Annotated in this window: 73 protein-coding genes and 1 riboswitch (1 of these 74 only partly in view); of the genes, 12 read left to right on the top strand and 61 right to left on the bottom strand. The window is 35.6% G+C overall.

The window, feature by feature from the left end:
* The 25 genes from JUJ52_RS02655 to JUJ52_RS02535 form a co-directional block, all read right to left on the bottom strand.
* Positions 1-692 carry the 5' portion of a glycerophosphodiester phosphodiesterase gene (locus tag JUJ52_RS02655; protein ID WP_228088636.1) on the bottom strand. It extends 994 nt beyond the left edge of the window, so 692 of the gene's 1686 nt are visible here — the first part of the coding sequence; its start codon is at positions 690-692; its stop codon lies off the left edge, out of view.
* 11 nt (positions 693-703) lie between these two features.
* Positions 704-1540 (bottom strand): phage tail domain-containing protein, encoded by an 837-nt coding sequence (locus JUJ52_RS02650; RefSeq protein ID WP_228088635.1) that lies wholly within the window; start codon positions 1538-1540, stop codon positions 704-706.
* Positions 1541-1554: 14 nt separating this feature from the next.
* Positions 1555-5475 carry a phage tail tape measure protein gene (locus tag JUJ52_RS02645; RefSeq protein ID WP_228088634.1) on the bottom strand — a complete coding sequence of 1307 codons (3921 nt, stop codon included), beginning with the start codon at positions 5473-5475 and terminating at the stop codon, positions 1555-1557.
* A gap of 21 nt (positions 5476-5496) precedes the next feature.
* A complete protein-coding gene (locus JUJ52_RS02640) occupies positions 5497-5694 on the bottom strand; it encodes a hypothetical protein (protein WP_228088633.1) in 198 nt (65 codons plus the stop codon).
* 14 nt (positions 5695-5708) lie between these two features.
* Positions 5709-6041, bottom strand: coding sequence for a phage tail assembly chaperone G (gene gpG / locus JUJ52_RS02635; protein WP_228088632.1), 333 nt, complete (start codon positions 6039-6041; stop codon positions 5709-5711).
* A gap of 40 nt (positions 6042-6081) precedes the next feature.
* On the bottom strand, positions 6082-7089 hold the full coding sequence (locus tag JUJ52_RS02630; protein WP_228088631.1) for a hypothetical protein: 1008 nt from the start codon (positions 7087-7089) through the stop codon (positions 6082-6084).
* A gap of 3 nt (positions 7090-7092) precedes the next feature.
* Positions 7093-7707 (bottom strand): major tail protein, encoded by a 615-nt coding sequence (locus JUJ52_RS02625; RefSeq protein ID WP_228088630.1) that lies wholly within the window; start codon positions 7705-7707, stop codon positions 7093-7095.
* Positions 7707-8108, bottom strand: coding sequence for a hypothetical protein (locus JUJ52_RS02620; protein WP_228088629.1), 402 nt, complete (start codon positions 8106-8108; stop codon positions 7707-7709). The genes JUJ52_RS02625 and JUJ52_RS02620 overlap by 1 nt, the downstream gene beginning before the upstream one ends.
* Complete coding sequence (locus JUJ52_RS02615) at positions 8105-8500, bottom strand: HK97-gp10 family putative phage morphogenesis protein (protein ID WP_228088628.1); 396 nt, start codon at positions 8498-8500, stop codon at positions 8105-8107. Before JUJ52_RS02615 ends, JUJ52_RS02620 begins: the two co-directional genes overlap by 4 nt.
* Entirely contained in the window at positions 8497-8835 is a 339-nt protein-coding gene (locus JUJ52_RS02610) for a phage head closure protein (protein ID WP_228088627.1), read from the bottom strand. Before JUJ52_RS02610 ends, JUJ52_RS02615 begins: the two co-directional genes overlap by 4 nt.
* Positions 8828-9145, bottom strand: a complete 318-nt coding sequence (locus tag JUJ52_RS02605; RefSeq protein WP_228088626.1) for a head-tail connector protein — start codon at positions 9143-9145, stop codon at positions 8828-8830. Before JUJ52_RS02605 ends, JUJ52_RS02610 begins: the two co-directional genes overlap by 8 nt.
* A 20-nt stretch (positions 9146-9165) precedes the next feature.
* Positions 9166-10461, bottom strand: a complete 1296-nt coding sequence (locus JUJ52_RS02600) for a phage major capsid protein (RefSeq protein WP_228088625.1) — start codon at positions 10459-10461, stop codon at positions 9166-9168.
* 11 nt (positions 10462-10472) lie between these two features.
* Positions 10473-11060, bottom strand: a complete 588-nt coding sequence (locus tag JUJ52_RS02595) for an HK97 family phage prohead protease (RefSeq protein ID WP_228088624.1) — start codon at positions 11058-11060, stop codon at positions 10473-10475.
* A complete protein-coding gene (locus JUJ52_RS02590) occupies positions 11038-12273 on the bottom strand; it encodes a phage portal protein (protein WP_228088623.1) in 1236 nt (411 codons plus the stop codon). The genes JUJ52_RS02595 and JUJ52_RS02590 overlap by 23 nt, the downstream gene beginning before the upstream one ends.
* Positions 12274-12277: 4 nt before the next feature.
* Positions 12278-12475, bottom strand: coding sequence for a hypothetical protein (locus JUJ52_RS02585; protein WP_228088622.1), 198 nt, complete (start codon positions 12473-12475; stop codon positions 12278-12280).
* Between the two features lie 4 nt (positions 12476-12479).
* Positions 12480-12680, bottom strand: coding sequence for a hypothetical protein (locus tag JUJ52_RS02580; RefSeq protein ID WP_228088621.1), 201 nt, complete (start codon positions 12678-12680; stop codon positions 12480-12482).
* A 13-nt stretch (positions 12681-12693) separates the two neighbouring features.
* Positions 12694-14430 (bottom strand): terminase large subunit, encoded by a 1737-nt coding sequence (locus tag JUJ52_RS02575; RefSeq protein ID WP_228088620.1) that lies wholly within the window; start codon positions 14428-14430, stop codon positions 12694-12696.
* A gap of 51 nt (positions 14431-14481) precedes the next feature.
* Positions 14482-14991, bottom strand: coding sequence for a BA5345 family protein (locus tag JUJ52_RS02570; RefSeq protein ID WP_228088619.1), 510 nt, complete (start codon positions 14989-14991; stop codon positions 14482-14484).
* 26 nt (positions 14992-15017) lie between these two features.
* Positions 15018-15515: a phage terminase small subunit P27 family gene (locus tag JUJ52_RS02565; RefSeq protein ID WP_228088618.1), complete on the bottom strand. Its 498-nt coding sequence runs from the start codon at positions 15513-15515 to the stop codon at positions 15018-15020.
* A 135-nt stretch (positions 15516-15650) separates the two neighbouring features.
* Complete coding sequence (locus JUJ52_RS02560) at positions 15651-16016, bottom strand: HNH endonuclease (protein WP_228088617.1); 366 nt, start codon at positions 16014-16016, stop codon at positions 15651-15653.
* Between the two features lie 54 nt (positions 16017-16070).
* Positions 16071-16457: a hypothetical protein gene (locus JUJ52_RS02555; RefSeq protein ID WP_228088616.1), complete on the bottom strand. Its 387-nt coding sequence runs from the start codon at positions 16455-16457 to the stop codon at positions 16071-16073.
* A gap of 179 nt (positions 16458-16636) precedes the next feature.
* Positions 16637-17071 carry a hypothetical protein gene (locus JUJ52_RS02550; protein WP_228088615.1) on the bottom strand — a complete coding sequence of 145 codons (435 nt, stop codon included), beginning with the start codon at positions 17069-17071 and terminating at the stop codon, positions 16637-16639.
* 320 nt (positions 17072-17391) lie between these two features.
* A complete protein-coding gene (locus tag JUJ52_RS02545) occupies positions 17392-17787 on the bottom strand; it encodes a hypothetical protein (RefSeq protein ID WP_228088614.1) in 396 nt (131 codons plus the stop codon).
* A 475-nt stretch (positions 17788-18262) separates the two neighbouring features.
* Positions 18263-18430 (bottom strand): hypothetical protein, encoded by a 168-nt coding sequence (locus tag JUJ52_RS02540; RefSeq protein WP_228088613.1) that lies wholly within the window; start codon positions 18428-18430, stop codon positions 18263-18265.
* 30 nt (positions 18431-18460) lie between these two features.
* Positions 18461-20326, bottom strand: a complete 1866-nt coding sequence (locus tag JUJ52_RS02535; protein ID WP_228088644.1) for a DNA primase family protein — start codon at positions 20324-20326, stop codon at positions 18461-18463.
* Between the two features lie 60 nt (positions 20327-20386).
* Here JUJ52_RS02535 and JUJ52_RS02530 point away from each other — a divergent pair, with 60 nt between their 5' ends.
* Positions 20387-21226 (top strand): hypothetical protein, encoded by an 840-nt coding sequence (locus JUJ52_RS02530; RefSeq protein ID WP_228088612.1) that lies wholly within the window; start codon positions 20387-20389, stop codon positions 21224-21226.
* On the opposite strand, the gene JUJ52_RS02525 is transcribed toward JUJ52_RS02530, so the two are convergent.
* Positions 21223-22938: a hypothetical protein gene (locus tag JUJ52_RS02525; RefSeq protein ID WP_228088611.1), complete on the bottom strand. Its 1716-nt coding sequence runs from the start codon at positions 22936-22938 to the stop codon at positions 21223-21225. The two genes, JUJ52_RS02530 and JUJ52_RS02525, sit on opposite strands and share 4 nt — an antisense overlap.
* Positions 22939-23003: 65 nt before the next feature.
* Between JUJ52_RS02525 and JUJ52_RS02520 the strand changes: the two genes are divergently transcribed.
* A complete protein-coding gene (locus JUJ52_RS02520) occupies positions 23004-23402 on the top strand; it encodes a hypothetical protein (protein ID WP_228088610.1) in 399 nt (132 codons plus the stop codon).
* A gap of 29 nt (positions 23403-23431) precedes the next feature.
* On the opposite strand, the gene JUJ52_RS02515 is transcribed toward JUJ52_RS02520, so the two are convergent.
* The 17 genes from JUJ52_RS02515 to JUJ52_RS02435 all read right to left on the bottom strand — a co-directional run bounded on the left by JUJ52_RS02515 (position 23432) and on the right by JUJ52_RS02435 (position 31890).
* Positions 23432-23920 (bottom strand): DUF669 domain-containing protein, encoded by a 489-nt coding sequence (locus JUJ52_RS02515; protein ID WP_228088609.1) that lies wholly within the window; start codon positions 23918-23920, stop codon positions 23432-23434.
* Between the two features lie 2 nt (positions 23921-23922).
* Positions 23923-24117, bottom strand: a complete 195-nt coding sequence (locus JUJ52_RS02510; protein WP_228088608.1) for a hypothetical protein — start codon at positions 24115-24117, stop codon at positions 23923-23925.
* Positions 24114-24419, bottom strand: a complete 306-nt coding sequence (locus JUJ52_RS02505) for an organic solvent tolerance protein OstA (protein WP_228088607.1) — start codon at positions 24417-24419, stop codon at positions 24114-24116. Before JUJ52_RS02505 ends, JUJ52_RS02510 begins: the two co-directional genes overlap by 4 nt.
* Before the next feature lie 99 nt (positions 24420-24518).
* A complete protein-coding gene (locus tag JUJ52_RS02500; RefSeq protein WP_228088606.1) occupies positions 24519-26387 on the bottom strand; it encodes an AAA family ATPase in 1869 nt (622 codons plus the stop codon).
* Positions 26384-26779, bottom strand: a complete 396-nt coding sequence (locus JUJ52_RS02495; RefSeq protein WP_228088605.1) for a zinc-finger-containing protein — start codon at positions 26777-26779, stop codon at positions 26384-26386. The genes JUJ52_RS02500 and JUJ52_RS02495 overlap by 4 nt, the downstream gene beginning before the upstream one ends.
* Positions 26776-27060, bottom strand: coding sequence for a hypothetical protein (locus JUJ52_RS02490; RefSeq protein WP_228088604.1), 285 nt, complete (start codon positions 27058-27060; stop codon positions 26776-26778). The genes JUJ52_RS02495 and JUJ52_RS02490 overlap by 4 nt, the downstream gene beginning before the upstream one ends.
* A gap of 139 nt (positions 27061-27199) precedes the next feature.
* Entirely contained in the window at positions 27200-27481 is a 282-nt protein-coding gene (locus JUJ52_RS02485) for a VRR-NUC domain-containing protein (RefSeq protein ID WP_228088603.1), read from the bottom strand.
* Between the two features lie 133 nt (positions 27482-27614).
* Complete coding sequence (locus JUJ52_RS02480; RefSeq protein WP_228088602.1) at positions 27615-28448, bottom strand: DUF1351 domain-containing protein; 834 nt, start codon at positions 28446-28448, stop codon at positions 27615-27617.
* Positions 28445-28621, bottom strand: coding sequence for a hypothetical protein (locus tag JUJ52_RS02475; protein ID WP_228088601.1), 177 nt, complete (start codon positions 28619-28621; stop codon positions 28445-28447). The genes JUJ52_RS02480 and JUJ52_RS02475 overlap by 4 nt, the downstream gene beginning before the upstream one ends.
* Positions 28621-28989: a hypothetical protein gene (locus JUJ52_RS02470; protein ID WP_228088643.1), complete on the bottom strand. Its 369-nt coding sequence runs from the start codon at positions 28987-28989 to the stop codon at positions 28621-28623. The genes JUJ52_RS02475 and JUJ52_RS02470 overlap by 1 nt, the downstream gene beginning before the upstream one ends.
* A 9-nt stretch (positions 28990-28998) precedes the next feature.
* Positions 28999-30225: an SNF2-related protein gene (locus tag JUJ52_RS02465; RefSeq protein ID WP_228088600.1), complete on the bottom strand. Its 1227-nt coding sequence runs from the start codon at positions 30223-30225 to the stop codon at positions 28999-29001.
* A 20-nt stretch (positions 30226-30245) separates the two neighbouring features.
* The gene (locus JUJ52_RS02460) at positions 30246-30587 is read right to left on the bottom strand and encodes a hypothetical protein (RefSeq protein ID WP_228088599.1); all 342 of its coding nucleotides are present in this window, start codon (positions 30585-30587) and stop codon (positions 30246-30248) included.
* A gap of 188 nt (positions 30588-30775) precedes the next feature.
* Complete coding sequence (locus JUJ52_RS02455) at positions 30776-31021, bottom strand: hypothetical protein (protein WP_228088598.1); 246 nt, start codon at positions 31019-31021, stop codon at positions 30776-30778.
* The gene (locus JUJ52_RS02450) at positions 31022-31192 is read right to left on the bottom strand and encodes a hypothetical protein (RefSeq protein WP_228088597.1); all 171 of its coding nucleotides are present in this window, start codon (positions 31190-31192) and stop codon (positions 31022-31024) included.
* A gap of 14 nt (positions 31193-31206) precedes the next feature.
* Positions 31207-31404, bottom strand: a complete 198-nt coding sequence (locus tag JUJ52_RS02445; protein ID WP_228088596.1) for a hypothetical protein — start codon at positions 31402-31404, stop codon at positions 31207-31209.
* Between the two features lie 6 nt (positions 31405-31410).
* On the bottom strand, positions 31411-31674 hold the full coding sequence (locus JUJ52_RS02440) for a group-specific protein (protein ID WP_228088595.1): 264 nt from the start codon (positions 31672-31674) through the stop codon (positions 31411-31413).
* Between the two features lie 33 nt (positions 31675-31707).
* Positions 31708-31890, bottom strand: a complete 183-nt coding sequence (locus tag JUJ52_RS02435) for a helix-turn-helix domain-containing protein (protein WP_228088594.1) — start codon at positions 31888-31890, stop codon at positions 31708-31710.
* 418 nt (positions 31891-32308) lie between these two features.
* Between JUJ52_RS02435 and JUJ52_RS02430 the strand changes: the two genes are divergently transcribed.
* The 3 genes from JUJ52_RS02430 to JUJ52_RS02420 are packed head-to-tail and all read left to right on the top strand — an operon-like array spanning position 32309 to position 34378.
* Positions 32309-32644 carry a helix-turn-helix domain-containing protein gene (locus tag JUJ52_RS02430; protein ID WP_228088593.1) on the top strand — a complete coding sequence of 112 codons (336 nt, stop codon included), beginning with the start codon at positions 32309-32311 and terminating at the stop codon, positions 32642-32644.
* A gap of 2 nt (positions 32645-32646) precedes the next feature.
* Complete coding sequence (locus JUJ52_RS02425; protein WP_228088592.1) at positions 32647-33114, top strand: ImmA/IrrE family metallo-endopeptidase; 468 nt, start codon at positions 32647-32649, stop codon at positions 33112-33114.
* Between the two features lie 52 nt (positions 33115-33166).
* A complete protein-coding gene (locus tag JUJ52_RS02420; RefSeq protein WP_228088591.1) occupies positions 33167-34378 on the top strand; it encodes a tyrosine-type recombinase/integrase in 1212 nt (403 codons plus the stop codon).
* Positions 34379-34423: 45 nt separating this feature from the next.
* On the opposite strand, the gene sufB is transcribed toward JUJ52_RS02420, so the two are convergent.
* The 13 genes from sufB to JUJ52_RS02355 form a co-directional block, all read right to left on the bottom strand.
* Entirely contained in the window at positions 34424-35821 is a 1398-nt protein-coding gene (gene sufB, locus JUJ52_RS02415; RefSeq protein ID WP_026681590.1) for a Fe-S cluster assembly protein SufB, read from the bottom strand.
* 61 nt (positions 35822-35882) lie between these two features.
* The gene (gene sufU / locus JUJ52_RS02410; RefSeq protein WP_026681591.1) at positions 35883-36314 is read right to left on the bottom strand and encodes a Fe-S cluster assembly sulfur transfer protein SufU; all 432 of its coding nucleotides are present in this window, start codon (positions 36312-36314) and stop codon (positions 35883-35885) included.
* A complete protein-coding gene (locus JUJ52_RS02405; RefSeq protein WP_121605609.1) occupies positions 36304-37524 on the bottom strand; it encodes a cysteine desulfurase in 1221 nt (406 codons plus the stop codon). Before JUJ52_RS02405 ends, sufU begins: the two co-directional genes overlap by 11 nt.
* Positions 37524-38831: a Fe-S cluster assembly protein SufD gene (gene sufD, locus JUJ52_RS02400; RefSeq protein WP_026681593.1), complete on the bottom strand. Its 1308-nt coding sequence runs from the start codon at positions 38829-38831 to the stop codon at positions 37524-37526. Before sufD ends, JUJ52_RS02405 begins: the two co-directional genes overlap by 1 nt.
* A gap of 18 nt (positions 38832-38849) precedes the next feature.
* Positions 38850-39635 carry a Fe-S cluster assembly ATPase SufC gene (sufC, locus tag JUJ52_RS02395; protein ID WP_026681594.1) on the bottom strand — a complete coding sequence of 262 codons (786 nt, stop codon included), beginning with the start codon at positions 39633-39635 and terminating at the stop codon, positions 38850-38852.
* Positions 39636-39912: 277 nt separating this feature from the next.
* Entirely contained in the window at positions 39913-40083 is a 171-nt protein-coding gene (locus JUJ52_RS02390) for a YuzK family famiily protein (RefSeq protein ID WP_166529766.1), read from the bottom strand.
* Positions 40084-40356: 273 nt separating this feature from the next.
* Positions 40357-41196, bottom strand: coding sequence for a MetQ/NlpA family ABC transporter substrate-binding protein (locus JUJ52_RS02385; protein ID WP_205388775.1), 840 nt, complete (start codon positions 41194-41196; stop codon positions 40357-40359).
* A gap of 39 nt (positions 41197-41235) precedes the next feature.
* A complete protein-coding gene (locus JUJ52_RS02380) occupies positions 41236-41904 on the bottom strand; it encodes a methionine ABC transporter permease (protein WP_026681596.1) in 669 nt (222 codons plus the stop codon).
* The gene (locus tag JUJ52_RS02375; RefSeq protein WP_121605610.1) at positions 41894-42925 is read right to left on the bottom strand and encodes a methionine ABC transporter ATP-binding protein; all 1032 of its coding nucleotides are present in this window, start codon (positions 42923-42925) and stop codon (positions 41894-41896) included. The genes JUJ52_RS02380 and JUJ52_RS02375 overlap by 11 nt, the downstream gene beginning before the upstream one ends.
* Positions 42926-43029: 104 nt before the next feature.
* Positions 43030-43140, bottom strand: a riboswitch (SAM riboswitch).
* A gap of 68 nt (positions 43141-43208) precedes the next feature.
* A complete protein-coding gene (locus tag JUJ52_RS02370) occupies positions 43209-43532 on the bottom strand; it encodes a thioredoxin family protein (RefSeq protein WP_308035994.1) in 324 nt (107 codons plus the stop codon).
* Between the two features lie 58 nt (positions 43533-43590).
* A complete protein-coding gene (locus tag JUJ52_RS02365; RefSeq protein ID WP_026681599.1) occupies positions 43591-43947 on the bottom strand; it encodes a toprim domain-containing protein in 357 nt (118 codons plus the stop codon).
* 227 nt (positions 43948-44174) lie between these two features.
* Positions 44175-44558, bottom strand: coding sequence for a glycine cleavage system protein GcvH (gene gcvH, locus JUJ52_RS02360; protein ID WP_026681600.1), 384 nt, complete (start codon positions 44556-44558; stop codon positions 44175-44177).
* Between the two features lie 199 nt (positions 44559-44757).
* Positions 44758-45114, bottom strand: a complete 357-nt coding sequence (locus tag JUJ52_RS02355) for an arsenate reductase family protein (RefSeq protein ID WP_026681601.1) — start codon at positions 45112-45114, stop codon at positions 44758-44760.
* A 645-nt stretch (positions 45115-45759) separates the two neighbouring features.
* Here JUJ52_RS02355 and JUJ52_RS23290 point away from each other — a divergent pair.
* Positions 45760-45894, top strand: coding sequence for a hypothetical protein (locus JUJ52_RS23290; RefSeq protein ID WP_255637388.1), 135 nt, complete (start codon positions 45760-45762; stop codon positions 45892-45894).
* A gap of 383 nt (positions 45895-46277) precedes the next feature.
* On the opposite strand, the gene JUJ52_RS02350 is transcribed toward JUJ52_RS23290, so the two are convergent.
* The 4 genes from JUJ52_RS02350 to JUJ52_RS02335 form a co-directional block, all read right to left on the bottom strand.
* Positions 46278-48062: an acyl-CoA dehydrogenase family protein gene (locus tag JUJ52_RS02350; protein WP_026681602.1), complete on the bottom strand. Its 1785-nt coding sequence runs from the start codon at positions 48060-48062 to the stop codon at positions 46278-46280.
* 80 nt (positions 48063-48142) lie between these two features.
* A complete protein-coding gene (locus tag JUJ52_RS02345) occupies positions 48143-49318 on the bottom strand; it encodes an acetyl-CoA C-acetyltransferase (protein ID WP_205388776.1) in 1176 nt (391 codons plus the stop codon).
* 19 nt (positions 49319-49337) lie between these two features.
* The gene (locus JUJ52_RS02340) at positions 49338-51737 is read right to left on the bottom strand and encodes a 3-hydroxyacyl-CoA dehydrogenase/enoyl-CoA hydratase family protein (protein WP_205388777.1); all 2400 of its coding nucleotides are present in this window, start codon (positions 51735-51737) and stop codon (positions 49338-49340) included.
* A 349-nt stretch (positions 51738-52086) separates the two neighbouring features.
* Positions 52087-53007 carry a proline dehydrogenase family protein gene (locus tag JUJ52_RS02335; RefSeq protein WP_026681605.1) on the bottom strand — a complete coding sequence of 307 codons (921 nt, stop codon included), beginning with the start codon at positions 53005-53007 and terminating at the stop codon, positions 52087-52089.
* Between the two features lie 225 nt (positions 53008-53232).
* Here JUJ52_RS02335 and JUJ52_RS02330 point away from each other — a divergent pair, with 225 nt between their 5' ends.
* From JUJ52_RS02330 to crcB (JUJ52_RS02305), 6 genes are read left to right on the top strand one after another with little or no spacing between them, the layout of a single operon-like run.
* On the top strand, positions 53233-54195 hold the full coding sequence (locus tag JUJ52_RS02330) for a metal ABC transporter solute-binding protein, Zn/Mn family (RefSeq protein WP_205388778.1): 963 nt from the start codon (positions 53233-53235) through the stop codon (positions 54193-54195).
* Positions 54196-54246: 51 nt separating this feature from the next.
* A complete protein-coding gene (locus tag JUJ52_RS02325; RefSeq protein ID WP_026681607.1) occupies positions 54247-55002 on the top strand; it encodes a metal ABC transporter ATP-binding protein in 756 nt (251 codons plus the stop codon).
* Between the two features lie 17 nt (positions 55003-55019).
* Entirely contained in the window at positions 55020-55856 is an 837-nt protein-coding gene (locus JUJ52_RS02320; RefSeq protein WP_026681608.1) for a metal ABC transporter permease, read from the top strand.
* 10 nt (positions 55857-55866) lie between these two features.
* Complete coding sequence (locus tag JUJ52_RS02315) at positions 55867-56286, top strand: Fur family transcriptional regulator (RefSeq protein ID WP_026681609.1); 420 nt, start codon at positions 55867-55869, stop codon at positions 56284-56286.
* A complete protein-coding gene (gene crcB / locus JUJ52_RS02310) occupies positions 56265-56663 on the top strand; it encodes a fluoride efflux transporter CrcB (RefSeq protein WP_051388332.1) in 399 nt (132 codons plus the stop codon). The genes JUJ52_RS02315 and crcB (JUJ52_RS02310) overlap by 22 nt, the downstream gene beginning before the upstream one ends.
* Positions 56660-57004: a fluoride efflux transporter CrcB gene (gene crcB, locus JUJ52_RS02305; protein WP_026681611.1), complete on the top strand. Its 345-nt coding sequence runs from the start codon at positions 56660-56662 to the stop codon at positions 57002-57004. Before crcB (JUJ52_RS02310) ends, crcB (JUJ52_RS02305) begins: the two co-directional genes overlap by 4 nt.
* 240 nt (positions 57005-57244) lie before the next feature.
* Here crcB (JUJ52_RS02305) and JUJ52_RS02300 read toward each other — a convergent pair whose 3' ends face one another.
* Entirely contained in the window at positions 57245-57460 is a 216-nt protein-coding gene (locus JUJ52_RS02300; RefSeq protein ID WP_205388779.1) for a hypothetical protein, read from the bottom strand.
* Positions 57461-57671 lie beyond the last annotated feature (211 nt).

Below are 57671 nucleotides of genomic sequence, written 5' to 3'. Positions count from 1 at the left end.
GGCGTTGGGACATCTACGTTTAAATTTCTAAATCCCATTGCGGAATATTCATATACATACCCTGTTTTATCAGTAGTACGATTCACTGTATCATCATGCATAACTCCTAAAGAACCATCCGCAAGCGTCTGTACATCCATTTCTATAAAGTTATTACCTAAAGCTAAACATCCCTTATATGCTTCTAAAGTGTTTTCGGGAAAAATGTTAGAAGCACCACGATGCGCTATATAAAATGGTTCTTGTACATCTGCTAATTTTTGGTTACTCAACTTAGAATTAATGGAATTTATCTCTTGTTCGTTCGCATCGATCCATTGCGTTAATTGTTCCTCTACTGCATTAATCACGGAAGCATCTATATTTTGTATAGGTTGCCATTCTGACCCGTCATACCTCCATATAGTTCCACCTTGCCTTTTGTCATCGGGTCCTGTAGGATAATCTGCTGAATCACTTCGTGCCATAACGGTGTCGCTTTCAGAAGGATTAGGGTACGTTGTTGCTATATCTTCGTAGGTATCAACGAAATCAAGCCAATTTAGTTTTGATCCGTTTATGATTTCTTGATAAACTTCATCAGTTATAGAAGAAACGATATTATTCAAATCGTTATACAATTCCTTAAAATTATGTTCAAAATTATTTCTGTTCTCTCCGTCCCAAGATGTTGTTATCGTTTTTCGCGCCATTATATCACTCCTTACGCATAATAGAATCTGAAATCAAATTCTGTCTTTGCTCTTGATATTCCTGTTAATTCAAATTCATTCCACCCTGGTGCTAATTCAATAAATTCTTTATTTGTTTTGCGTAGGAAATGTAATCCGTTTGAAGTTATGTTCGGACCATCTAACAAAATTGTTTGTGAATCTCTGACCTCTTCATTGACTCGGAAAGTAGTCCCGTTTGTCTTGTTTTTTAGTTGTAAATAACTTAACGAACCTACTACATTACTTATCTTTATTTTTAAATACTGTTCAAAAGGATGAACAAGCTCATTTCCTGCGTTGTATATACGGAAAGTATTAGTTTCATGTGTGTATTTTAATGATTCATCATCCGCTATTAAACCCATTCCGTAGCCCCATAATTTATCATTAGCGTTTATTCCGTTTTGTTCAATGTCTTGTGTAGTTCCGATGGATTCCGCAAATGGTAATTCTGACATTTCCAACGAAAACGTACCTATTGCCATTTTTTGAGTTAAACGTTCTGGTATAAATGAATCAACTACAGTTACTTTGTATCTTTTACCTTTTTGGTATTTTTCTGATACGTATAAAAAGTCATGGTTAGTGAAAAATGCAAAAGCTTCATCTCTTAATAAACGATAATCCATTGTATCTTGTGGAAGTAATCCAATTTCTAAAGATACAGGTCGTGTTTTTAATGTATATCCTTTATCTATAACACCATTAGCTCCTTCGACTGAATCTATAATTCTATTCTTTTGCATAGATGAAATAAAAATATCAAGAGGTAGTATCCCATTAGGAAATTTCTTTAAATTCATATATTCGTCATACACTATAAACACCATAACTACCCCCTTTAGAAATAATCACCTACATTAGAAACTGCGTTATTTTCGTTAACTACTTCAGTAATACTTCTTCCATCGATTTGTATAACCTTACCCTCTCTAATACCTCTCGCTATATCTTGTAGCAAAGAAACTACTTGACTGCTACTATCAGTCATTGGGCTATTAAGTTGACTTACAACTCTATTTGCTTCTCCAGATGTCTGAATAAACTCACTCATTAAACCAATCAATTCATCCATACGATCATTTCTATCATTTTCACCTGATACATTAACTGTTTCATTACCTTTTCCATTAAGAGCGAGCAACTTCATAAACTCATTGCCTCTGAGTCTTTCAGGATTAAGAAGGTTATGCCAGTCTTTTGTACCTCGAGCGTATTTTGTCGCTGATTTTAAGATACGTTCTGTCTCCCTGTGTGGTATTACATGGGATCCTTTTGGTAGATTAGGTAATAAGGTATCCGTAGGTGGAGATAAAAAAGTTGCACCGTTAGGGGTTTGTATTAATTCCCTACCACCACCATCACCTACAACAGCATGGCCACCAGGATGACCACTTGGAGGCGTTCCTTTTGCCCACCATTTAAAACCACTAGCAACAAACTCGATTGTTTTTCGTATTGGACTTTTTGCTTTTTTATCAAGATTATTAATAGAACCTTTATCATCGGCCTTCACATATTTCGTGACCATATCGCTTGCAAGTTCGTTTATAAATTTAATAGAGCCGTTATCTGTAGCGTTTATGTTTTTATCAACATCTTCTGCAGCTTCTTTAGTACGTTTCCTTTCTTTTTCAATACCCTTGTCTGTTTTCTTGTTGTTGTTATCAATTTGATCGCCTTGCTTTTTAATGGCGTTTTCCCCTAAATTCACTTCGTCTTTTACTTGATCCCACAAATCAGCTTCTTTGAGTATTTGAATAAGAACATCATCATTTTTTAATATTTTCTTATCTAATTCAGAAATCTGGTTCCGTATTTCCTGTTTATTTGCACCTTCTTTTTCAAGGTTCTTTATGAGATTCTCTCGTTCTTTTAGGTGTTGATCATTCTTTTTTTGAAGCTGTTTAACAATGTTACCTTCTTCAACTTTGATATCAGTCTTTAATGCAAGGTTTTCTATATCTAGTTGTTTTTCTTTTGATAGACTTGCAAATCTACCTTCCATGAGTGAGTTTAAATCTTTATAGATGCCTAGTTGATCAAATATAAGGTTTTTAGCCTCTAGTTGTTTGTTATTGGTTTTAACTAATTCGTCATAACGATCTTGTTCTTTTTTAGTTAGTTCACCATTCTTTTGGCGTTTTTGTTCCAAACCTTCAATTTCTTCGGTATTTTTAGCGATAGATTTGTCTAACTGTTCTAGTCCTTTTTCACCTTCTGCGTTTATACCAACATTAGCCATATAGATATTAGCCATTTGTTGGTTCGTGGCTTCTAACTTGTCAATTTTTTCTTGCTCTTCATCAATCGTCTTCTGAATTTCATTAGATTCTTCTTTCAACTTTTCAACAGTTTCCGCCACTTTATTGTTCTTGATTTTCAAAAGATCTGTCCGCTGTTGATCTAAGCTCCATGACTCTTCTTCAGATAGGTTACCTTCATTTATTTTTTCGTTAATTGCAGCAACTCTTTTTTCTATCTCACTTTTGGACATGTTTTGATTATCATAGAGGAAACCTAATCTTTCTTCTTTTTTAGCTTGTAAGTCTGTTTGTTCTTTAATAACTTTACGTGCTTCAGCTTCCTGTTCTAATAGCTTTGCCCTTTCTCCTTTAAGTTGAGTTTCCGATAACTCTCTTATAGCTTGAATCTGCTCTCTTACAGCTTCTGTAGTTCCTACAAAAGCATTTCCTTGTTCAGATACATTCTTCTTTACATCAGGTGTTTGCTCAATAATATTCTTATTAGCTTTAAATAGCTTTTTTAATTCTTCCTTAGACAATCCCGATTTTTTAGCTAATTGATCATAGCGTTTTTGAAGTTCATTAATTTCACCAGGGTTACTAGATTCAGATATACGTATATTTAAATCATTCAATTCTGCTAGTTGTTCGTTGCTTATCTTTGCTTTCCCTGATAGCTTATCAAACGTATTTGCACTGTTTTCAAGTTCTCCAGCTTGATCACTCAATGACTGGGCTAAATCAAGATTAACTTCTTCTGCTTCTTTGGATTTTTCGATAAGCTTATATACACCCACAGATAGCCCTGCGACTCCAGCAATCGCTAATCCTGCAACTCCACCTTTGCTAAGCAACGATAATGCACCAGCAGCGCCTTTCCCACCTTTTGCGCCAATCACTTTCGTTAATCCGCCCATCCCCTGCATTAAAGCACCTGTACCAAACGTCAATTTCCCAAAGATGCTCAAAACAGGTCCAGCTGCGGCGGATAGTAAACCAAACTTCACAATGTTTTCTTGTGTTTTAGGACTTAAATTAGCGAACCAATCAGTTAGATCTTTAGCATTTTCAATAAGAGACTCCAAAGCTGGCTGTAAGTTTTTATAAGCTGTAATAAATAAATCCTCTAACTTTGATCTTAACTCTTTCAAACTACCTGCCAAGTTATCCTGCATGGTATCAGCCATTTCTCCTGCAGCACCTTCAGAACCTTCAATCGCTTTCGTTAAATCTTGATAATCTGATTCCGATGCGTTAACAACCGCAAGAGCACCAGACATTGCTTCTTTACCAAAAATTGTTGCGGCTGCCGATGCCTGCTGTTTCTTGTCCAACTTGCCAAGGTTTTTACGTAAATCTTTCATTACATCATCAAAAGATTTCATTTCTCCACTTGAATCGGTCAAAGAAATACCATACTTATCCATTGCTTTTTGCATTGCTTTTGTTGGTTTAGATAAGTTAGTCATCATTGTACGTAATGCAGTACCGGCCTTTTCACCTTTAATACCAGCGTTGGCCATTAAACCAATAGCTTTAGATGTATCTTCCATTGTATAACCTAATGCACCAGCTACCGGAGCTACATACTTAAATGCATTACCTAAACCTTGTACATCTGTATTTGCGTTAGATGAAGCAGCAGCCAATATGTCAGCCATACGACTACTTTCTTTAGCTGATTCGCCAAAAGCTGTTAAACCATCCGTAACAATATCGGATACACTTGCTAAATCTTCGCCAGACGCGGCCGCTAAATCCATAACCCCTGAAATACCATCCATCATATCCGCGGCATCCCAGCCAGCTAAAGACATATAGTAAAATGCGTCACTAGCTTCTTTGGCACTGAATACTGTACTTGCACCCATGTCACGAGCTTTAGCTTCTAATTTCTGCATTTCGTCAGCACTTGCACCAGACACAGCACCCACTTTAGACATTCCTGCTTCAAAATCCATCCCTGTTTTTATAGCTACGCCACCAGCTATTCCTAATGGTAACGTGACATTTCGTGTTAATTGTTGACCCGTATTGTCCATCGTCCGTCCGGCTGCTTTTAATTTACCACCGTAATTCTCCATGCCGTCGGCGACTTTGTACCATCCTTTGGATTGCATATCCTGAACACGCTGGAATTCTTGAAATTCAGCAGTAACATTGTCTAGTTCTCTGCTAGTTTCTTGGTAACGAGAAATTTGTTCATTTAAATCCTGAGAAGCCTTCTGTGCTTTTACACTGTTTTCTCCATACTCTCTAGACATGGATTGATATTTCTTTCTAGCTTCTTCAACCATCTTTGCTTGTATTCGATGTCTGTTCGTAAGGCCTTCAATCAAAACGCCGTATTTCTTTGTGGACTTTTCCCCTCGATCAAAAGCGGAAAGTTGAGCTCCCATAGCTTTATTGGAACTTTTTAGCTGACGTTGTAATCCTGTCATGGATTTCTCCACGCCAGCACTATCTAAGTCTACTTTTATGACCATGTTCCCTACAGGTGTACCGCCAATTGCCATATACTTACCTCCCTTCTCTGCTTATTTTCCGAATGCTGCAAAGAGAGAATCTGTTTTTCGTGATTGCTGTTTCTTCTCCGTTTTTCGATTCGTCAACCTTAATAATTCAAGTACGTCCATCTCGTATATTTCTGGTAACGTGTAACGTTTTAAGAGATTGGCAAAGAACTCATCAATCCATTCTTTTTGTTTAATGAAACTAAAATCTTCATCGCTCAATTGTTCTTCGCCATCTATTCTTTTTTTGACGTGTCACCTTGCAGTACACCCATTAAAACTGAGATGTATGTTTCAATAATTTTTCGGGAATCAATCCCATCTATAAGTTTTTCATGGCTAAATTGCTTGTTGTAAAGTTCTACAATAAAACTCGTAATTCTATCAAAAAGATCTCCAGGAACAGTGAATTTATTCTCTTCTAACTCGGCTCCAAGATCGATTGCCTTTTTCGTGTAAATTCCTTTGACAAAAAACGGATACTGGTACGTTTCCGTTTCTAGTTCTTCACCTTTCAATCCAGTAACAAGGGTTAAACTTTTACTTTTCTCGTCATAATAGTTATTCATGTTAAATTCCTCCTAAAATAGAAAAGAGCAGGTTTAAAACCTACTCTTCGACTTTTTCGATTAACGGCTTACCTTGTTTGTTCTTATCGGATGCCAGTTCATTGATCCGCTTTTTAGTTACCTTTTTGCCCTTACGGGGGAAAGCATCTCCTTCGTTGTAAGGTCTGCTGTTATCCTGTAAGTCTTCAAAATAATGTAGCACTTTGTATTCCATCAAATAAACCTCCTGTATTGCTTTTACATACTCATATGAAGCTTTGCTTTTATCAACCTTCAACGTGTCTGAGAATGGTGTATACGTAACGTATTTTCCTTTAAAAAATAGTCCTTGATTATCATCCACTACCCCAGCATTGTGAAGTATTTTTGTTTCTTGATATCTATTAATGGCATCTGTCGGCCAACAAAAATCTAGTTCCTCATGTGTTTTGACTTTTTTGCCAAAATGATAAACATTCCACAATTGCGCCCACATTTCAGCAGTCCATTTCTGAATATCTTTGTCACTTAAGAAGTGATAAAGCTTGATTGAATCCTCATAGACTTTTTGCCAGTACGTTAGTGTCGGGTTTTTAATTACCCATTGTGCGCCGCCTATAGGTTTTTGTTTTTTAATTAAGTCAGAATCGATCCCTACTACTTCACACATAGGCTTTAATAAGTCACCAACATAATTAACACCTAAATACTCTTCGCAATCCGAAGCATACCAGGTGTTTTTTGTTGGCTTAACATTTGGTATTTCCCGTAGAATCACATCACTATCTAAATAAAAATAGATCCCATTTTCTCTTTCGGGATCCTCTTCCAAATATCTGGTCCATAAATATGGTTTAACAGACGGTATATACGTTTTGTCTATTCGATTATCTTCATATACATGAACCTCAACTCCAAAAGCCTCTTTTAGTTTCTGCGGTACCCTATCATCGTCTTGTGTAAATAACAGGACAATGTTATGAATACCTAGCTTTTTTAATCGGTTAATACATACCTCCAATTCCCACTCAAAGCGTTTGATTGCAGGTTGGCAAAGTATATATTTCATTTATTATGCCCCGGAATCAGTTGTAGTCGTAGTTGTTGTTGTACTGCGTTGGAATACTTTGTCCATGAATGTTTTACGTTTAGTATTATCTTCTTTCGGTACGTGCATAAATACTGCAGTAACATCATCGAATACTCTTCCAGAGAACTCACCGCTAATAGTATCATTACCGAATTCCAGTGAATCTTCTTTGGTTTGTGCTTCTGTTGGAGGCAAAGTAAACATACCTTTTGTTAATCCTACCAATTCTGCCGAACCATCACCTTTTGTTTTCTCCAAAACAATTGCCACATAGGGTGGATTTACTTGTGATTTTTGAGTAATTAATCCGTCCTCATCTGATTCCAACCCAAGTAAAGCCACCCTGTCTTCTAGCGGCAATGAGTGGAACTGAAACTCTACTGTTGTTACTCCTGTAGAAACTGCCATTTCAGCGACTTTATTGTCACCAAAGGCTTTTGCTATTTCTTGTTCTGTTTCAATGTTTACATTTTGTACATACGGTAAACGTACTTCCGGTTGATACACAGCTGCAGATTCACTATCTGAATCCATAATTCCATAATAGAGCTTGTCTATACCAACCGTTGCACTTAAATTCTTCTTTTCTCCTGCCATTATTCATTCTCCTTTAAATTAGAATATAAAACACCCCGGTACCTTCGACCGTCTCGGATTAAGTAAGTATCCGGATCGAATTCAAAGGTAGGAGTGCTTTGCTTAAAATTGATTGTTTTCATTAACTTATTTATTTGTAATGCAATACTTCTAGCGTCAGCATAGTCCCATACATCGATCTGTACAATACAGTCCCATGATAATTGTTTATTATCTCCATATTCTCCTGGCAACTCTGATATAGGACTAATGCGAATCAGGGGGGCATCTTCCCGGTTATCTTCCGGTATGTGGTACTTCCACACTTTTTCAACCCCACCTACAGCATCCATTAAAGTCGTATCAGCAATAAGAGTTTGATAGGTTGTCTCCAATGAATCAAGTTCATATAAATCACTCATCGGATCGCCCCCCTAATCGCATTCTCCATTTCCTTCACTATCTCACTTTCTGTAGATTGAGCCGTCTTTGTCATGTAACCTTTGGGTGCTTGTGAAATGGATCCGAATTCAGGAATGTGCGCTCGGAAGTTAGCAGCCTTTGTGAAGCCAACAGCTACATAGGATTCACCAGTCGCTCTATCAGTACGATTATTACTCATCACAATACTGTCGTAGAGCGTAGGTTGCGGATTCCCTCCACTATATCCACTTCTTGGCACATTCCTTCTCAGCTCATCCACAATTACCTTACCTCCTGCAAGGTTTGCTCTCTTTGCTGCTTTCAAAACATCTTCCTGTTTATCCGTCAAATTAGAGATCAATTCTCTTAACCCTGTAATTTGTACGCTCATGCGTTACTCACCTCTTTTGCAATAAGAACCGTAAATCCTGATTGCCTGTAGTTGGTAAGAATCTGTTCAATGTTGTAATCTTGGTTGTTATGCGTGATCGTCATTTTGTTAGTGATACCAGGGTAGTTTCTAATAAACACTTTCATATTATGCTGCGTTCCTGTTTGTACGCTTGTTTCATAGTCTTTAAGACTAATAGACTCTACATGCGCAAAACATTCGTGAAAAACCACCTTTCGCGGTTTTGACGGCATACCATTATCTGAATCTGTTTTTAGCTCATAAATTATAATAGGCTGGTTTAATTTAGAGAAATCAAAGTTCATTTTATTCATTGAGATACCTATCCCTGTGCGCCCTTAAATTTTGAATTGCATGCGTAACAGAAAAAGGCATTTCATTTAAACTTGATTCCTTTATAACCAACCGATTCTCATAATAAAAAGACGTGAGCATAATAACTGCTTTTCTAAAGGATGTATCCTTTTCTAGGTCAGTTATGTTTAATCTCACGTCTTTACTATCATAAACAGCTTCGATAACGTCACTTTTTGCAAATGCCAGGTATTCTTCTATAACCTCATCTTCTAGGTCATGACTTACACGTAAGTGATTTTTAATTTTCTTTATATCAATTGGAAGCATTTAATAATTACCTCCCTGTCTTACGCTCCAGCCTCGGAAGTGGTTGTAGTGGTGGTTGAACTAGTTGTCGTTGTTGTAGTTTCTGCACTAAAGTTTAGAACGATAGCGGCCTTTTCATCCAGAATACGCACATCTTGACGTACAGCAACCATAAGCGCTTCACCAAAGTGCATATAGTCTGTCCATCCTGCTTGGTATTGACTTCGGTTAAATAGAACAATACCATCTTTCAAGTTACCAATAATGATGGTATTAGCAGATTCAGAACCAAGCATTTCATCTGGCAATACTTCCACACGCGCGCCAAGTAGTCGTTTCATAGTTGGTTCTTTGACATCTGGCTGTAACAGGTAATTTCCTTGATTGTCTTTCAATTTATCTAGTTGAGCAAAGGCAGTTTGAGATACAATTGCTACGTTATGCTCGTAATTAGGCTTTAATTTTAGGTTGATTGCATCTTTAATACCATCGATACCTGTAACATTAACAGATTCAAATTTAAGAGTTGATGGTGTGTCTCCTACTTTGCCTGGAGTACCTTCTTTAATTGCTTTAACAATGGCTTTGTTACGAGTAGCTGCAATAGTTCGTGCCATCCAAGTCATTAGTTCTGATAATACGTTGACAGCTGCATCTTCAATCGCCTCACGAGATACCAAGAAGTAGCCACGGTATGTCTTGATTTCATAAGCTAAATTATAGAAAGGTTTCACAGCTAATTCCGGATTCTTCGCAAGTTCTGCAACTTCTGTAAGGGCTGCAACTTCAGATTGACGAATAACAGGGTACTTCCCACTTCCGTAGCCAACATTTTTAACCGTTACATATTGGTCTAAGTTGTATTCCTTTTCCTTTAGTTTCATAATTTCAGTAATAATTTGTTCAGGAATGACTACGAATCCATCATCCTTTTTCAAGGCACCTCCATCAATTTCACGAGTTTCCAGATACGCTTTAAACGCATCACGTTGTTCATTATTTGGAGTGATAAGCTCTTGTCCAGGAACATGAGCTTGTCCTGCTAGACTACGATTTTCTTCTGTATCATCTTCTGGATTATCGTCTTTAAAATCATCAACCATACGTTGACGTGCTTCAATTCCTTCTTTTTCTTCTTTCAATTCACGTACTTCCTTTTCCAAATCAGAAAACTTTGCATCCCCGCGTTTCTCATCATTATCCAACATTTCGCGAATCTCCGCTAACCTTGCTTCAATTTCTTTTAAACGCTTATCTTTACCACCATTAAAAAACTGCAAGTTACCAACACTTAACAGTTTACGAGTTTTCATTGATTTAATTGTATTTTGTTTCATTCATATTCCTCCTAAAATTCCAGTAATGTTTTTATTTTTGATACTTGTTCTTCTTTGTAAGACTGTAGTTCATCATGCTGCTTCATTGGATCATAACCCCTGGCACTTACTTCGCTATCCGGATAAGCAGGAAATGCGACAGCTGATACTTCCAATAATTTAGCTTTTTTCACTGTACGTAATGGCATATCATCTTCTGGCTCATCAACTTCATCATCAATAGCACGAAACCCGAAACTTACACCATCCACATCTCCACGCTTTATGGATTCATAAGTATCATTTCCAAGGGTTGTATTCGGCAAGTCCACTTCAAAACGAAGGCCAATATTATCTTCCTTTAAGCGAAGTGTTCCGTTTTTTGTGCGTCCTAGTACCTTGGATACATCATGTGACCATAAATAGCGTTGATCATCATCATTTAATGATTCCAAGAAAGCGCCTTTTTGAAATTGCTCTCTAAACTTGTAAAATAAGCCCAACACTTGTGACTTCATTTCCCATTTCACTGCGTAGCCAGTTAATGTTCGATTGCCATCATCGTCTTCGCGAATTTCGATCTTATCTGTTACTAATTCACGAATCTCCTCCGTCTTCATTGGCACCACCTCCTTTCGATTTCGCTTTAGCCATCTGGTATTCTTCCAATTGATCAAGTGTGGTGTAATTCAAACTAACCAAGTGCTTTTTACCATGTGCATTATTTAGTGGTTTGTCTCCTAATGCCTTTCTTGCTTCATCAAAACTAATTAATCCCTTATCAAACTTTTCAATAGTAAGTTTTGTATGAGTCTCCACATCCACTGTCTTAAATGGTGCAGTATCGAACTTAAATAGTGCATTAGAGTTTGATGTCAACTTAAAATTCAACTCATTAGTAATAACCTTCAAGTAACTATTGAGTGTAGATGTAAGGTAATCTAAATTAGCTTGAGCCAATGACATGTTGGAAGTTTCCAATCCCAACTTATGGCGCGGAATACGATACACCTTTCCAATGGTTTCAGTGCTGTAGGTAGAAGCGTTAATCAATTTAAGAATCTCGGTATCTACTTCAATTGGCTCATAATCAAACGTGTCATCAATGACAAGCACTTTATGAGAATTTTCCACTCCAGCATTCGCCTCTTGCCATTCTTTCTTTATTTTCTCCCTCGCTTCTTTTGATAGTTTACCTTGCTTCATCTTTAGCATACCGCCCGTTTGGGTATCATTTTTAAAGAAATTAGCTAAGAAACGTTTACTATCTTTTTGCATAGAGAGATCATCTTTTAAAGCTTTCAACGGGCTTACTCCATTAATCCCATCAATCGTGAAAAACTTAAAATGGAGAATATCTGTCCTTTGCAAACGTCTTATTTTTCCATTTTCATCAGAGACTTCATATACAAGATTGTAATTCGTAGTGGAGTCTTGGCGTACGGTAACGCGTGAATTGCTTAAATGATAAAGAGCTATAACTTTTTGTTTATCACCTCTAACGATTTCGCAAAACGACTCACCGTTTAACAATGCGTTTGCTGCAAGTATAAACTTCAATGTGCTTCCACTATAGAAACCATTTGGATTAATATTAAGCAATTCAGTAAGATCACTTTTATCTGTAATACCGTTTCTTTCGAATTCTATATCAAGAGAAGCAACGTCACTCGCAAGTAAGTTAACAACCGTAAACACATCGCTGTTTTCAATCGCTTTTGCAGAAGTGAAATTCGTCCCCACTCCCGAAAACCCAGGTAACATACTAATCAGTACATCTGCTTCTTCCTGGGTAAATCCTCTTGTTTCGGTTTGGTTATAAAATATTCCCATCTAGTCACCCCCTCTCTTTTGCTAATACAAGGGAAATGAGTAAGATAGATGCTCCTAAAGCAAACGTGCCAGTCGTTACATTGATGCGATAGAAGCCATAAACTATGATTCCATTACCAATTAGAAATAGAATGGCTATTAGATTCGCCATTAAAAAAAGACCCACTGCTGTAAGTACGCCTATCACTTTGCTTATATTCATGTGTTCACCTCAGTTCACGTTCACTTAAATCTAATGGCATCCATTTCCCATTATTGACTTTCATTTTAAAGGTTTTATCATTGAATAGCATAAAGTTAGCAATTCCAATGAATTGGTCTCTATTTACCAACCCTAATTTACCGATAAAAGTAATTGTTTGAAGAGCAAGTAAACCAATTAATGTTTTTCTAACTGTTACTTTCAATCCTCCTACCTCCCTAAAACCCAAAATCATCACTCAAAATATATTCTTCCAGTTGTTTAATATCCATTCCCTTATATTCATAATTAACTGCTTCCGTAAAAGCAGTTACTGTAGCAACGATAGGGTCGATTTTCTCTCTATGCTTTTGTTTATCTAAAATGACATTCCCGTTATTATCGTGCTTTAACACCGCGTTATTGACTGCGATATTAAGCAAAGGATTATTACTATGCCTAATTTTTCGCTCGTATACACCAAAACGGAATTGTTTTATTGGTTCAGATAAGTATTTATAGTTTTGTGGAACTTCAATGAACGGTATTTCTAAATCAGGATATTGTTTTTCCCATTCACTTAGGAAATTAGCAATGTGCCAACTATCATAACAGAAAGCAACAACATTTAATTCATTTTCTATAATCATCATTGCTACGTACTGGATAACTTGATCTACATTAATAAATCCGCTTTTTAGATTCGTTTTTGTGGCATATCCTCTTTCGATCAAGGTTTCATAATCGATTTTATCTCTCATCGACTTTGCTTCTAAACCTCCTACAGTAGCAACAAAGGAATGGCCATCAATATAAAACTTTTCTTCTGCCAATGGATAAATAAAATACAAGGCTGTTATGTCATCCGTTCGGGATAAATCCAGTCCAATATAAACATCTCGTCCATAAATATCAATGGGATCCATTTCACATGCTTCCCATTCACTAGCTGGAAGGAATGAATTCTCGGAACCTTGTTTCCACATATTAAAGTTTTTAACGACTAAACCTAGCAAATCATTCTTGGCGACAGCCTCATTGACTCTTTTCCTTAAATTCCGAAGTAAAGTCTCTTTTAATGATTCAACTTCTAAAAGTGGATTACTTTTAATCCACATAGACTCATCATAAATTTCTTCTTCTTCATCCTGTTCGTAAACCAGGCCAAAGTAGTTATCGTCTTCCGCTTCTTCCTTCAGAATCCGATCAACATATTTATATTCCTGTTGGTACATCGGACTGTTTAAATCAAAATAAGCGGTAGAGATGATCAAAGTTAAAACATTTGGCTGTAACATGGTCCCTGAATCCAACACTTCCATCATTGCATTATCTTTAGCTGCACCGTATTCATCCAGAATAGATAGCGTAGGGGCAAGACCATTAATGTTCCCTGTGTCTTTACTTAAAGGCTTCAATACACTATACGAAGGATTATGGTTAATCTCATTCCTAACTTTACGTACAGAATCACGAATTGCTTCGGATTGAGCTAGCAAACCGTCCAAACGCTGTACTACCATATTAAATACAATGGATGCTTGTTCCCTTGATTGAGCTGTACAGTAAACTTGTCGGTTGTATTTTGGAAATTTACCACCTAAAAACTCAAAAATGGCAATCCCACTAATTAAAGCAGACTTACCATTTTTACGAGCCATTGATGTTAAAGCTTTATTAAATCGTCTTAGTTCTGTATTTTCTTTTCTGTACCAACCATATAACGAATACACAATAAACGTTTGAAATTCTGCAAGTTTAACAGGTTTTCCAGTAGATATATCAGGTAATAGCTCTATAAAATTAACAGCAATATTTGCTCGTTCTGGAAGATAAACATAGTCAAAGTTTTCTTTTTCCAGATCTCTTAGGTGTCTTTCACAAGCTCTGATTACCTTTTTACCAGCTGTAATCTTACCGGAAACCACCTTTTTAGCATAGAGTGTCGCTGGATCACGATGAGTGATTTTTTCCATCTCCCTTCACATAACAAAAAGACACCCCCAATGAGATGTCTTTTTAGTTAATTATTTATATAATATACTTCTTATAAATTTACTAAAACTTTTTTGGTAATACATAAAGTTTGTAAAAACAAAAATAGATAATACTAAATTGATAACTAACAACCATCTTATTTCTGTATCCATTGTTCCGTTAATTGTAGATATGATAAATACAGATATTATACTTATAAAAATTGAAGATAGTAGAGATCCATAGCCATGTATTACTGTTAATAAATATGCATATCTTTGACTCAAAAAGTCCCTTCTGTCTTTATCTTCATTTACCAAATATAAGTTCCATTTAACAGTTGTATTATTTGCAAAAATATTTGATATAAAAAAGTATGGCTGATGAAGTATGTAACCTAAAGGTACACCCATTAATGTAATAATTATAGTTGGTACAATAAATTGTCCGTTAACCATCCATTCATAACCTACAATGGCTGAAACGGCTATAGTTAAGTTTAAAATAAAATACCAACCCGGAATACCCCATCGCAAAATATGTTTTGTATCAAAATTCACTTTTCAACTCCCCCATTTAATTCAATTTACCCTTTTAACAGCTTCAAAATCTCATCTTCTTCTTTTTCTTGTTCTGGTATTGCTAATTGTAACCTACTATTGATCGTCATGCCAAGTTGATTAGCAATCATACGTATTTCTTTCACGGTAGAAAGGTAGGCGTTGTATGAGGGGTTAATCCGTCGGTTTGTAAGATTTCCCTTATCATCATAAAAGTTAGTAACTTCACCGAACTCTTGAATATCTTTCTGCAGCCTTCTTTTATATCCGTGAAGCTGACAGTAAGATTCAATCATTTGCCTATCCAACTCAGCGATGGGTAATTGTTGAAGCAAAGGTATGATCCGTTTCCATTCCTGTTTTCCGTAATAATCTAGATGACTTGGTATTGGTTTTACTTGCAGTTGATCGTAATCATTGAGCGTATCTTGCTTGGCTAATTCTTTAGCAATATGATCTTTGCCCTTTTTATGTTTTTTAAGTTCTTCTTCTGAATATAATCCACGTGAAGGCTTACCCCTCATAGTTTTTCACCGCCTTTCTGGGCTAATTTTTACTGTTTGACCATTTTTGACTTTTCATAATCGCAAAATTCGAAGAGAAAAGTGCGCACCGTCCTTCTGTGATTCAAACACCAAAGGGTAATTTTAAGGTGGGGGTCAAATTCCATACTTTCTCTTATCCTCTAAAGTCTTTTTGTTATGACATTCAAAGCATAATGACTGAACATTATTGATATCCAAACGCAGATCCCAACTAACCTTTGTTGGTATGATGTGATCTCCTATCTTTGCTTCTCTACCACAACAAACACAAATAAAGCCATCACGCAACATAGCTTGATAGCGCAATGACTTCCATTCTTTCGTATCATAGAAACGTTTGTATGTTCTTCCTCCATCGGTTGATGTTCTTATCTTCTCGTATTGTTTATAGTTATGATTCTTATGTTGTTCGCAATAGGTTTCAGTAGTATTGATAAGATTGTTACAACCAACCTTATTACAACGCTTCTTTATATTCATTGGATTCCTCCAAATAGAAAAGACACCTCATTGAGATGTCTTTAACCAAAAATGTTATTCATTTACTTCAAAAGGCCTAATATAGATATCATATTTGTCATCTTCATTATAGTATCCTACAGAAAAACCTTCTCCGTTAATATCGTTTGGTATGTTATCCTCATTATTTTTTACACTTTCAGTAAGCCTTCTTATCTCTTTGCTATCTAAAAGATTCGCCGCTGCATTTAAGAAGTCAACAGCTTCACTTTTACTTCCACTTTCCATGCTCATTAATTCATGGTAATATCTTACGTTAGTTGGTAAGTTCTTATCATTTACATCTTCGTAAACACTTTTAAATTCTTCTTCTTCAAATATAAATTCCTCATCTTCAACAACATTCGAACAACCAGATAAAATAATTGTCAATAAAGAGAAAAACACTAATACCTTTCGCATCCAATCTCCCCCACATAATTCTTATGACTCAATTATGCTGGAGTTGGAAATTATATGCAATATAGAAAAGACACCTCATTGAGATGTCTTTACTCTTTATCGGAAGCTTATTTCATCTTCGATTGGGTTCAAACAAAAAGCACCCAGAATTATTCTTATAACGATCTTGTAGTATAAATTTACAATTTAGGCAAGAAGTCTAAGTTCAATGAATCATACTCTGTCCATCCACCGCCAGCTGGATCATACACATTTTTGTAATTGTATATGCCATTAGCGTATGTTCCTACATCTGGAAGTAAATAGCTAACAAAAGCAGTATAGTGAATCGATCCATTTTCTTCTTCTCGATCTTCAATAATCTGTTCATCTACTAACTGAGCCTCAATTGTTGAATTTTCAGCTCCTGTGCCCGCATAGTTCAAGTAGTTGCCAATCACCTCGTCATCTACCCAATGCTCTTCAGGATAACCTTCGTATTCTAGATGTGCAGGCACATATTCTATACGAGTTTTCTGAGTAGGCTCTACAGCAAAATGTCTCTTTAATTGAAAAGATTGAGAAGGTCCGTTGTTGTAGTTAAAAACATAATCCACTTCTTTTGTTTGATACAATTTTCTTCAGCTCCTATTATCATAAGTTTATTAGTCATTATTGAACAGTCAAACGATGACTGAAAAAATAGCACCCAAGCCCTTGCAAAACTTGGATGCACCATTTACATATCCTAGTACAATATATCGTAATCAATCACTCACTGACCCCAGGTAATCAATGAGCGTATAATCCGACAGGATTATTATTTCAATGTCGTGCAATGACAAACGACCGATACCTGAACGGACTATATATAGTGTTAGAACGGGAGATTGTTGCCTCAATCTTCTATGCTACTACTATAAAACAGATTTTCAATGGTTTCTATCGCATGAATCTAAGTTAAATTAACATGAAGTGCGAAATCAATCATCTTCATAATCTGAGCGTGTTTATTATAAATGTGCCCTGGTGTATATCCTAATTCGATTGCAACTTCAGTTAGGTGCTTTCCTTCAACATATTTTTTATAAAGTATTTGATTGTCTAGTCCTTTAAATTTACCGATTAATTTCTTAGCATCATAAAGGTCATTCATTTTATGAGCAATTTCATATTCTACATTACTTATAATATTTTCTAGCTTTGAACCATCTGAATCTACAGTGAGCTTTACATCTTGTAAATCCCCGTACATCCATCTACCTAACTCTTTTTTATATCTACTTAATTCAAACTCTAAATACTGAATTTCCTCTTCTAATTTTTGATAATCACGCAGCCATTCATACAACATGCTCACCTGCCTTTTTAACTAAAATGCGTTACGCTTTTTAAATTTATCTGTAACACTCTCTATCCCTTGATTCATATAGGCTCCAATCACTTTAAGATGTAAAACGTTACGCATTTACCCCCCTATTTTTCTTTTATAAGATAAATTTTTTTGTATAAATAAATATATATTAAATAAAAGAAAGTGATTTTATCTGTAACACCTGTAACGATTGCTTTAATACATTGACATGACTGACTTTGACTTGTTACGACTTTCTGTAACGCGTTACGATTTTGTCTGTAACTTTTCAGTTTTTATGCTAAAATGGTCACGATTTTCGCTATTTTTGTGACTAAAAATGACCAAATTATTTTTAAACCCCTTGATATGACTGACTTCAAAAATTGCTTTGACCAAAAAACCGGTCAAACTTTCACCTATTTTTGTGACTTTTTTCATTTTGGGAGTGCGATTTTGAAATACGTAACAGCTATTTTTTAGAACTAGCAAAAATATGGACTTTTTTATATGGGGAAATATCAGGTTCAATGTTCATTGGCGAAACTGTTACTACATATAGCCAACCTTTTTCGACTTGTTCCTCAAGTACCTCTAACTCAATTTCGCCATCGGTTACAATGTATTTTAACTCAGTCATATTTACCAAACCTTCCTTCGTATTTTCTTTCTATTCCTCACTAACAAATAATCTTTTGCTTTTCCCATCCACTCTTTGTACTTTTACGTCCATATTGTATAGTTGTTTAATCTGTTTACTAAAACTAATATTACTAACGGCTTGATAACCATTTTCAGAGCAGTAAGCTTTATATTGCATGTATAAATCCCCTACAATGGAACGTTCTATCTCTACATCCTCGTTATTAATGAAGCTAATAATCGGATTGTTTTCCTCTTGATATTTCTCCAATTCTTTCTCAACAGCTTTCGATTTTGTAAAGTGTTTATTCTTCAGTAATCTATTTAAACTCTTTAACGCCAAATTAAGTACGTATTGCATAGATTCATCGGATAATAATTTATCAGTAATGAACGGATCATAATCAGGATCCTTAGAACTAAACTTCGCCTTGAAAGGAACTATTTGCAATCTGCGTCCTAACCCATCACTAAAATCATTAATTCGTGGCATTTCATTCGCACTAAAAATTAACTTCGCATAGTTTTGGAAATCGAACGGATCCTTTCCTTTTCTCTCCACGTTTAATGTTTCCCCAGTAGAAAGCTTTTTAAATATGGATGATTCTTTGATGTACCCTTTTGAAATATCGTCACCGATGTTCACAAGCTTACCGAATAACTCAGCTGTCTTAAAACGCTGATCCAATTCTTTCAGGTCCAATGAAGAAGTATTGTCGGATCCAACTAACTTACGAACTAGTTTTAAATAAGAGGATTTACCGTTACTTCCATCACCAGTTAATATAAATGTCGCTGCAAATTCATTTCTTCTAAATAAGATATACCCAAGTATTTCTTCTAATACAGCTCGTATTTTCTTATCGTTAACAGCTATCTTATTTAACGTTTTATCTGTTACTTCATAATATGCATCTTTTACATAGGCAACTGGTATTTTATTCTTCACGATAATGTTAGGGTCGAAATCCTGAAGCTCCCATGTTTCTAAATTGAAAATACCATTCTTCATGACAATATATTGCGTAGAAGCAAAATGTTTTTCTTTTGCTTTTAACTGCAGGTAATAAAGTGTTTCCTGTCGTTGCATTCTTTTTAAAGCAGGAATATGCTTGATCATTGCTCCTTCAATGTCGTTTTGATCATCTGAATAGACACCATCTTTATAGATGTGAAGTACATTGGCAATTTTACATATATGGTGTTCATTGATTAAAAAGTTACCGAACTTTTCATGTTGGAAAGAGCCTTTAATGAAAAAAGACTCTTTCAAAAATGCTTCATCACGTAATATAGTGTTTAATTCTGATTTACCAACAGGTTCATCTAACATGTAATTATTAATAATAGATATGGTTTCTTTAATATCATTCTTGGCCATTCCTTGTGATTGCATTTTTAAAATGTAAGTGAACAGCTTATCATTACGACCATCACCTTCAGTTAATTTATTAAGATTAGGATCTTTCTTGTTATAAGGATAGAGCCAAACTGGTAATGGATCGTGTTGTTTTGCTTTCCGAATCCACTTACGTGAATCTCCATCTATTTTTAGAGGATCCGCAGTATTTTTAATACCAAGTTTATAATCACAATGGATACCAATGTTGGAATACCATTTAATTTTATTAGCAGTAAGATCATAACCTCTGAAATAGAAATGCATTCCATTTGTTGTTTCCAGGACCGAACATTGAATGTCTTTATCCTCCACAATATCCATAAGTATTTCAGCTTGACCAATATCATCAACATCTACCATGATGTATTCATCATCTAAAATACCAACATAGGAGTTTTCTTTTCTTGCTGTATGATAGGATAATAGTTTTGCACCATCTTTAAATTTTGAAGCTGCATGTTTACCATATCCTTTAAGATAACCCTTATAGATTTTAATCACCTACTTTCGTGTTACAATAGTCTTAAAATTAATAGATTGGAGTTGTTCCTATTGTCTGAATCAATAGAACTAGCTTGTGGCATTATTATGCCCATTGCATCTATGCCCGGATATACATCGGAACATTGGCAAGATGTAAAACAAATTATTACTGAAGCAACCGAACAAATCACTGAATTTAGTTTTAAAACTGAAATAGTTAGTAATTCAGATGGTGAAATAGATGTAATTCACAAAAGGATTATACAAAACTTATATAACTCGGATGTGATTGTTTGTGATATTAGCGGTAAAAATCCAAATGTTCTTTTTGAACTTGGTATGAGATTAACATTCGACAAACCAACGATTATTATAAAAGATGATCAAACAGACTTTATATTTGACACGGGCGTAATTGAACATATAACGTATCCTCAAGATTTACGTTTTCAAAAGGTTGTGGAATTTAAAAACGAATTATCTAAGCGAATTATCGCTACTTACAAAAAATCTCAATCAGACAGAAACTTTTCCACATTTCTGAAAAGCTTTGGTACTTTTCAAGTTCCTAAGCTTGAACAAAAAGAAGTAACATCAGTTGATGAAATACTTCTTGAAGAAGTAAAGTCATTAAGAAGAGAATTTACTTCTATTAAGAATGAATTCAAACATACTAAGAAAATTGAAATAAAAAAGTCTAATCATAATTCAAATATCCAAGAACTTAGAAAGGTGATTTCTTTATATTTCAATGAAACTGAAGATAAGGATAGTCCAAAGACAATATTAGAAAAAAATGATTTTATTTACTTTTTAAATGAATTCAACATTGATGCTAAATCTTATTCAAAAATTACAATATTAAAGATTATTGACGATGCTCAAATGGAATATAATTTGCCTTTTTAATTGTTTCCATATCCTAAAAAATCATTAATTCGTTTATTGGCCAAGTCTAAATACCACCAGTAATCAAGCTTTGACGGTATTTCTTTGTCACTTAAATCATCATTGACTATAAAACATTGTTCAGGTACATAGGCTATCTTTTCTGCAGTACCGTTCTTTACCTTTTTTAGTTCCTTATCATTTTTATCTACTGAAGCAAATACACGAAATACTTTTTCATTCATGCGCCGGGTTCCATACCTGGCGTAACTATATTTATTGCTGATCTTCACTATCTTTTGGAACTTGATTAAGTCTTTACAATTAAATATTGTTTCTTCTGGTTCAATACCTTTAATGAAATAATTCACTACAGCTTCATTGACTATTGGTAAGTCGTTGTCTAATGGCGACAGGTGCTTTACATAGGAACCTTTGGCTTTCCATCTTGGTTTTCCTTTTTTGTCATACAACGAACCTTCAGGTACCATAATATAGTTATTAACATCCTTCTGAATGACTTTTACAAACTCATCAAATTCTAGTTCCATCTTAGTACGCTTTTCCCATTCCCAACAGATATCGTCTATTAATTCGTAGTCATCATAGTGATATAATTTTACTAGTACACCATCTGTATTGGACTGTATAATCTCACAGTGCGGTTCAAGCTTTTCTATTAGATCAAGTAGCAATGTCATACCGCCTATACATACATTGTTTGCTTGTAGTGGATCATAAAGACCATTGTATTTATCTTTCATTGCTCCATAGGTTCCGTTAATAACTATTTTTAAAGGTGCTTGTCGTTTATCCTTAGCTGCTTTATATTTCAATCTAGTATCACGAATTTCTCGGAACTTTTTAGGATCCTTTACATTTCTACTTAGATATCCATATTCAATCATTAAAGCAGGGTAATAACTTGACACATCAATATTTATAAAATGACCGGTTCCATAATATTTATTTCTAGCCCCATGTAATCCACCCCAAGCAAAGATATGTGGTACTCCTGCAATATTCGTTTCAAGAACTTTACTGTAATCACGATTTTCTTTATAAAAATCTAGTACATTGGTATATTTATTAATTTGTAAAGTAGGAGGAAATGAAAAATTAAATTCATCTTCTCTTGGTATTAAAGGCTGTTTAGCTTCCAGAATGAATGCTGACAGCTGCGCTTTTGTTTTGGAAATATTTCTGAGCGGTAGCTTAAACATTTTTAGCAATTCCATTTGACTATCAAACTCTTCAATATTCTCCATAAAAATGTGTATGGTTTCATGTACATCATGACGACAATAAATAATTACCTCTTCAATCTCTTCATCAGTTAACGCTCTATTGATCTCAAATGATACATCAGATTCCTTTATGTTATGTCCCATGAAACCTTCTAACTGTTTTAAGGATCTAAACTTATTCGTCATTACATCAAAGTTATACAACTGTATCTTCCAGAAATCTTTAAAGAATTTCCAACCAGGATTACGTTTTATAATAATCCATTCATTAATCTCCTGTGGAGTGAATCCGCAAATGATTGCTTTTAATATATATTGGTCGTAATGGCGTGAATTATATCCAATCCAAATATCATTCTTATACTTGTTGTAATAATTAATTAATCCTTGTTCATCATTATGAAAAATAACCTCTGACTTTTTAGCAGCATCCAAAATTACCACTAACCAGTCTTCAGTAAACACTTCAAAGTCATAAAAGAGCACAGTATTAATTACCTCCTCTATGCTACAATGTACATGTTGAAATTAAAATTAATCGAGGTGTTCAAATGAACTTTAAAAATTTCATTAGAATCTATATTAAACAATTTCCTTCACCTAAATTATTTGGCACTAACATTATAGATTTATTGGATGATCTTAAAAGATCCCAATCTTCAATTGATCAAAAAGTTGATAAAGTTACTGAATCTCTAAAAGAGACATCATATATCATGGAAGAACTCGAATCGGAATTTGTAGAGAGATCCAAGAAACTAAGTAAATTACAAGAAGAATATGAGAGATACTCTCAGCTTTCAGAGATAGAACAACAGAAAGCTTCTGCTATGATTAGCCAATTTGAAGCATCTATAGGAAAAAGGAAAAAATCAGATTTCTGGAAAAACATAGTTATTAATATAGCTATTGCAGCATTTTTCTTCTTTTTAGGAATCTTCATTAATTAAAAGGGAGCCTGACGACTCCCTCTATTTAATTATTCAACTTCAAAAACTTCCTCTATTTCGTACCGATCATATCCCTTTTTGTCCACTGACTTTTCCAGTAGATATTCCAATTGACCATCAATATCCTCATGAACATCAAGTATTAAGTCAGCATAATCTGCAAAGCCAGTAAATTTAACATCATCATAGTCACAATCCCAAAGAGCACGTAGCATTTCATTATTTCGATGTACTTGGAATCCAAATGCTTTATCATTTTGTGGCTGCATTACTCCGTTATAGAAAATCTTTTGCCCTTCATATTCACCTTCTAGAACGTTGAACCAAATAGTAAGCATAGGATCACCTTTTTTAGATTCAACTAATTCCATTTTTTCAACAGCTACTTCATATTTGCCTTCTGGAACATCTTTGAAGTCTCCACCACCATTTTCTTCAACTTCCTTCACATCTTCTTGAAGTGCTTCAATATCTACGTCTCTATCAAACTTGCTCCAATCAAATTGTTGTTCTGCCATTATTATTCATCCTCGCTTTCAATTATTGTTAATTCATCCTTAGTAAATGCTTCTAACTTTCCATTGTTTAAACTAACTGTAATCGGATATCTTGAATCTTCATCAACATGAAGAACTTTCCCTTTTACTCCTACAAGTTCACCGTTAGTAGTCTCATGTTTGTCAGTAACAATAACACGGTCACCCACATCCATCATTCTGGATTCTCCTCATTTTTTACAGATGCAGTACCATCTGGATTAACGTTGTACTCCACACCCTCATGAACTTCTTCTGGTTCATCTTCTCTTTTACTACCTGCATTTTCCATGATTTCTTTTGGAGTATCGTAACTGAACTTTAAATCTACTAAAAAGTAGGTTCCATACTTATTGTGCTTTTCACTAATTTGGAATGATATAAGATAAATATCTTCCTTTGCTTCAGCAACTAATTCCTCTGCTTCATCACGAGTATCTGCATAATGTTGTTCCTTTGCATTTAGTTCTTTAACTGCCATAATCAATCATCCTCCAATTTTATTTTTAAAATGGTAAATCATCATCTGAAATGTCTATCGGCTCACCGTTATTTGCAAATGGGTCGGTGTAACCCCTATCTACTTTTTTTCACCCCGTGATCTTCTCCTACGAGTACGCTTAGGCTTTTCAACTTCTTTTTCATCAGCATCCTCTTCTTCACCAGGAGGAGTATCATCCACTGCGTTTCTCTGTCTGCGTTGGCGTTTTGGTTTCTCCTCATTTTCTTCATCATCAGATTTACGTGAACGTCTTTGACGTTTTGGTTGTTCTTCTTCAGTTGTTTCTTCTGGTTCTGGATCTCTTTTCTTACGAGTACGTTTTGGTTTCTCTTCAGCAGGTGAATCCTCTGCATTCTCTTCTTGTTCATCTGGACCAGCTTCACTCTTTTTACGTTCTCTCTTTGAGCTGTCCTCTTTAACAGGTGTAGATTCTTTTTTCTTACGTTTAGTACTCTTACCTTCTTGTGCAGCTTTTAGTTCTTCTAAAAACTCATCATAATCAAGTGCACAAGTTTCCACTTTCCAATCGTAACGACCACCACCAAATACGTTATTTTTCTTCTCCAGCTGTAGGAATCGTTCATCATCTGAATTACTGAATGCTCTCATCGTAAGGTCAACTGTTCCGGTTAAGAAGTTAGCAACCTTTTCATTAATGTTTGGTGTAAATGTTGTTCGCACGGATCCACCTTTCAACGTAATGTCTTTTCTCAACTCTTTACTTACATAACCAATTTGATAACCTAATGCTTTTAATCGTTTAATAGCTTTCTGCCATTCAGTCGTTACTTTGGACCATCCTTTACCATAAGAACCATCTGATTCATGCTCCCAACCGTTTTGCTCGAATACGTAGAATCGGCAATGCTCATATAAATCTTCAACTAAATCAAGAGCAACAGCTTCATACGTATTTTCTTCTGTTTCCAAATCATTAATTGTTTCTAAAAATACTTCCCACGCTAATTTCCTAAGTGTACGTCTACCTTCTTTTTTAACTTCATCTTTGATTGGAATAACTGGAGCAGTAGTATTATCCGTGTTCCCATCTGTATTTAAGAAAAGCAAGTTTGAAATGTTATCTACGAATGTAGACTTTCCGACATAACTGTCACCATAAATCCAAAAATCTGGGTTTTCATCAATTGTTAACTCTCGTCTCTCATTTTTCGGCAATGCCATAATTATCTCTCCTTTTTCATTTTGTATAGCTTCCAAGTAATTTGGTTGAAAGCGTGGGTTGCAACTGAAACAATTTCCACTAACATTCTTTGGGTATGACTTAGCAGTCTCTATTTTCTTAATGCTGTTTTTGAAATAAACAACATTCATTTCGTCGTATTCAATCGGAACCATTTTTACGCTGCTATCTTCCACTTCTTGTACTAATCGCTTACGGAAATGAAAGAGATCTTCATCTTGTTTTTGCTTAATGCTTGTCTTAGGAACAAACAAGTAAGCCATTCGCTTCACATCAAATCCGTCTTCTTCTAGATAGTGCTTATACAAGTGAAGTTGTCCACTATCCATGTAATTCTTAATGTGATTGGAATACTTAAAATCAATTACCATACTTTCACCATTTGGTGTTGTGAGTATCAAATCAACAAAGCCAATATAATTTGGTTTATCAATTTTGTATTCGTGGATGTACTCAAATCCCACAAAGTTTTCTTCTAAGAATTGTTTTACTTTTGGTATCAATATTTCTAATTTCATAGATTCTTCAACCATTCGATCATTGATACCAGGAAAAGATTTAAAGTATTCATCTATTGCAGTTGGCACATCTGTTTCAATCCCCTTATGCAACGCATTTCCTATTAATAAAGGATTAGCTGGATTGTTCCAATCAGGAATCTCCGTTAGCTTATCAACGTACCTTAACTTAAAATGGTATGGACAATCTTCGAATAAAGAGACACGTGAGTAAGAATACTGGGTCATGATGTTTCACCTGCTTTCCACCAATTAGGAACGGACATAATTTTAAGAGCTTGAAATAACTGGTCCATTTCAAAGTGTCCAAAATGACAATCTTCTACGTTAATATCTAATTGACTTGCTAGTATTCGATATAACTTACCTCTATTTACCTTCTTTGATTTCCAAATAGGATCAAAAAGATCATGACAGGCTTTTTTTAATACTTTCATTTCTTTGGTTGCTAATATTCCTAATGGCCTCGTACCTTTTTTTCCTCCATGAACACCTACACTAGCTCCGCAAGTTCTACAAAGATAGCATCTTCCATTACCAAATTCACGACCATAAATTTCTTTATTGCTTGTAAGCACTACTTCATTTCCACAATAAGGACAGTTCTTTGGTGGTTTCATTCCTTCATCACTTCCATTAAAGCAGCGTTGGATTGTTCTACTTGGTTCAAATAACTATCTAAATTAGTTACTGCATTTCTATCAATCAAAAGTTCATTTCTTTGGATGTCTAGTAATGCTGATAAAATGCTACGTGAATAACCTTTAAATACCCACTTTTTAATGGTTGTTTTGTACTTTGGTATAAATACATCTTCATAACGTTCTACCATTACATTCATGCTGTCGTAATCTTTAATACGAACATTTTTAACGGATATTAATACCTTCTTTTCACTCATTCAATCACCTCTACTACATCACCGTTCAACTGTTCACTACATGCACTACACAAATCTTCTTCTAACCACCAACATGGCCCATACTCTGTTATGCAAGCATTATCCCAAGTGCAACCACAGCTACGACATTTCTTTTCGCTCAACCAAACCACCTCTCTTTCCATGCTGCAAAGTCTTTTGGTCTTAAAATATAAGCCTCTCCACCGGAATCTTTTATCTTCCGAATGTTATAGAGTTGAAGTTTACTAGGTTTACCAACATCTGTTTTTAATTCGATACCGTGAAAAGTACCATCTATACAAGCTAATATGTCAGGAACACCTTCTTTGGTGTATTGAGATCCTGCCCAATATTTAATGTGCCAAGTGTCCTTACTTTTTAGATAAGCAATTACTTTTTTCTGAAATGCTGATTCTTTCAAACTCTCACCACCAGTAAAGGTTCAGGGTAAATAGTGCCTTGTTTACTTGGATACTTTTCATTTAACATACGGAAGCAATATGCTTGATTACCTTTCACATAAACCCTCTTTGTCTTTATGCCAATGATTTCAATCATTCTTCCATCACTGACCAAGTTAGACTTTGACTACTCATATACTCTTCAAGCTTTTGCAATTGACCTTCCGTACCTTCCACATGATAGGTTTCAACAAAAATATCTTCTTCGGTATGACCAGGTGCTTCACTAAGAGGAACTTCTTTCATCTGGTCATTTTTAACTTTAATTTTTGCATCACGTTCTATTTGATTCTTAATCTCATTCACAGGAATTTCATGGTCGAGTAATGAAATATAAGTGATATTGAGTAGATCTGTTCCATTCTCCAAATTAATTAAATCTACATGGCTTTTGATAACTTCTTGATCAGCTTTTTCTTTATCCTGTTGGACTCCAAGATGTTCAGCTTTGACAATAAGCTCTTCTTTAATAGATTTAATTGTTTTGCTCTTTGTTAAATAGCTTTCTTCAACTACTAATTGAGAAGCATATTTATCATTAAGACCTTCAATATGGATTAGGTGATCAATATAACCTTCAATTTCCATACGCTTGATTTCCTTACGTTTTTCCTCAAACTGGTCATGCTGCTCTTTTAAAGGATTGATAACTGAATCAAATTTCTTACCAAGTTCCTTACATTGATTTTCAAATCTGGTTACAGATACAGTAAGTTCCTTCTTGGTTTCTTTACGATAGGTGTCCAATGCCTTTTTACCTTTATTTAGTTCCGTAATGGTTTTCTTACATGCAGTAGCATCTTGTTCCGTAAATTCCAAACCTTCGTATTTAGCAAGTTGATCATCCAGTACTGCAGATAACTCTTCAAAATTAAATTCTACTTTGGCAGGTGTTAGGTCAATAGTTTTCACTTGTAGTTCGTTCACTCTTTAGTCACCTCAACCTTCTTTTTAATAAGCTCTATATCATCACCAGATCCACACTCTTCTAATACATAATCGGCAATAAATAGTTTTGCCTTTTGTTCGCTATCAAAAATACCTTTTACTATTTGCGATCCAGTACTCTCCGCCATATCAATTACCAACCAAACGTTCATCATTCTGCCTCCCCTGGTACAGTAAATTTAAAATTAAATCCTTCAACTGGTCTTTGCAGTTCAGCAATAATAGATTTCCAAATGGTACTATTACGAATTACAACTTGGAAAAACTCATCACCATCCTTGAACTTTTCAATTAAAGAAACATCATTGCAATTTAACCAGTAGCGATCACGTCTTCTATAGATAAAGAACAAAACGTTTTGTAAGTGATCACGTTCCATATCCTTTAGTTCATGGACAGTGCCATAACCATCAACCCAGTTTGTGCGGTTTAATACTGCTTCTGTTTTATAAGGGTTATCTTTACTTGGTCGTAAATCTGCCAAACTTTCATAGTACTGTTCACGTGCTAAATCTGCCATTTCACCCAATTACATTTCCTCCTCTTCAAATAGTTCATCTGTATAATCTTTCCGTTGCTCCAGGACTTCCTTCATTCTCCATTCGATACTTCCTTTAGTAAGTGGGAAGTAATAGAAACAAGGCCTTTCTTGTCCAATACGATTAATACGTTTCTTGCTCTGTTCAAATAGCTCACTCTTATCTGTTAATGAAAAATAGATAATCTTATTTGCCTTTTGCAAATTCAATCCCATAGCACCTGCTTGGTACTGAATAAGAGTGATACTATTCTCTTCTTGTTCATAAGCAGTCAAATCTTTAATATCTCCATTGATACTAGATATTGGTCTATCGATTAAATCAACTAATGTAGCGTACTCTTTTTTAAAGTTGTAAAAGATAATGATTCTATCATTGGTACTATCAATTAAGTCTTTTACATACTGCAGTTTGTTTTGATTATAAACACTTGCTAGTTGTCGCAAATACATTTTCTTAGATGCTGCAGTATCACCGAGTAGTAATTCATTATCGATCTCAATAATGTGATCTTTTGCAAAGTCGGTATATTGTTTAGTACTAGTAATCTTTATAATTTGCTCATTCATTGGTGGTAAATCGAATACTTCATCAGTTTTCATAAACACTGCACCATATTGCCTTAACTTTTTCTTCAATCGTTCTACATTTTTGTAACCGGTGATTTTAAACTTTTGGTTAAGATCATCCCATTCTTGAATGACAAATTGATTCATAAAGAGTTCCTTTTTTATATTCCAACCAAGTAAATGCAATTGGCTCCATAATTCTTCATACTTTCCACCTGTTGGAGTACCTGAAAGTAAGATCACATTGTCTGCAGCTAAACTTAAAATAAATTTAGACCTGTTCGATTTTTCATTCTTAATCATGCTACTTTCATCTAACATGAGTGTGAAATGCCTTAATTTTTCTAGTTCCGGCCTTCTCCATACCTTGTCATAGTTGATAATGAGGATACTCTCTTCAGGAATTCTATCTATACTTTGTTTATCAAATACAATGACCTGGTATTCTGGATAATGGTGTTCAAAGTGTTCTTTCCAATCACCTATTTTGGACTTTTGACAGATTACTAGATTGTAAGGTGTATTCAATTCCCACATTTTTTCACTGCCAACGAATGTTTTTCCTAAACCCATGTCAAGGTAGTACGCAACCCTGTTATAGTAATATGTTTGATCTAAAACTTTCTCTTGATGTGGAAAGAGTTTCATTTACATCACTTCATTTCGTGCTATACTGTTTTTGATAATGTTTTTTTATTTGAGTAGTCAGTTGCCGCTGACTGCTTTTTATTTTGAAATACTTTATATTTGATTCTTAATTCATACCAAGTCTTTATGATTTCCGGCGGTTGCATTATCGTTTGTACAAGATAATCACCTTTAAATGCTTTATATTCTTTCATGTCATCTTCTCTCCAACCAATATAAAACGTTACATCTTCATCTAATTTGATCACTGTATAACCAAGATAAGATCTATCACTAAGGTTTTTATGTTGAGCCTCATATCTTTTTGAGTGTTTAAGATTTAAGATATTATCAACGTTTTTTGAATACAGTAATCCAGTCATCAAAACCACTTTACTCACCTACCTTCAAATAATTATTGCTATAATTAAAGCTATAACCAGTGCACCTGCAAAACTTCCTAGCTTCATATTCCTCACCTCCCTTCAATAAGTAATGATTAAGTAATAATTCCAGAGGACTATAACTGCAAACAACACCACATATGTCCAATCAGATTCTATGAACCTATTCAAAACCAATCTTTCCTAACTTGTTCGTTTACTTTATTAAAACGATTTTCTTTACCTAGCTTCTTTTTGTTGTAATCAAGTATGGCTTTCATGGAATGATTAATCTGAAACAATGCATTCTTTGCTAAATCTTCATTGGCAGTTTTAGCTGACTTTAATCCATTAAGACCAGCTTCTGCTATGTTTTCAATGTGATTAAGAACTTTGTCCATATCTTCTTCGAGATAATGGTCTTTTAAAGACATTTATAAAACCTCCCATGTAATCATGTTTTTAAGATCGTAATCAACGTTGAAAATTGTCTGGTAATTGCCATCTTTATCATAGAAGCTTAAATGACTAATGCTTCCATTTTTACCCCAGAAAATACTTTTCACTAGACATTGCTTGCCATTAAAACTTATTATTGCTCGCATGCCATTTACCTCCCTCAACTAGCTATTTCGCTAACCTTTTTATACAATTCCGCTATTCCTGAGTGTGCTTTTTCATTTGGTAAAGAAAAGAGTATTTCCATGTCTTGCTGCAATAATTCAGCTCGTTGTTTACGGATTTCTGGATGATTATTTAGAATGTCATCAAACCTCCTTTGTAACAGCTGTAAATGTAATTGATTAGGATCAGTCAATTTGATTCACCTTCTTTCGTTCATCCATTCAATTAAAAATTTTTCAGCTTCTTTAGCTGGGTACAACCATTTACCACCTACTTTAACTTTTGGGAACCGCTCATCATGAAAGAATGTGTCTTGAATTGTGTTCCAGGATAAACAAGTCCTTCTTTTTAATTCGTTTGAATCCCAAAAAACAAGTTCTTTATCAAGTTCCTCTATTCTCCGATTAATTGCTTCCTGATATATTTTTTTAATAGCTTCTTCATCAACTTGAACATGAATCATATTTACACCTACAAGTTCTTAATAATTTCTTTGCTAAATACCTAAAATCTTTTTAATATGTTTTACATGCTGTTGAGCTTTTTCACCTGTTCTTCTTCCGTTAATAATGTCGCTAACATATGGAGCTGATACACCTAATAGTTCAGCTAATCGCTTTTGTGTAATCCCTTGCTTATACATTTCTGATTTAACCTTTGCTGCTAAATCGTTTGGCATAATCTACCCTCCTTCTCACTCACACCCAAGTTTCAAGACCTAAAATCATGGCGTGACCTATTGGTGTCGCTCACTATCCCAATTGATAGGTCTTGGCGTACTCCGCTCGTTTAGATGTTGAAACTTAAGTGTGAGTGTTTTTATAAAAAGCTATTAAATTAGCTAAAGTAATTGACCTAAAATGACTTTTTTGCTATTATATAGCCATAGCTAAATAAGACTTTAAAAAGCCTGCAACAATACATTTAATCCGTTCCCCAACGCAAAATTTGTATTTAGATAGGTCGTATTTTTTATTGTCTTTTTGCTAATTAAATAGCTTATGAACACAGTATAATGACTTTTATGTTATTTGTCAACGAAACACTGACTAAAAAGTTAATTGTTTTTTTCATAAGCTCTAGAAAGGTTGATACAAGTGAGTTTAGTGAAAAGAATAAAAAGTCTTTGTAATGATAAAAAAGTTACTTTTGCAGAAGTAGAAAGAAAAATAGGTATATCAAATGGACAAATTAGGCGGTGGGATAACGTATCACCTAAAAGCGAAACTTTACAAAAAGTAGCTGATTACTTCAACGTTTCGGTTGACTACCTTCTAGGAAGAACTGACAAAAAGACCCTTGTTGAAGATGATGAAACTATAGCTGCACATCACGATGGGGAAGAGTGGACAGAAGAAGAATTAGAAGAGATTGAAGAATTTAAGCGATTTGTGGCTATGAGAAGAGAGGCACGTAAGAATAAGGGGGATTGATTATGTATTCGTATGACAGTTTATTGGAGGAATGTGACGATAAATACATTGAGGTTTATGAAAGAAAAATGAAGTCTAAAGGTTTGTACAGTAATAATATTATATGGATTAATAAATTGTTACCTACGTATGCTGATAAGCTCTGTGTACTTGCTGAAGAAATTGGACATTATTATACATCAGCAGGAGACATACTAGACCAAACTAAATTGGTTAACCGTAAACAGGAACAACTCGCACGTTCTTGGGCTTATGAAAAAATTGTACCTTTATCAAAAATTGTACAAGCTCATAAAGGGAATATTAGAAATAAATATGAACTAGCTGAATTTTTAGGAGTGACTGAAACTTTTTTAGAACATGCATTAAAACGCTATAAAGAGAAGTATGGCGTTATTGTTAATTATGGAAAATATACAATCGCCTTTGAACCTCTTGGTGTTCAAGAATGGTTGTATAAAAATTTTTAAGCATTAAACAGAACAAATGATCTCATTAAAAATAAATTAGGGAGGTATTAAATTGGCTACTTTTAGACAACTTAAAAGCGGTAAATGGCAAGCGAGAGTGTCAAAAGATGGCAAAGAATTCAGCATCGGAACTTTCCGATCAAAAAAGGAAGCGGAAATTGAAGCTGGTAAAGTAGAAGAAAAGATATATTATGGACATACTCTAAATGACAGAGATATATCATTTGAAGATGTAGTAATGGAGTGGCTGAATGAACATAAAAAAGCCTCTGTTAAGGAGTCTACCTTTAAGCAATTGGAAGTAATTGTTCGGTTGCATATATTACCTTATTTCGGAAATAAACGAGTAATTAGAATTAGACGCCCCGAAATCAAAAGATGGATGAATAAGTATGCTGATATGAAGGACGATAATGGCGAAGATGTATATTCATTTGGATCACGTCTTAAATATTTATCTGTTCTCAAAAGTATTTTTCACTATGTGGTCCATGAAATGGAAATCTTAGACAAGGATCCGACGAGTAAAATGAAGATTCCTGTGAAAGATAAAATAGCTATCAAGAAGAAAATTAAATATTATAGATTAGAAGAATTAAACCAGTTATTAGATTTTATGGAAACATATCGGCATCAAAGATTTAAAGAATATCGTTTATATTACATGTTGTTGTACTTTCTAAGCCAAACTGGGTTGAGAATTAGTGAAGCATTAGCATTAAAATGGACTGATTTAAACGGAAAAAGACTAACAATTGAAAGACAAACTAGTCGTAACGAAAACAATAAGTTGAAGTTAACAACACTGAAAAATTCATCTTCTTATCGAACTATAAAACTTGATGATGAAATTTTAAAAGAACTAAAGCGTTTTAAGATGATACAAAATCAAGTAATTTTTAAATATGAAAACTTTAAACGAAGTGATGATGAAATAATCTTTCAGAATTATTTAGGAAACTATTTAACCCCTTCAACTGTGAGAGAAACAATTCAGGACTATTGTAAGAAAGCAGGTGTTGAGTACAAAGGTACTCATGGTTTTCGCCATACGCATGCAGTTTTATTATTAGAAGCTGGTGCAAGTATAAAATACGTTTCACAACGTTTAGGACATAAAACAATTAAAACAACTGCAGATACCTATTTAGATGTTACAGAAAAAATAGAAGAAGACGAACTAAATAAGTTCGCCTCCTACACAAAAAGAAATAAAACTGAATCTGAATCGGCACAAAATCGGCACGAGTCAAATTCTATATAAAACAAACCCCGGCACAACCCCCATTGTACCGGGGTTTTAGTTAACCTATCCTATACTACCTTCCATTTCAAACTTGATAAGACGGTTCATTTCGACTGCATATTCCATTGGAAGTTCTTTTGTAAATGGCTCAATGAAGCCCATTACAATCATTTCTGTAGCTTCTTCTTCAGATAAGCCACGGCTCATCAAGTAAAAAAGCTGCTCTTCGGATACTTTGGACACTTTTGCTTCGTGCTCCAATGAAATATTGTCATTATTAATTTCATTGTATGGAATTGTATCAGAAGTCGATTCGTTATCCATAATTAGCGTATCACATTCAATGTTAGAGCGGGCACCTGTTGCTTTTCTTCCAAAGTGAACAAGGCCACGGTAAGATACCTTACCACCATGCTTCGAAATAGATTTTGAAACAATGGACGATGACGTATTTGGTGCTAAGTGATGCATTTTTGCACCAGCATCCTGTAGCTGACCTTTACCAGCAAGTGCGATAGATAACGTCATTCCACGTGCACCTTCTCCTTTTAGTAGAACTGCTGGATATTTCATTGTTAACTTCGAGCCAATATTACCATCAATCCATTCCATCGTTGCGTTCGCATCACAAGTCGCACGCTTGGTAACTAGATTATATACATTGTTTGCCCAGTTTTGGATAGTTGTATAGCGGCAATACCCATCTTTCTTAACGAAAATTTCAACTACCGCACTATGCAAGGAATTCGTTGTATACACTGGTGCAGTACATCCTTCAACATAATGCACAGATGCACCTTCATCGACAATGATCAATGTTCTTTCGAATTGTCCCATATTTTCCGAGTTAATACGGAAATACGCTTGTAGAGGTGTTGAAGTCTGAACACCTTTTGGTACATAAATGAAAGATCCACCTGACCAAACTGCTGAATTTAACGCTGCAAATTTATTATCCGTAGCAGGAATAACTTTCCCGAAATATTCTTTAAAGAGTTCTTCATTTTCTTTAAGAGCAGTATCTGTATCTTTAAACACAATTCCTAGCTCTTCTAGATCTTCTTTTAAACTGTGATATACAACCTCAGATTCATACTGTGCAGATACACCTGCCAAGTATTTTTGTTCCGCCTCAGGAATTCCTAATTTATCAAATGTCTGTTTGATTTCGTCTGGTACTTCATCCCAAGTTCTTCCTTGTCTTTCTGATGGCTTTACATAGTACACAATTTCATCGAAATTTAGTTCAGATAGATCGCCACCCCATTGCGGCATTGGGCGCTCGTAGAAATGCTCAAGTGCTTTTAAACGATAGTCAAGCATCCATTGCGGCTCTTCTTTCATTTTTGAAATTTCTTCAACTACTTCGCGAGTAAGACCTTTGCCTGAACGAAAAACCGAGACATCACGATCATGAAATCCATATTTATACTCTTCGATTTCCGGCATGTTTTTTGCCATTGATAAACCCTCCTTCAGGTATAAGTATAAAGCTAATAGAGAAATAGCAATTACCTTATTATTACTCTTTTACACCCTTTTCCATTGCTTTCCAGGAAAGAGTTGCACATTTAATACGTGCAGGAAATTTCGATACACCTTGAAGTGCCTGAATATCTCCTAAATCTAACTTATCCGTATCAACATCTTCTCCCAGCATCATTTTTGAAAAGAGACTGGACATTTCCAATGCGTCATCTACTTTTTTACCTTTAATAGCTTGTGTCATCATGGAAGCCGAAGCCATGCTTATAGAACATCCTTCTCCATCAAACTTCGCATCTTCTACGACACCATCTTTTACCTGCATTTGAAGTTGAATACGATCCCCACAAGTAGGATTGTTCATATCGACAGTTAATATGTCTCCTTCCAAACTTCCTTTGTTACGTGGGTTCTTATAGTGATCCATTATAACTTGTCTGTAAAGTGTATCAAGGTTATTAGAAGACATTACCAAAATACTCCTTTGTTATTTGAAGTCCATCGATTAACCGATCAATGTCCTTCTCTGTGTTGTACATATAAAAGCTTGCTCTCGCAGTTGCTGTCACATCAAGCCAACGCATTAATGGTTGCGCACAATGATGACCTGCGCGCACAGCAATTCCTTCTGCATCTAGAACCGTTGCAGTATCATGAGGGTGAACATCCTCTAGATTAAACGTAACCAATGCAGCCCGTTTTTCTGGACCATAGATCTTTATTCCATCTATTGTTTTCATTTGCTGCATGGCATAATCAGCTAATTTTTGTTCATGCGCAGTAATTTCCTCCATACCGACTTGGTTAAGAAAGTCAATTGCTGCTCCTAAACCGATAGCACCAGCGATAATTGGTGTTCCCCCTTCAAATTTCCAAGGAAGCTCCTTCCAGGTGGAATCATAAAGGTTTACAAAGTCAATCATTTCCCCACCAAATTCAACTGGCTCCATATTTTCAAGTAGTTCTTTTTTTCCGTACATAACACCTATCCCTGTTGGTGCTCCCATTTTATGACCAGAAAATGTATAAAAATCGCAGTCCAAATCTTGAACATCAACCTTCATATGCGGGGCACCCTGTGCACCATCGATCAGTATGACGGCACCATGATCATGCGCAATTCTTGCAATTTCCTTAATTGGATTCACAGTACCAAGTACATTAGAGATATGAGTTATAGCGACAAGTTTGGTTTGATTTGTTACTGTTTGCCGAACAGCATCCAAGCTAATCGTGCCATCCTCCTGTAACGGAATATATTTTAATGTAGCACCTGTAGCTTTAGCAGCCTGTTGCCAAGGAATGATATTACTATGATGCTCCATTGGCGTAATAACAATCTCATCCCCTGGCTTTAGATTTGCTCTTGCATAACTGTATGCAACAGTGTTAATTGAAGTAGTAGTTCCACGTGTGAAAATCACTTCAGCTGTACTACTCGCATGAATAAAACGTCGAACTTTTTCGCGTGCCCCTTCATAAGCCTCCGTTGCTTTTGTTCCCAGTGTATGCACACCACGATGTACATTGGAATTATAGTTTCGATAATAGGTATCTACAGCTTCAATAACAGCTTTTGGTTTCTGTGAAGTTGCTGAAGAATCTAAATAAACAAAAGGATGACCATTCACTTCCTGATTGAGTATCGGAAACTGTTCTCGAATGGCCTTTACATCCATTAGTAAACCTTCCTTTCAATTACCTGCGTTAATTGATTTTTTACAGCTTCAATTGGTAATTGATTTACAACTGGAGCCAAGAAGCCATGTATAATTAAACGTTCAGCTTCCTCTTGCGTAATTCCACGACTCATTAGATAATATAGCTGAATTGGGTCAACTCGACCAACAGAAGCAGCGTGACCAGCTGTAACGTCATCTTCATCTATTAAGAGAATTGGATTCGCATCTCCGCGAGCTTTTTCACTTAGCATAAGTACACGAGATTCTTGCTCCGCGTTTGCTTTAGAAGCACCATGCTCAATTTTACCAATTCCATTAAAAATAGAAGTAGATTTATCTTTCATAACGCCATGCTGTAAAATGTAGCCCTCGGAATTCTTACCAAAGTGAACAATTTTCGCAGTGAAGTTTTGTGTTTGATCACCACGGCCGACGGATACCGTTTTGGCATTAGAAAGTGAATTTTCACCAACTAAGTGTGTGATATTCTCAGAAACGGTATTCCCGTCATTCATCTGTCCTAATGCCCAATCAACTGTTGCATCACGATAAGCAACACCGCGACGATTATTATATGCCGTTGTTCCATGAGCAAAGTTATCCACAGCACCAAAGGAAATTTTCGCATTATCTTGTGCAATAACCTCTGTTACTACATTAGCAACTGTAGCTTCCTTCTCATTATGTGAGAAATAATTCTCTACATAAGTTAACGAACTACCCTCATCAGCTACGACAAGTACATGATTAAATAACGCTACTTCAGGATCTTCCTGCCAAAAAATAGTTTGTAGAGGAACTTCTACTTCAACGTTTTTCGGAACGTATACAAAGACCCCACCATTCATTAAAGCAGCATGTAATGCAGTTAAGCGATGTTCATCAATTGATACTGCATCCTTCATATAATAGCGTTTCACTAGATCATCATGCTTCTGCAGCGCTGTAAAGATATCTGTAAAAATTACTCCTTTATCTTTCAATTCTTTGCTTAGTGTATTATAAGCAACCGAATGGTTTCGTTGAATTAAGAGGTTTTCTGGAGCATTTTCCTGATCCAAGAATTCCTGTAGTTCATTTGGAAGTTCTTTTAGCGACTGAATAGCAGCACCAGTAGCCGTGTGTTTAAACTGGCTAAAATTCCATTTTCCAATTTTAGTTTTATCAGGCTTTGGTAATTCTAGAGCGTCCGCTTGTTCTAGTGCTTGAAGGCGCAATTCCAGCATCCATTCCGGTTCATTTCTTTCCTTGGAAAACTGATCAATATATTCTTTATCGTATGGCAGCTTTGTTTCAACAGTCATAGTAGTACCCCTCCTTACTTACGCTTTTTGCTCAACAGTTTCGTCTTCGATACCAAGCTCTTCTTTAATCCACTCATAACCTTCAGCCTCAAGGCGTTTCGCTAACTCTGGTCCACCAGACTTAACCACTCGACCTTGCATCATTACATGTACTTTGTCAGGTGTAATATAGTTCAATAGACGCTGATAGTGCGTAATAATTAAGCAACCGAAGTTCTCATCACGTAGCCTGTTAATACCTTTTGATACAATCTTAAGCGCATCAATGTCCAATCCAGAATCAATTTCGTCTAGAATTGCGATTTCTGGTTTTAATAGTAATAATTGAAGGATTTCATTACGCTTCTTCTCTCCACCGGAGAATCCTTCGTTTAAGTATCGTTGTGCCATGTTTTTATCAATGTCAAGATAGTCAAGCGCACTATCCATTTCTTTAATGAAATTCATTAATGAGATTTCATTACCTTCACCACGGCGAGCATTTATAGATGAGCGAAGGAAATCAGAAGTAGTTACTCCACTGATCTCACTTGGATATTGCATAGCGAGGAATAGCCCAGCACGAGCACGTTCATCAACTTCCATTTCTAATACATCTTCACCATCTAATAGAACAGACCCTTCTGTAATCTCATACTTCGGATGTCCCATAATTGCAGAAGCTAATGTAGACTTCCCTGTACCATTTGGTCCCATTACTGCGTGGAATTCTCCACCTTTTATTGTAAGGTCTACACCTTTTAATATTTCTTTATCCTCAATTGAGACATGTAGATTCTTAATTTCTAATGTTGATCCTGCCATATCGATACCTCCAAATACAATTAGTTTTATTGTTACTTTGAAATGAATGCAAGATTCATTCTCACTTTATTCTCATTACAATCTTAAAGCATTTAGAATTTATTATCAACTCTTTTAAACAGAGTCAGTATTGTATAATAAATCCTTTATTTAATAGGATATCATGCATACCCAATTATCATCAAAAATAAAAGGTACGTATGCTTATTGTACATACGTACCTTTTATTTTCTCATCTATATTTCTAAATAACGCTTTACTTTCTCAGTCGATTTCATTATTTTTTCATGTGTCCGTCATACTCAGCAGCAAAATGCTTACACTTCTCATGCTCTTGCTGACGCTTTTTTTCAATTGCCAATCGCTTTTCTAACTTTCTTTCATACTCAGCAAATCCGATATGATGCGTCTGTTGCATAGCCTTCTCCATTTCAGAAGTGTAATTCATTTCTATTCCGCTATTGATAGGGAATCATCCTTTCTTATTTTATGACAATAATAAGGTTAACACAGAGGTGATTCCCAAAACAAAACGAATTTAAACGTATTATTCAGTTTATTGATCAGTATTTAACGGTTATTTAAGCCAAATAAACATCCTCATACAGTTTCTACTGATAACGCACATATACTCCCTATTCTTCATAAAAGCTATTACATCAAACTGCTGGATCAATGTCTTGTTGATATTCACTTTGTTAAAAGTAACTTTTTTAAAACGTTAGTCTGCTTGTTTTTTGTCGCCAACAGGTACGACTGCACCTTCGTATTCTTCTTCAATAAACTTCTGAATTTTTTCAGAATGTAGTACGTCTACAAGCTTATTTAATGCTTTATTGTCCTTATCCTCTGCTCTTACTGCGATAACATTAACATATGGTGAATCCTCATCTTCTATGAATAATGCATCGTCAGTTGGGATTAACCCTGCACCAATAGCATAATTTGTGTTTATGACTACTAATGATTCTTCATCTGTTTCATAAATTTCTGGTAAAAGTGCTGGGTCATAATCTGGTGAAAACGTTAAATTCTTAGGGTTTTCAGTAATATCATCAAGCGTTGCTTCTGATGTCTTTACTCCATCTGCCAATTTTATTATCCCATTCTTTTCAAATAAACCTAGTACACGACCACGATCAGACACAGAATTACTTAAGACTACTTCTGTTCCTTCTGGAATCTCCTCTATACTCGAAATGCCTTTGGAATAGACACCAATGGGTTCAATATGAATTCCATCGATATAATCCAACTTATATCCAGTATCACTTATTGTTTGCTCTAAATACGGAATATGTTGAAAATAATTAGCGTCTATTTCTCCATTAGCTAAGTCATCATTCGGTAATACGTAATCCTCATATTCAGTTATTTCTAATGTAATGCCTTCTTCTTTTAATAATGGCTTAGCCTCTTCAAGAATTTCAGCGTGAGGTGTGCTAGAAGCGCCTACTTTAATCGTATTTGCATCGGAGGAAGCTTCATCATCTCCGCCGCATGCAGCTAACACAAATCCTAAACTTATAATAATTAACACGGATAACCACAATTTTTTCATTTTATTCGCTCCTCTTAACTTGTTCATTTTATATCGTTCTTATCTTTTGTCTAACTTTCTTGATACATAATCGCCAATAAATTGAAATAGAAAAACAATGCATACAATGATGATGGAACATATAAGTACAACATCAAAGTCCCTACGTTGAAAGCCAGAGTAGTAGGCGTAGCTGCCTAATCCACCTGCACCAATTGCACCTGCCATCGCTGTATAACCAATTAATGCAATAGCTGTTACCGTAATACCCGAGATCAGTGCTGGCATTGATTCAGGTAACAATACTTTAAAAATAATCGTACTGGTCTTTGCTCCCATTGCCTTTGCAGCCTCAACGACACCTTTATCAACCTCTCTCAGTGCTATTTCTACAAGCCTTCCATAAAATGGAGCTGCACCAATAATTAATGCTGGTAACGCCGCGTTTGGACCACGGATAGTTCCAATTAAAAAGTTAGTAAACGGGAAAAGCAACAAAATCAATATAATAAAGGGAATAGCTCGAAATACATTTACTACCGTCGCTATAACAAGATTTAATAACTTATTCTGCCAAATTCCACCTTTTTGAGTAAGGAATAGAAGCAATCCTAACAATAACCCAATAATAAACGTTCCAACTAAAGCAATGATCGTCATATAAAAAGTCTCATAAGTTGCTTCTATAAAATCTTCTACTTTAATATTTGGTAATAAATTAGTTAGCATCGTGGATAACCTCCAATTCTACGGAGGTTTCTTCACGAACAAACGAAATAGCTTTGTTCATATCTTTTTCATTACCGTCCATTTGAATAAATAAGGTTCCATAGGCACCAGCCTGTGTTTGCGTTATTTTCCCTTGTAAAATGCTAATGTCCACACCATATTTTTTTATAATTTGACTAATTAATGCGTCGTTCGTTGTTTCTCCAACAAAATGAAGTCTGATTAGCTTTCCATTTTGATAACGGTTCATAACATGTGATATATCACTATCTTCCTCGTCAGACCCCATAATTTGTTTGACGAACTTTTTAGTAACAGTTTGCTTTGGATGTAGAAACACATCGAGTACATTCCCTTGTTCTACAATCTTTCCATTTTCCATAACAGCAACTTGATTACATATTTTTCGAATCACTTGCATTTCATGTGTAATAAGAATAATAGTTAACCCTAAATTTTTATTAATATTAACAAGTAAATCTAATATTGCGTTCGTCGTTTCTGGGTCAAGTGCCGAAGTTGCTTCATCACATAATAAAACCTTTGGCTTATTTGCCAAGGCACGTGCAATACCGACTCGCTGCTTCTGACCACCACTTAGCTGGGCGGGGTAGGATGTTTCTTTTCCCGTTAACCCAACTAGCTCAATCAATGTTTTTACACGATTATCCCTTTCCGCTTTAGGAATCCCAGCTATTTCCAAAGGAAAAGCAATATTATCGGCAACAGTTCGCGACCAGAGCAAATTAAAATGCTGGAATACCATCCCAATATCTTGCCTTACTAATCGAAGTTCTCGTTTATTTAATGTCGTAATTTCCTTGTCATTCATTGTAATTCGACCACTGGTTGGTTCTTCAAGGCGATTTAATAATCGAACGAACGTACTTTTACCCGCTCCGCTATAACCAATAACACCAAAGATGTCTCCTTGATCAATCGAAAGGGTCAAATTATCTACAGCTGCTGTATTGCTTTTGTTTGAAGTAAAGACCTTACTCAAACCCTGTATCGATATCACACGTAATCCTCCTTTTATTTACATACATTTGTATTATGTCCTTAAATACAATTAAAAACGCCTTTCTGTAAGAGAACAGAAAGACGTTTGTTTGCCTTTTCGTCCCCTCATCTATCAAAGCCTAGGCTTTGCAGGAATTAGCACCTTTCAAGCATGATAGCTTGAAGGTTGCCGCGGTTTCATAGGGCCAGTCCCTCCACCGCTCAAGATAAGAGTTTTCAACTATTTAATTACGATAAAAGATATATTAGCATGCTGTATAAACAATGTCAACGATTTTCAGCTAACTATTCTTAAACATTTCCGGCTTATAATCTAATAAATATCGATAAATATTAGGTATGGAATGAAATGCGTACACTTTTTCTACAATTCGATTATCCTTCTTAACAACAAGACACGGTACACTTTCTATTTGATTATCCTGCATAAATTCTGGATACAAGGATGCATTCATCTCATAAAAAATGTCTTCTTGATGTACAGACTCAATTTTCTTTAGCATGGACCTTGCTAAATTGCACGTACCACAAAAAGGAGTAAATATATAAAGAAGGTAGTGGTCTCTTTTCAAAAGTTCGGCTGTAATTTGTTGCAAACATATCACCTTATTTAAACTAATTCATAGTGCTTGCTAAGTCCTACCCATTACTTTTACACCTTGTTTAGATTAAGAAAATCGGATTAACAGCGATTCGTTTACTCACTAATACTTGAGCTAAAATATTTTCAGGAGTTGTTGCCACTTCTCGATATTCACTACTAACATAGATGTGTTCTGCATGTGGTAGTTCTCTTGCCAATTGCTTTCGCAGTTTTTGGCCTGATTCATCCTCATCTACTAAAATGTAGACGTCTTTATCATCTAATGCGTAATCCTCTAACATTTGATCGAATCGTTCAACACCTAATGTTCCATTCGTACATATAATCGTTACATCGTCAGTAATAACCTTTCTAATTTGCTTTTTATCTGTTAAGCCTTCTACGATAATAATTTTTTCTAATTCGTCAGTTATCATCACATAGCACTCCTCAGTAAATCAAGCGGAAGGTTTTAATATCGCTCACTTCTACTATGTTATCAGTAGTTGTCTTTTCGAAATGTGAGTTTCCTTTATTATATGATGAAATGTAGTTATTTAGTGATACGTCCAATTCGTAATGTTGAGCAATTAGTATAGCTGTAAAAACATGGCTGATTCCAACCAAAGGTTGTTTATCAGCCATTTATTTTTCTGATATGCAATTAGTCTTGATTTACGATCTCATCATATGCATCAGCAGATAATAAATCATCAAGCTCTGTCTCTTCAGATGGTTCAATCACGACCATCCAAGCTTTCTCGTAAGGAGATTCATTTACGAATTCAGGGCTATCCTCTAGCTCTTCATTCACTTCAATAACCTTACCGCTAATTGGAGCATATAATTCAGAAACTGTTTTCACTGATTCTACACTACCAAATGGTTCATTTACTTCTAATTCATCACCAGGTTCAGGGAGCTCTACGAACACAATATCTCCTAATTCATCCTGAGCAAAATCAGTAATCCCAATACGAACTTTTCCATCTTCTTTTTTTACCCATTCATGTTCTTTTGAGTATAATAATTCTTTAGGTACGCTCAAACTATCCCCTCCAATATGTAATTCACTTTTACTATACAAGGTATACGCGCAATTATCCAGTATTTCTTTTTAACTTTTCATATTATTTGTTCATACGGTTTTTTCCAAAAGTCCATAAATACATGTCTTATTTTGGACGTTTCTTTATGTCTGTTATTTTACGTAAGTCTATCCTAAACATGCTCTGTTCAAAGAGAAATTAAAGCCACGTATTTTCAAACATCTCCTCTTTAAAACCGACTGTTACTTTTGAGTCATCTGCGACAATTGGACGCTTAATTAGCATGCCATCGGTGGCTAATATTGTTGCCATCTCTTCATCAGATGCATCTTTTATTTTATCCTTGATATTTAGTTCTCGATATTTTTTTCCGCTTGTATTAAAAAACTTTTTGGCAGGAAGCTCACTTTTATCAAACAGATCTAATAATTCTTCTTTTTTCGGTGGAGATTCAACAATATGAATTAACTGATATTTAACCTGATGATCATCCAACCATTTCTTTGCTTTTTTGCATGTATCACAATTTGGATACCAATAAACGGTGACTGCCATGTAGACTCTCCTTTGTAATCTAGTATAGATTTATTATAGCAAAATAGCGGATGTAAATTCGACTAAAATGTTGACCTATAAAAAGTGATGGTCTGATTCGAAAGTCATGTCTCTGGTCAACATTGAAAAAATTGGTTCTTGTCGAAGGCTTGCCATGGTCCCAGAGTCAACTTTTTCCGTATCTTATGTTTACTACCTGCGAGATCTTTCGCTCATGCTATTCCCACAGGCGTCTCCGCCATCCTCTCTGCAATTAGACACTAGAACATCGCCCCTTTCATCATATTGTAATTCACCAACCAAAAACAAAAATGAACTGATTGTTTATGAGGGATCTACGATAAAGTTATAACTAAATTAGAGATGATATCGAACTCTTTAACTTATGCAAAATAAAGTGGGTGAAGGCGGAATTTCAAATTAATACAAACCAAACGAAACACTGAGGCAAGGACAAAACACAACTTCTTTACTCAAAATGCGAATAATCATGTTATCAATAGAGATATCATCGCCGCACCGTGAAACTATACGCTCTTTCCGCGGGCATAGCACATAGCCGTCAAGTTAAGCAGGATATTTTAAAAACCAAAAAGTTATTCGTTATTCTGACATTATAAATGGAATAATTTGGAGGGATTACGTATGGCTAAGCAATATCATTTTGACTCGTTTGTAAAGAGTGTGCACGATATTTTATCTATTTCTGAACTTCGCAATGTTGCTCGAGAATCAGGTTTTGTACAACGATTGAAGAAGATAATGCCGGAAGATTTCTGAAGTATATGTGCCTTCTTACATGTTTTTTACATGATAGTGATAGGTAGCTTCAGGAATACCCACAACAAGAAAAATATCTTTTAATCGGAATCCTTCTTCTTTGAGTTCGAATGCCACCTTTGCCTGTGCTTTTCGTAGAAGGCATTCGGATTCTCCCGAAAAGCTTTTAGCTTTTTTAAGTAGGCATTCTCTAGCCTTAGTAGTTCACAACCTTCACTTTATATTCTTCACTATATTTAGCCACAAAACCCCCCTGAAATTAGTTTTCACTCTAACTTCAGGGGGGGTGGTACCACATCGTTCGTTTTTAATTGTTTCTTCATTCTTTTGTCTTAGTGTCGATGTTTCGTTCATTTAATGGGCTGTTGTCTCAGCATGATATATTACAACACATATTTTTCTTCTTTAATAATTTGCTTTGCTATTTCTCGTTTCTTGGCAATTACATTTGTAGGCGTATGGCGAGTTAGCTTCCGTAATGAAGATAACATCATTCTTAGTGTATCTCCTTCTTCTACAGCAATTAATGTTTCTTTTGCATCAGCTTCTATACGATTAAATGCTTCTTGTACGAATACTTGCGTATAGAGTAGCTTTTGTTTATGCTTTGCTTCTCCATCTTTTTTAATTGCCTTTTCAGTACGTAGAATAGCAGCTTCCATATTGTAAACCTCAGCTACCATATCTGCTAAATTCACTAATATTTCTTGTTCTTTTTCTATTTTTTGCATATATTTTTGAGCTGCAAGCCCTGCACCAAGTAAGACAATTTTCTTCGCATTTTTCAGTAGATGCTTTTCTTGCTCAAGTGTTTCAGTACCTACCTCTTCCGGCATAAGCATCATCAGCTCTTCTTGGAGTGCCTGTGCTTTTTGAAGAAGTGGTAGCTCGCCTTTCATCGCCTTTTTCAATAGCGTGCCTGGAACGAGTAAACGATTAATTTCGTTAGTTCCCTCAAAAATACGATTTATTCGCGAGTCACGATAGATACGTTCCACTTCATATTCTTGCATAAATCCATATCCACCATGCATTTGAACTGCTTCATCTGCCGCATAATCTAGTAATTCCGTACACGTATATTTATTCATGGAACATTCAATCTGATACTCTGCAATAGCTCGTGCCACTTCTCTACCATCATTTAATTGTTCTTGTGTTAAAGCTCCCATACGCTGTTCGAACAATCCGACGGTTCGGTAAACAGAGCTTTCATTCGCATACGTCTCTGCAGCAATCGTAGCTAGTTTTTCTTGTGTTAAAGAGAAGCTGGAGATTGGTGTATTAAATTGCTTACGCTCATTCACATATTTTACAGCTAATTCCAGCGCTCTCTTTGAACCACCAACTCCGCCAATAGCTAGCTTATAACGCCCTACATTTAAAATATTGAACGCTATAATATGGCCACGTCCCTTTTCTCCTAATAAATTTTCTACTGGAACTTCAGCATCTTCCAAGATTAATGTACGCGTAGAGGAACTCTTTATCCCCATTTTCTTTTCTTCCGGTCCGGTAGATACACCTGGAAAGTCCCTTTCCACAATAAACGCTGAAAAGTGCTCACCATCAATTTTTGCGTATACAACAAATACATCTGCAAAGGCTGAATTGGTGATCCATTGCTTTTCACCATTTAGTATATAGTGTGTTCCGGCTTCATTTAATTTTGCTGTTGTTTTTGCACCGAGCGCATCGGAACCAGAGCTAGGCTCTGTCAATGCATATGCAGCTAACAATTCTCCAGTTGCCAGTTTAGGTAAATAGGTTTGTTTTTGTTGTTCGTTTCCAAAGAAAACAATTGGTAAAGAACCGATGCCGACATGGGCACCATGTGTTACAGAAAAACCACCAGCGCGTGAAAATTTCTCTGTAATTAGCGACGAACTAATTTTATCTAATCCTAACCCGCCATACTCTTCCGGAACATCGGCTCCAAGTAATCCTAATTCTCCTGCTTTCTTTAATAAATCTACGGAATGTTCAAACTCATGATTCTCCAAATTCTCTAATTTCGGAAGGACTTCACCGGATACGAATTCTTCTGTCGTTTTTGCAATCATCTTATGTTCTTCTGTAAAATCTTCCGGTGTTATTACATCATCACTCGATAAATCTTCTACTAAAAAACCGCCACCTTTAAACACCTTCTCCTTCGTTTCACTCATTTTCATCTATCCCTTCTTTATTTTTTCTGAAATACCGATGTGATTATCTTAAATTAATCGTTTCCTAGTCATCGAGTAGTTCAAATTAGTTCAAATACTCCAGCGGCTCCCATTCCGCCACCTATACACATCGTTACAACTCCATATTGTATTTGCTGTCTCTTCATTTCATGCATTAAACTTAACGTTAGCTTTGTACCAGTCATTCCTAGTGGATGCCCTAAAGCAATCGCTCCACCGTTTACATTCACTTTATCGATATCTAAACCCAATGCTTCAATTACTCGAACTGACTGTGAAGCAAATGCTTCATTTAATTCAAATAAACCAATATCAGATAATTCAAGTCCAGCAATTTTTAATGCTTTAGGAATGGCTTTTACTGGACCTACCCCCATAATTTCCGGCTCTACTCCAGCTACTGCAAATGATCGAAATTTAACAATGGGTTTTAATCCTTCTGCTTCCGCTTTCTCACGGTCCATTACAAGTACTGATGCTGCACCATCACTCATTTGTGATGAATTGCCTGCTGTAACGGTTCCCTGCACATGAAAAGCTGGCTTCAATTTATTTAGAATATCCATTGAAGTTCCTTCACGCACACCTTCATCCATCGAAAACGTTATTTGCTTTTCTTCTGGCTTATGCTTGGCGTTAATAAAACGGTGAATAACTTCTACTGGAACAATTTCATCCTTAAACTTTCCTTCTTTTAGCGCTTTCCCTGCATGCTCATGACTACGAACAGCAAACGCATCCTGATCTTCTCTGGAGATGTTGAAACGATTTGCTACTTCTTCGGCTGTATGGCCCATTCCCATATAGTAACCCGGTGCATCCTGAACAAGCTTTGTATTAGGCTTAATGACATGGCCAGCCATCGGGATTAGACTCATTGATTCTGCTCCACCAGCTATTATCGTGTCACTAGCACCTACCATAATTCGTTCAGCTGCATACGCTATACTTTGTAATCCCGAGGAACAGTAGCGATTAATTGTAATCCCTGGTACGTCATGCTTCAGGCCTGCAAGCCCAGCGATATTACGCGCCATATTCATTCCCTGTTCTGCTTCAGGCATTGCACAGCCAATTATGACATCATCGATATTTCCATCGTAATCCCCTGCTCGTTTTAAGGTTTCCTTTATTGTTATCGCTGCCAAATCATCCGGTCTAGAATTGGCAAGCGATCCTTTTTTTGCTTTTCCTACAGGGGTCCTTGCACCTGCAACAATGACTGCTTCCTTCACAATGTTTCCCCCTTTTTCATTAATTACGTAATGGTTTCCCTTTTACTAGCATGTGCTGCATCCGTTGTTGTGTTTTGGGCTCTCCGATTAAACTTAAAAATGCTTCTCTTTCTAGATCAAGCATGACCTGCTCATCAATCTTTGTTCCTTCTTTGATCCTTCCACCAGATAAAACATATGCTAGCTTTTCTGCAATCTTAACATCATGTTCTGATGCATACCCACTGAGCTGTAATGACTTAACTCCCAAAAGCATTGCTGCATAGCCAGGATCACCTACAACCGGAATCTTTTCACGTATTGGTGCTCGGTAACCAGACTTCGCAAGAGCTAACACATTTTCCTTCGCATCATATAAAAGATGATCAGGATTAACACTAATTTTGTCTCTTTGATCCAAGTAGCCATTATCACGAGCTTCGGCAGCCGAAGTTGATACTTTAGCCATAGCAACTTTTTCAAATACGTCATTTGCCACTTTTGTTAAGTCGAAATGAATCCCTTTTGGCATATTTCGAAGTTGCTTCAGATATAGCTCCTTTGTTCCTCCGCCACCTGGTATTAACCCAACTCCAAACTCAACTAGCCCCATATAGGTTTCAGCTGATGCTTGTATGGATGCAGCTGGTAGAGATACTTCTGCACCGCCACCAAGTGTCATATTAAACGGAGCAGTTACTACTGGTTTATCAGCATACTTGATGGCCATTGCCATATTTTGAAATTGACGAATAACCATATCCAGTTCAAAGAAATTATCGTCTTGTGCTTCCATCAGCATCATTCCTAAGTTAGCTCCAACACAGAAATTTTTCCCTTGATTCCCAATAACTAGTCCTTCATAATTCTTACTAACCTCTTCCAGTGCATAATTAACCATTTGGATAATATCAAGGCCTATAGCATTACTTTGTGAATGGAACTCTAATCCCGCTACTCCATCTCCAAGATCTATGAAACTAGCTCCGACATTCTTTTTTATGATGCCATTCACATCTTTTAATCGCTTTAGATTAATTTCCTTTTTATTAAACTTCTGTTGTTTATACGTACCTTCGTCATAATAATAAACATTGCCATTATCTGTTTTATAGAATGTTTCATTTCCATCTGCTAATAATTGTAATACCCATTCAGGAATACGTTCGCCTTCAGCTTGCATTCGCTCCACTGATTTTCGCAAACCAATTGCATCCCATGTTTCAAATGGTCCTATTTCCCATCCGAATCCCCATCTCATAGCCTCATCGACTGCTACAATATCATCTGCAATCTCTCCAGTAAGCTCTGCAGAATAAATGAAAACCGGCTTCAGAATGGACCATACGAGATCACCTGCACGATCTCCTTTATTCGATATAAGCGTTTTCAATTTCCGACGAGACCCTTTTTCCTGCTTCGCCATTTCAGTAGCAGCTGTTTTAAGTTTTTTGCGATTCTCATATTCTAGTGTTTCTGGATTTAATTCATAAATTGTACTGCCACTTTTATCTTTTTTCTTAAAGAAGAATCCTTGACCAGACTTAGCACCTAGCCAGCCTTTTTCCTTCATTTCCATGACAAAGTTAGGTATATCAAATATTTCTTTCTCTTCACCTTCAACTTGGTCATACACATTTTTCGCTACATGAATGAAGGTATCCAGCCCCACGACATCAAGGGTTCGAAATGTTGCACTTTTCGGTCGCCCAATCATTGGCCCTGTAACAGAATCCACTTCTCCTACACTATAGCCTCCTCTTAGCATTTCACGAACCGTTACTAACAACCCATAGGTGCCAATACGGTTAGCGATAAAATTAGGCGTATCCTTTGCTTCCACTACTCCTTTACCTAACACATTCTCTCCAAACGCTTTCATAAATGCTAATACTTCTGGATCGGTATCCTTCGTAGGTATTACTTCTAATAACTTTAAATAGCGTGGTGGATTAAAAAAATGTGTTCCTAAAAAGTGCTTTCGAAAATCTACTGAACAATCACTTGCCATTGCTTCAATGGATATACCCGAAGTGTTCGAAGTAACAATCGTACCTTGTTTTCGATATTTATCTACATTTGCAAATACTTTCTTCTTAACGTCCAGATTTTCAACTACAACTTCAATAATCCAGTCTACCTCTGCAAGCCTCTCCATATCATCATCCATATTCCCAATTTCAATTAAGTCGAGGCTCTGCCTCGTAGTAAGTGGTGATGGCTTCTGCTTTAGAAGTGCTTGCTTACTTTGTGCTGCAATTCTATTCCGAACAACACGATCATCCAAGGTAAGACCTTTTTGTTCTTCATCTTTCGTTAATTGTTTTGGTGCAATATCAAGCATTAATGTAGGAATTCCAACATTAGCCAAGTGAGCAGCAATTCCAGATCCCATAACACCAGACCCTAAAACAGCTGCACGCCTGATTGATTGCTTCATACTTTATCCCCCAATCTCCTTTTGAATGAATACTCATTCATTTTACTTCGAAAAATAAAAGATAGTTTCCTATCTACTTATCTATAACTATAAAGTATTTACAGATTTTTCGCAATCCATTTATAAAAATTTTTATCACGTACCACGGTTGTTGCTACTCTCCTCATCATTTCCTTATTTGGTTTCTTAAATGGAAGCCTTTAGCTACTATACGTACTTCCTACCAGTTATATGCATCGATAAAGCAAGTGTTATGTTCACTTGTTTGGAACTTATCAACTGTATCCGTACTGCTTTAATATAAGTAAATTAATGATGCTAGGTAAATATTATGAAGACAATATCCATCCTATTTCTTATTTACGATTCCTTTCAATACAAACATCACATTCGCTGGACGTTCAGCAAGTCGTCGCATGTTATAACCATACCAATCCCTTCCATAAGGGACATAGACACGCATCGTATATCCTTCGTTTAAAAGCTCCTTTTGCAAATCAATCCGAATTCCATAAAGCATTTGGAATTCGAAGCGCTCTTTTGGAATACGATACTCTAGCTCTAATTGTTTTACATAGTTAATAATAGCTTCGTCATGGGTTGCTATTGCAGTATAATTGCCTTGAAGCAAGTTTAATTTAATAATCTTCCTATAATTTTCGTCAACATCTTTTTTCTCTGGAAATGCTACTTCATGTGACTCCTTATATGCTCCTTTCACAAGTCGTAAGTATGGATCAAAGGCGTTTAACTCTTCAATATCCGCTTCTACTCGATATAAATAAGCCTGTAGTACAGTTCCAATATTACTATATTCATTTCGAAGCTCTTTAAATATATGTAACGTTTGTTCAGTCCGTTCAAAATCCTCCATATCAATAGTAACGTTAACTTGATGCTGTTTAGCCACATCTAAAATCATTCGCATGTTCTGCATGACAAGTTCTCTGGATATATCTAATCCAATTGAAGTAAGCTTCAGTGATAGTTCAGCATTTAATTCTTCCTTAGCTAACACTGTTATGGCGTGGACACATTCCTTAGCAGACTCTCTAGCTTCTTGTTCATTATCAATAAATTCACCTAAATGATCCACCGTTACTACAAATCCAGCTGCATTCATTCCCTTTATTTTTCGAGATGCCTGCTCAATGGTTTCACCAGCTACAAATCTTCCAGCTCCAAATTTAAAACCATACCTTTTGGCTAATTTCGTTAACGATTTATTTTTTGATAAGAATAAGAAGAAGCTGCGCATTAGCTGTTCCACTTACACGCCCCCTATATTTTAAAAAATTTAATTTTTCTTTCTACTCATTTATTATAAAGTTATTTTAGCATTTTTAAATGATTTTTTCCTACTATAATTCATTCATATCGAAATTATTTCGAAAGGACTACTAATCAGCTAAATCAATCGTAATCATTCCTATTTACATTTCGTAATGATTACGGTAATATAATGGAAGACATTTGAACAGGGAGGAACAAAAACGTGAAAAAGTCTTACATCGTTCTTATTTCTATTATTATAGTAGGAATCATCTTTACTGGATGTTCCTCTAATAAAGCATCTACGAAGAAGAATGGGGATTTGACCATCTATACTTCAATCTACCCCATTCAATTTGCTGTTGAACAAATAGCTGGAGATACGGCTGATATTCAATCCGTTTATCCTGCTGGAGTAGATGCCCACACGTATGAGCCCACCTCCAAGGATATTACGGAAATTGCAAAGAGTAACGCATTTATTTACCTTGGCGCTGGTATGGAGGGTTTTGCTGAAAGTGCAGCCGATGCGCTCTCTGCAGAAGACGTAGCCCTTATTGAACTAGGAGAACAGGAATCATTATTTCATACTGAAGTGGATGGTGAGCACAGTAGCCATAATGAAAAACATGCTGATCACTCACATGACGGACACGATCACGGTGATCATGATCCTCACATTTGGTTAGACCCTTTACGAATGGTGCAATTAGCCGAATTAATTAAAGATGAACTCATTACATTAAATCCAGATAAACAAAAATTGTATGAAACGAACTTTGCAAACCTCGAATCTCAGCTATATGAATTGGACAATGCGTTTAAACAGGTACTAACTAATAAAGAGAATAAGCATATATTAGTTTCTCATGCAGCGTATGGGTATTGGGAGGATCGTTATGGCCTTGAACAAATTTCCATTAATGGTTTGTCATCGAGCAGTGAGCCATCCCAAAAGGAGTTAACAAAAATTATTGAACAAGCAAATGAGTATCAACTTGATTATTTAATTTTTGAACAAAATACCTCCAACCGAGTATCTAAAATTATACAAGAACATATCGGAGCAGAAGCGGTAACCATTCATAACTTAGCTGTGTTAACGGAAGAGGATGTAGCGAATAAAGAGGATTATCTGTCATTAATGAGACAAAATTTACAAACACTAGATACAGTAACGAAATGAGCCGTTTTTAGCATGCGCCTCATTCGTTGAATTTCGGAAAGGAGTAAATATATGGCAGAGACTATTGTTACAATGAAAGACATTGACTTTTCATATGAGAATAAAAAAGTACTCGATCATATCAATTTTGCTATTCCGCGTGGTTCGTTTATGGGCCTAATCGGACCTAATGGTGGGGGGAAAACAACGTTAATCAAGATCATTCTTGGCCTGCAAAAACCAGATACAGGTTCCGTTGAGCTTTTTGGTCAATCACTAGAACACTTTTCAGATTGGAATAAAATTGGCTTTGTTTCACAAAAAGCCAATTCCTTTAATAAAGGTTTTCCTGCTACGGTGTTTGAAGTAGTATCTATGGGCTTGACTGCAAAAGTCGGGTATTTTAAATTCTTTACTAGAAAGCATAAAGCAAAAATAATCGATGCGATTGCACAGGTTGGCATGGGAGCATACACACATGAAAATATTGGCAACCTGTCCGGTGGCCAACAGCAACGTATTTTTATCGCTAGAGCACTCGTAAATGATCCTGAATTATTAATTCTTGATGAACCAACTGTTGGCGTCGATAAAGAAAATGTGCAGCGATTTTACGAATTATTATATCAATTAAATAGTCAGAAAAAGATTACCATGTTAATGGTTACACATGATACAGGAACCATGACTAAGCATGCCACTGAAATAGTATGTTTGAATAAAACCCTGCATTTCCATGGGAATCCAGAAGAATATCAAGCTTTAACAGATACAGATTTATCTCGTCTACATGGCCATCATGTAAATATCATTACACACGATCATTAACCTTTGGAGGAAGAAGTATGATTGCCGACTTTTTAGAATTTGATTTTTTACGACATACATTTTTAACAGGACTACTAATAGGCATTATTGCCCCATTACTAGGTACTTTTATTGTAGTAAGACGACTTTCTTTAATAGCTGATGCATTATCTCATGTTACACTAGCAGGGATAGCATTTGGTCTTTTATTAGAAAAGAAATTTGCTATCATGCTAAGTCCTTTGTATAGTGGGATGGCTTTCTCTGTTTTTGGATCAATCTTTATAGAAAAGCTTAGAGGTGTTTATAAAGCCTATCAAGAAATAGCAATTCCAATTATTCTCTCCGGTGGTGTTGGTCTAAGTGTTATTTTCATTTCTCTTGCTGACGGCTTTAACACCGAGTTGTTTAATTATTTATTTGGTTCTGTTTCTGCTGTGAGTAAAAATGATTTATATACCATTGCTGGAATATCCGCGTTTATAATGATTGTAATTGCTTTGTTTTTTAAAGAGTTGTTTACCCTATCATTTGATGAAGAACACGCAACAATATCAGGTCTACATGCTAAATCTATTCATCTGCTCTTTATTGTTTTAACAGCACTTGTCATTGCAGCATCCATCCGCATTGTTGGTGTTTTACTCGTCTCTGCACTAATGACGTTACCAGTAGCAGCAAGTATGCGTTTAGCAAAAGGATTTAAGCAAATGTTACTTTTATCTATTGTATTTGGTGAACTAGCTGTTATTATAGGATTAATATCTGGATATTATTTAAGTATACCTCCAGGTGGAACCATTGTAATGGTCTCCATTATTATTTTATTACTTTCTATATTTATAAAGCGATTCAAACATACAATAAAAAAGTGAGGGATGCTGAATGGATATTAATGAAGCTATCGAACTTTTAAAGGAAAAAGGATATAAAACAACCGGTAAACGAAAAGAAATACTATCCTTTTTCGCTGATGCAGACGGCTACCGTACAGCAAAAGATCTAATTCAGTATTTAGAATCAAGCTATGACGGTATTAGCTTTGATACAGTTTATCGAAATCTCCATTTATATAATGAAATAGGTATACTAGAAACGACGGAATTAAATGGTGAAAAACATTTTCGTATAAATTGCACACATCATCACCACCATCATTTTATTTGTAAAGATTGTGGTAAAACAAAGGAAATCAAAGTTTGTCCAATGGATGAAGTGGAACAAGCTTTAGCCGACTATGCAATCGAAGGACATAAGTTTGAAATTTATGGAAGGTGTCCAGGATGCAAGCTAGCGTTAACGTAAAGAACTCCCTAGCAATTGGATTAGGTGGCGTAGTGGGATCTTTGTTTCGCTACTTAATATCATTAATTATAATAGCAGAGGGGTTTCCCTTTGCTACTTTATGTGTAAATTTAATGGGATGCTTTATATTAAGCTATATCTTACATAATGATAAAGTGAAAAAAATTCTATCTCCTCCAATGTTTGCGTCATTAAGCGTTGGTTTAATAGGCTCCTTTACGACGTTTTCTACATTTTCAGTGGAAACCATAGAGCTATGGAATAAAAGTCAGCTATTAGCTGTTCTTTATTGTATAATTAGTGTTCTTGGTGGTCTTTTCTTTTGTTTCCTAGGGTTTAAAAGCTCATTGACTGGAAGAAAGAGGGGAAATGTATGAATTTTCTATTAGTTGCCCTAGGAGGATTTATAGGAAGTATTGCACGTTACCAGATTTCATTATTTACTACGAGACGTTTAATAGGTACATGGATAGCCAATATAACAGGATCAATGTTATTAGCCGTACTATGGCATTTTTACATAACCCAGTTTATCTCTGAATTCTGGTGGCTACTATTTGGAGTAGGATTCTGCGGAGCATATACCACCTTTTCAACATTTGGTAATGAAACAATGAAGCTACTCCAAAACAAAGAATACAAATTAGCGATTTGTTATGTGTTTGCTTCGCTTCTCATATCATTTATAACTGTTGCTAGCATTTTTTATATTCTATAAGATTATGTTAAAACAGGTATTTGGCCCATACGTTAAAAAACTTGCGCGTCGGCCTTTTTTACTTTCATATCTTACAGTTATTCGATTCGTGAAGTCCCCTAGTTTCTAGGCGCTGGAGCTGAACACGCCCCTATTTATCCACTTGAGCTAATTTTATCATTTCCTAGATAAGAAAAACCGGGCAAAATTCGCTCAGTCCTTATCACTAAATGCTCAGATTTACGCTTCCTCTAGTAGCTATTATGGAATAATAGCTACTGCTTGCTTGACCACCAATCCGGCTGCCCACTTCCCTTTCCGTGGGGTTTGTCCTTCAGCTAACTTTTTTAGCAAAACCCGCTCAAAAAAGTGGATCTTCAGGTCAAACATTTCCCACAGGAGTTGAAGTGGCCGCCCTTCGCTATTATCAGGCTCTACAACGCTAGCATGAAGTAACACAGCTGCTTTTATACTCACAGATAGCGATTTTCACTTTACCCATTGTAAAAAAGTCAACCTATTACTTATGACAAGAATTGTTGCACCTTCTCATAGCGGAGACTAATTACGTAGACTCCTGCGGGATTAGCGCGAGCCGAAAATCCACTTTGCAACGTGTTCTTCTTTGCAAAGTTAGTTGAGGCCGTGCCCACGGAAAGCGAAGCAATTCGTCGGAGCATTGCCAATA

Source organism: Virgibacillus sp. AGTR, assembly GCF_016919725.2.
GTDB lineage: Bacteria > Bacillota > Bacilli > Bacillales > Amphibacillaceae > Virgibacillus > Virgibacillus salarius.
Note: the sequence above shows the minus strand (reverse complement) of the source record. Positions and strands in the feature narration are given on the sequence as shown.

Coding starts and splice junctions, on each gene's coding strand:
- JUJ52_RS02520 (WP_228088610.1), top strand. CDS start 23,004: ATGAACTTTAAAAATTTCATTAGAATCTATATTAAACAATTTCCTTCA.
- JUJ52_RS02490 (WP_228088604.1), bottom strand. CDS start 27,060: ATGAGTGAAAAGAAGGTATTAATATCCGTTAAAAATGTTCGTATTAAA.
- JUJ52_RS02460 (WP_228088599.1), bottom strand. CDS start 30,587: ATGACTGGATTACTGTATTCAAAAAACGTTGATAATATCTTAAATCTT.
- JUJ52_RS02595 (WP_228088624.1), bottom strand. CDS start 11,060: ATGAAGACGGAGGAGATTCGTGAATTAGTAACAGATAAGATCGAAATT.
- JUJ52_RS02590 (WP_228088623.1), bottom strand. CDS start 12,273: ATGGGAATATTTTATAACCAAACCGAAACAAGAGGATTTACCCAGGAA.
- JUJ52_RS02645 (WP_228088634.1), bottom strand. CDS start 5,475: ATGGCAATTGGCGGTACACCTGTAGGGAACATGGTCATAAAAGTAGAC.
- JUJ52_RS02610 (WP_228088627.1), bottom strand. CDS start 8,835: ATGAATAAAATGAACTTTGATTTCTCTAAATTAAACCAGCCTATTATA.
- crcB (WP_051388332.1), top strand. CDS start 56,265: ATGCAAGCTAGCGTTAACGTAAAGAACTCCCTAGCAATTGGATTAGGT.
- sufC (WP_026681594.1), bottom strand. CDS start 39,635: ATGGCAGGATCAACATTAGAAATTAAGAATCTACATGTCTCAATTGAG.
- JUJ52_RS02365 (WP_026681599.1), bottom strand. CDS start 43,947: ATGATAACTGACGAATTAGAAAAAATTATTATCGTAGAAGGCTTAACA.
- JUJ52_RS02585 (WP_228088622.1), bottom strand. CDS start 12,475: ATGAATATAAGCAAAGTGATAGGCGTACTTACAGCAGTGGGTCTTTTT.
- JUJ52_RS02325 (WP_026681607.1), top strand. CDS start 54,247: ATGGCAGAGACTATTGTTACAATGAAAGACATTGACTTTTCATATGAG.
- JUJ52_RS02405 (WP_121605609.1), bottom strand. CDS start 37,524: ATGGATGTAAAGGCCATTCGAGAACAGTTTCCGATACTCAATCAGGAA.
- sufD (WP_026681593.1), bottom strand. CDS start 38,831: ATGACTGTTGAAACAAAGCTGCCATACGATAAAGAATATATTGATCAG.
- JUJ52_RS02500 (WP_228088606.1), bottom strand. CDS start 26,387: ATGACCCAGTATTCTTACTCACGTGTCTCTTTATTCGAAGATTGTCCA.
- JUJ52_RS02385 (WP_205388775.1), bottom strand. CDS start 41,196: ATGAAAAAATTGTGGTTATCCGTGTTAATTATTATAAGTTTAGGATTT.
- JUJ52_RS23290 (WP_255637388.1), top strand. CDS start 45,760: ATGGCTAAGCAATATCATTTTGACTCGTTTGTAAAGAGTGTGCACGAT.
- JUJ52_RS02555 (WP_228088616.1), bottom strand. CDS start 16,457: ATGCGAAAGGTATTAGTGTTTTTCTCTTTATTGACAATTATTTTATCT.
- crcB (WP_026681611.1), top strand. CDS start 56,660: ATGAATTTTCTATTAGTTGCCCTAGGAGGATTTATAGGAAGTATTGCA.
- JUJ52_RS02540 (WP_228088613.1), bottom strand. CDS start 18,430: ATGACTGAGTTAAAATACATTGTAACCGATGGCGAAATTGAGTTAGAG.
- JUJ52_RS02575 (WP_228088620.1), bottom strand. CDS start 14,430: ATGGAAAAAATCACTCATCGTGATCCAGCGACACTCTATGCTAAAAAG.
- JUJ52_RS02450 (WP_228088597.1), bottom strand. CDS start 31,192: ATGCGAGCAATAATAAGTTTTAATGGCAAGCAATGTCTAGTGAAAAGT.
- JUJ52_RS02320 (WP_026681608.1), top strand. CDS start 55,020: ATGATTGCCGACTTTTTAGAATTTGATTTTTTACGACATACATTTTTA.
- JUJ52_RS02620 (WP_228088629.1), bottom strand. CDS start 8,108: ATGAGTGATTTATATGAACTTGATTCATTGGAGACAACCTATCAAACT.
- JUJ52_RS02605 (WP_228088626.1), bottom strand. CDS start 9,145: ATGCTTCCAATTGATATAAAGAAAATTAAAAATCACTTACGTGTAAGT.
- JUJ52_RS02380 (WP_026681596.1), bottom strand. CDS start 41,904: ATGCTAACTAATTTATTACCAAATATTAAAGTAGAAGATTTTATAGAA.
- JUJ52_RS02475 (WP_228088601.1), bottom strand. CDS start 28,621: ATGAACGTTTGGTTGGTAATTGATATGGCGGAGAGTACTGGATCGCAA.
- JUJ52_RS02425 (WP_228088592.1), top strand. CDS start 32,647: ATGTATTCGTATGACAGTTTATTGGAGGAATGTGACGATAAATACATT.
- JUJ52_RS02495 (WP_228088605.1), bottom strand. CDS start 26,779: ATGAAACCACCAAAGAACTGTCCTTATTGTGGAAATGAAGTAGTGCTT.
- JUJ52_RS02515 (WP_228088609.1), bottom strand. CDS start 23,920: ATGGCAGAACAACAATTTGATTGGAGCAAGTTTGATAGAGACGTAGAT.
- JUJ52_RS02435 (WP_228088594.1), bottom strand. CDS start 31,890: ATGCCAAACGATTTAGCAGCAAAGGTTAAATCAGAAATGTATAAGCAA.
- JUJ52_RS02340 (WP_205388777.1), bottom strand. CDS start 51,737: ATGAAGCAATCAATCAGGCGTGCAGCTGTTTTAGGGTCTGGTGTTATG.
- JUJ52_RS02465 (WP_228088600.1), bottom strand. CDS start 30,225: ATGAAACTCTTTCCACATCAAGAGAAAGTTTTAGATCAAACATATTAC.
- JUJ52_RS02355 (WP_026681601.1), bottom strand. CDS start 45,114: ATGGCAGTCACCGTTTATTGGTATCCAAATTGTGATACATGCAAAAAA.
- JUJ52_RS02505 (WP_228088607.1), bottom strand. CDS start 24,419: ATGGCAGTTAAAGAACTAAATGCAAAGGAACAACATTATGCAGATACT.
- JUJ52_RS02625 (WP_228088630.1), bottom strand. CDS start 7,707: ATGGCAGGAGAAAAGAAGAATTTAAGTGCAACGGTTGGTATAGACAAG.
- JUJ52_RS02630 (WP_228088631.1), bottom strand. CDS start 7,089: ATGAAATATATACTTTGCCAACCTGCAATCAAACGCTTTGAGTGGGAA.
- JUJ52_RS02315 (WP_026681609.1), top strand. CDS start 55,867: ATGGATATTAATGAAGCTATCGAACTTTTAAAGGAAAAAGGATATAAA.
- gpG (WP_228088632.1), bottom strand. CDS start 6,041: ATGAATAACTATTATGACGAGAAAAGTAAAAGTTTAACCCTTGTTACT.
- JUJ52_RS02560 (WP_228088617.1), bottom strand. CDS start 16,016: ATGAATATAAAGAAGCGTTGTAATAAGGTTGGTTGTAACAATCTTATC.
- JUJ52_RS02455 (WP_228088598.1), bottom strand. CDS start 31,021: ATGTCTTTAAAAGACCATTATCTCGAAGAAGATATGGACAAAGTTCTT.
- JUJ52_RS02390 (WP_166529766.1), bottom strand. CDS start 40,083: ATGAATTACACTTCTGAAATGGAGAAGGCTATGCAACAGACGCATCAT.
- JUJ52_RS02350 (WP_026681602.1), bottom strand. CDS start 48,062: ATGAGTGAAACGAAGGAGAAGGTGTTTAAAGGTGGCGGTTTTTTAGTA.
- JUJ52_RS02470 (WP_228088643.1), bottom strand. CDS start 28,989: ATGGCAGATTTAGCACGTGAACAGTACTATGAAAGTTTGGCAGATTTA.
- JUJ52_RS02565 (WP_228088618.1), bottom strand. CDS start 15,515: ATGAGGGGTAAGCCTTCACGTGGATTATATTCAGAAGAAGAACTTAAA.
- JUJ52_RS02510 (WP_228088608.1), bottom strand. CDS start 24,117: ATGATGGATGTGGGTGACCGTGTTATTGTTACTGACAAACATGAGACT.
- JUJ52_RS02440 (WP_228088595.1), bottom strand. CDS start 31,674: ATGATTCATGTTCAAGTTGATGAAGAAGCTATTAAAAAAATATATCAG.
- sufU (WP_026681591.1), bottom strand. CDS start 36,314: ATGTCTTCTAATAACCTTGATACACTTTACAGACAAGTTATAATGGAT.
- JUJ52_RS02615 (WP_228088628.1), bottom strand. CDS start 8,500: ATGAGCGTACAAATTACAGGGTTAAGAGAATTGATCTCTAATTTGACG.
- JUJ52_RS02600 (WP_228088625.1), bottom strand. CDS start 10,461: ATGAAACAAAATACAATTAAATCAATGAAAACTCGTAAACTGTTAAGT.
- sufB (WP_026681590.1), bottom strand. CDS start 35,821: ATGGCAAAAAACATGCCGGAAATCGAAGAGTATAAATATGGATTTCAT.